The sequence below is a fragment of the uncultured Nostoc sp. genome (genome assembly GCF_964245445.1).
Taxonomy (GTDB): domain Bacteria; phylum Cyanobacteriota; class Cyanobacteriia; order Cyanobacteriales; family Nostocaceae; genus Nostoc.
Genome location: NZ_CAXTNE010000014.1, coordinates 1 through 55,026 on the forward strand (window position 1 = coordinate 1; position 55,026 = coordinate 55,026).

Below are 55,026 nucleotides of genomic sequence, written 5' to 3' on the forward strand. Positions count from 1 at the left end.
GCATTGGGCATTGGTGAATAATCAATAGTTCTTCTTCCCCTACCTCGCCTGCTTCCCACTTCCTCATCCCCCACCTATGCCTACAGATACTTTTGAAAAAACTAGCTGGAGTTGGCAGCTTTCTCAATTTCAACAACAAGCTGGAGAATGGTGGGAATACCAGTTTTACCGCTTTGAACGCGCTTTGCCCGAATTGCCTAATGGATGGTCGATTAGCCCAAGGCTAGGTGAGTTGCTGAAATTTCTGTTTTGGCTCGTACTAGGTTTATTTATAGTTTGGGTGGGTTGGCGATTATGGCAAGAATTCAGTCCTTATGTATATTCTTGGCTGAATAGAAGGGGCAATCTCATTGATTTTCGTGTAAAAACTCCCTCTAGTGAGTCATCCATAGCCCTTTTGTTGGAGCGATCACAACAATTTTACCGTCAAGGTAACTACCGTGAGGCTTGCCGTTGTATTTATTTAGCAATGTTGCAGCAGTTGGATAAAAATGCGATCGCACCCCACAAACTCAGCCGCACAGATGGAGAATATCTGCAATTGCTGCGATCGTCTGTGACTCCCATACAGCCCTATGAAACTTTAATTACCACTCACGAGCAATTATGTTTTGGTAATGCCGAGATTTTGCCAGACAATTATGAGCAGTGTCGGCAAGCTTATCGAGAAATTTCTCAAGAATGAAAAGAACGCAGGGATAGGGATACTAAATACATAGCTAAAAAAATCAATACACCTTTTGCAAAAGTCCCAGTGACATGAGAAAAGTAGGTAAAAGCGTGGTGTTTTATATGACCTACAAACAGGTAAAAGGCTTGAAACAAGAAGACTTCAAACGGCTGTATAGAGTGCCAAAGCGAGACTTTCAACCAGATGCTTGAGGTTGTGCGCTCAGGCGACCGCCACAAACACTTATACTGGGCGACCTGCAAAACTCAACTTGGAAGACCAATTATTAATGACATTCAGTAGACCGAAAAGTTTTCCACCCTGATCCCCTTCTGCTAGATAATGGTGACTGTGTTGGAAAGAAGTAGAGAAGATATCGTTGGCAATAATTTTTACTCTTTTGATGATAAACCTCATTAATTAGTTTTCAGTGAGGGCAGCATCAGGCTTTTTAACTTTTGTAGTTCATTTGCCAACATGAAAAGAGCTGCTTCAACCCTAAAAAAGGAATTGAAGAAATATGACCTTAGTAACTCACCGTTTCATCGAAACCAACGGTATCAAGATGCATATTGCCGAACAGGGACAAGGTCCATTGGTGATCTTGTGTCACGGCTTCCCAGAATGTTGGTACTCCTGGCGGCATCAGTTATCGGCATTAGCGGAAGCTGGGTTCCACGCGGTAGCACCAGACCAGCGCGGCTATGGACAGACCTCAAGACCGGAACCAATCGAGGCATACCATATTTTCCAGTTGGTTGGTGATATTGTTGGTCTGGTTCATGCGCTGGGTGAGGAGCAAACAATCATTGTTGGACACGATTGGGGTGCGCCTGTTGCCTGGTATTGTGCCTTACTCCGTCCAGACATCTTCCACGCTATCTCCCTGCTAAGTGTGCCCTATCAACCCCGCAGTTGGTCAGACATTCGACCGACAGAAGCAATGAAGTTGATGGCAGGCGAGCAGGAGTTCTATCAGCTGTACTTCCAAGAACCAGGTAAAGCTGAGGCGGAACTAGAGTCTGACGTTCGCGCTACTATACGTTCAATTCTCTACTCCGCCTCAGGAGATCCACCACCAGAAAAACGCTGGCGCTTCCTATTTAACAAGTCGGAGAAGCCAATAGACACAAGTTATGTACCGGAGCAACTTCCGGCTTGGTTAACAGACCAGGATATCGACTTTTTCACCTCTGAGTTTGAGCGGACTGGTTTCCGGGGCGGGTTGAACTGGTATCGAAACATAGATAGAATTTGGGAACTAACACCGTTTCTTAGCGGTGCAAAGCTGCGCCAGCCAACATTGTTTGTGGCGGGAGAGGCAGATGCAGTGATCGCAATGGCAATGTACCGTGAAGCATTCGACACCCTAGAGGAAAACGTGCCCAACCTGAGGCAGAAGGTATTGCTACCAAAGGCTGGTCATTGGATTCAGCAAGAACGCCCAGTCGAAGTTAATAGATTGCTCATCGAGTTTCTAACAGACCTCCAAATCGACAAGTCGATTACCTAAAAGTTCAACTAGTCTCAGATATACGTTTAAAATGACTATTCGCTGAACGTTACAAAACAAGTATATTAACTCTTACTTACTTGTCGCACGCATTTAGGACTTTTGCAAGAAGTCTAATAATTTTAGTGACAATAATCTAAAAGTAAGAAAAAGCGAGAGATAAACATAAAGACTTATCCTCGCTTTTTGATTACCTAAGCTGTGAGAGTTGCGATCGCCTTATCCACAGCTTCTAAAGCAGTGTTTACTTCCGCCTCTGTGACAATTAGCGGTGGCACAAATCGGACTACTTTTGGCCCAGCAGGTACCAGTAATACGCCTTCTTTGATGGCAGCATTGACGATATCTGCTGCGGTTAGTTGAATATTGGCTCGCAATTCCAAACCATTGATTAAACCCCAGCCCCGAACTTCGCCAACCTGCTGAGGATATTTTGCTGCGATCGCTCTCAATCCATCTCGCAATTGTTCACCTCTGTCTTGCACATTCTGTAAAATATTTTCCCGTTCCAATGTCTGGCAAACACTGAGTGCTACACCACACACAAAAGGATTTCCGCCAAAGGTGCTAGCGTGTTCCCCTGGTTGAAAAACATCACAGAATTTCTTGCTCATCATTGCGCCGATGGGGATACCACCACCTAAGCCTTTGGCACTGGTGAAAATATCCGGTTCAACGCCAAGATGTTCGTAAGCCCATAATTTCCCACTGCGCCCCATACCAACTTGCACTTCATCGAAAATCAATAAAATGCCAGTTTCGTCACAAATCTGCCGGAGCTTTTTAAAATAGGCAACATCTCCTGGACGCACACCGCCTTCTCCCTGCAATGGCTCAATCAGAATTGCCGCTACCCGATAATCGCCTTCATCCAACTCGCTAATCGCCACTTCCACAGCGTTAATATCGTTGTAATTTACGTAGTGGAAACCAGGAACCAAGGGATCAAAATATTTTTGATACTTCGGTTGTGCTGTAGCGGTAATAGTTGCCAAAGTCCGTCCGTGGAAACTGGCATTGGCGGTTAAAATAATCGGTTTTTCAATGTCTAATACTGTGTGGGCATATTTCCGCGCCAGTTTAATTGCAGCTTCATTAGCTTCAGCTCCAGAGTTGCAGAAAAACACGCGATCGGCACAGGAATGATCAACGAGCCATTTTGCTAATTCACCTTGCTCAGGAATGTAGTACAAATTAGAGACATGGTGCAGCTTCTGGATTTGGCGTGTTACCGCTTCTACCATAACTGGGTGGGCGTGTCCTAAAGTACAAGTGGCAATTCCAGCCACAAAGTCCAGATATTCTCGCCCCTGTGTATCCCAAACCCGGCATCCAGCACCCCGTTCTAGGGCTAAGGGAAACCGACCATAGGTAGACATGACAGCTTCATTAAAGCTATCTGCATCAAAGGGACTGGATGCTACAGACCCTGAATCTGGGGGGATGGTGGCTTGTTCAACGAGAGTTTGTAGGCTCACTATCGCTCCTCCTGAGAGTTTTTCATCATATAGTTATTTACTAGTTTCCTAGAAATCCCTAAAAAATACTTTTTATTTAGCACAACTCGTACTTCTTCTTAGGCTAACGCTTATATAACCTCAAACGCTTGGCTGTGGTAAAAAAAATTTTGTTCTCAATACTTGAGCAAAAGTATGAGCGACAGGCAATTTTTATAAGCGTAGCCCGTCATAGGCATCGCAAATCTTGGGAAGAGTCCAGGGGTTTTCTTAGGGATGTCCATACTTCACTCGTCAACTGCTGTCTAGCCTGGGGTTTTGACGGTGTTAGGGCACATGACGAAATTACCCTTGCTGTGTCTAGGAAAACTGTAGCATCGCTCAACTGAAATCACTTCATCATAGTTAATACCCTCTAGGAAAGCTCCCAAAAGGTATTAGTTTTTAAACTATTTTTTTCAAAACTGCTCACATCTGAAACCCCTCTACATCAACAGGACTTACGCAAAAATTGCCAAAAAGCCTAATTTATCGAACCGCCAAGACGCCAAGAACGCCAAGAATTCGTAGAGTGTGCGTAAGTCCTAATCAAAAAGGGTGATATATACGAATTATGATACCTGAAATCTTTGGTTGAAATTATTTTTCTGTGATTTTCAGTTCATCAATATTCCAAAAAGTTGACCCCAAGGCAGAAAACTTGATGGGATTGACACGTTCACGCACCGCTTGAAACGAGATTGGATTCACAAGGCAGAATATCGGCAACTGTTCAGCAACGATTTGCTGAAATTTGCCATAAATCGCCTTGCGCTTGCTCTGGTCTAGTTCTTTAAATCCTGCGCCAAAAAGACTGTCGATTTCTCTCTCCCAATCAGAAACTACCCATCCTTTGAGCGGGGGTTCTCCTGGTAAAGCACCTTGGTTAAACTGATGAAATGAGCCTTGACTAGTCCAAAATAAAGATAGAAGATTAGGTTCAACATCTGCACCGGGAACACCAAATGCACCGACATAACAATCCCAATCTCGACGAGAGAGTAGCTTTTGTAATACTACGTTAAAACTGACTACCTGCATATCTGCTTTGATACCAATTTGATTTAGGTCTTGTTGGATTTGAACGGCGGCATCAATTCTTGATTGATCTTCCGATTTCACTAAAAGATTGAATTGCACCCTATTTCCATCTTGGTCTAACAGTTCTTTTTGGGAATTGTACTTAAACCCAGCCTCTAACAACATTTGCCTAGCTCTCTGCGGATTATAATTATACACTTTTAACCCTGCTGCTGGGGACAAGTAATAGGGACTTTGAACAGCAATTGGCGAATGTTGGATTTCACCTAAGCCACGATAAATATTAGTTTTAATTCGGTTGCGGTCAATGGCATAGACGACTGCTTGTCTAAAAGCTAAGTTATTAAACCATCGAGATTTTATTGGGTCTATAAAAGGCTTACCTTTGGAATTACTAGCTTGGTTGAGATTGAAACCCACAAAGCTAAAACCCGCAGTAGGTCCACCATTGTAAATAATAAATTTTCCTCGCTTTCCCTCTTTCTTGAGTAACCCAAATACTGCTGGTGTCACATTCAAAGTATCCAGTTCCCCTGAGCGAAATTTGAGTAACTGATTTTCTGTAGAAGCAATAATTTGCCAGACAATACGTTGAATATAAGGCTGAGGATTTCTTTGAGAATCTTTACGCCAGTAATAGGGGTTGCGTCGTAAAATTACCCGTTCACCAGGAGTATAACTTTCTATTTGGTAAGGCCCATTGCAGATGATTTTTTGCGGATCAGTATTGGTTCCCCACATTGAGAGAAACTTAGGATTACCATTGCTATCATTCGATAATATAGAAGAACGCAAGACATGACCTGGCAAAATCGCTAGCCTTTCGGCGTATCTTAAAAAAGGGGCAAAAGGTTCTACAAAAGTAAACTCAACTCGCAAATCATCTAGTTTCTGCACTAACGGGAAGGTTTCTGTGTTGCCAATACGCAAAAAATCTCTATATAAAGTGGGAATTTTTTTATTAAGATAAATGTCTCGATAGGTAAAAACTACATCATCTGCCGTGAGAGGTTTACCATCTGACCATTTCAATCCTGTTTTTAAGGTAAAAATAATCCGCTTTTTATCAGCAGATATTGACCAAGATTCTGCTAGTCCCGGCTCCAACTTACTAGTCATCACATTCTCATCGATCAATCCTTTGTAAATCAAAGAAAAAACACTGTATGGAGAGTCATTAATGGCATAGTTAAAAGTAGTTGGGTCACTTAGTGAAACTAGAACTAATTGAGCTACCTGAGATGCTTTGCTCTTCATTTGTGTTGGGTGACAGCTTGTGAGCAAGAAACAACAAGATAGGAGCAAACCAACTATTAAATTCAGAGGTCGGACAACAGCAGGAATCATCTCTAGTCATCTACCTTACAGCTACTATCTACACAGTACAGTATGGTGATTTACTAGTATTAGGATAATGACACTAGACCGAAATGTTCTGCGTTAGCGTTCGCGTAGCGTCTCGTAGAGAAGCTCACCGTACCCCTACGAGGAAGCAAGCTACGCGTAGCGTTCCGCAGCAAAGGTATCGCTTACGATGGCCGCTTCAAAGTAGTAACCAAAGAGGCAGGGGAGCAGTTCTTGCTGGGAGCAAGGGGGAAAACTCCAAATTCCCCAGCAATCAAGGGATTCAGAGCAAGTAAATTTATTTATGTGTAGGATAAAAACATTTATTTCGAGACGCGCTGTTCGTGTGAAATAATGCGTCCTTAGTTCAGCAGCCCTACATTTATGTATGGGGTTCTCCTTTTAGCCCCCTGCTAAGTGCCCCTTGTCCTCTTCAATGACCTGTCATAGCTGGATAACTTGTAGTTTGAATGTACTAAAAAGCACAAATGCGATAAAGTTAGTACAAAACTAGAAAAAGTAGGCTAAAAGTACTATTTTTACGTCATTCTCAACACTTGAGCAAAAATATCAACGTATCCAAAAGGAGTTAATGGCTGGGGCGATCGCTCTCGGCGGTGTTTTCTTCATTGGCACTTTGTGGTACTGGCTAGTGGAGGGCTGGTCATGGGAAGATGCGGCTTACATGACAGTCATAACTTTAGCGACTGTGGGATATGGAGAGACGCATCCACTGGGTAGCCGAGGACGATTGTTTACAATTACCCTGATTTTGTTAGGTGTAGTCAACATCGGTTACATTGTCAACAGATTTACAGAAGCGATCATTCAAGGCTACTTTCAAGAAGGAATTCGGCTACAGCAGCAGAGGCGGTTAATGGAATCCCTATCAGAACATTACATCATCTGTGGATTTAGCCGCACTGGTCGTCAAATTGCCAAAGAATTTCAGGCAGAAGGCGTACTTTTTGTGGTGATTGATTCGGAGACTGAATCTGTGCAAAGGGCGCAGACAGAAGGTTATACAGCATTCCAAGGTGATGCTACATTAGATGACACGCTTTTGAAAGTTGGCGTTGAACGGGCAACTTGTATCGTTGCAGCCCTTCCTTCAGATGCCGAAAATTTATACATTGTTTTATCAGCTAAAACACTGAATTCGGGAATTCGCGTAATCGCACGGGCAAGTACAGAAGAGGCTTTGCAGAAGTTACGACGCGGTGGTGCAGATGAAGTGATATCCCCCTATATTACTGGTGGTAAGCGCATGGCTGCTGCGGCACTCAGACCCCAAGTATTGGACTTTGTAGACGGAATTCTGACAGGTGCAGACCGTCAGTTGTATATGGAAGAATTTTTACTCGAACCGTCTTTGTGTCCTTTTGTCGGTCAAACTTTGCAAAAAGCGAGATTGCGATCGCAATCTGGGGCATTAGTTCTGGCAATTCGCCGCGTTGATGGCACTTTAATCGGTGGCCCCACTGGCGATACGGTGTTAATGCCAGGCGATCGGCTAATTGGTATGGGTACAGCAGAGCAATTGCGTAGCCTTAACCAAATTCTCGGCCCAATTGGTTCTAAGAAACTGCGGCGACCGAAAAATAGTTGAATAAGAGGCAAGGGAACAGGGAGCTATTAGCTGGGGAGAAGGAACAGAAAGGGGGATTCGACCCCACCCTCACTTGAACCACTTAACAGAAGTGGGGGATTCAAACCCATGTTCCGCTCCGCTACACGGCAGGAGTCAGGGGGCATTTCCCGCCGCCCCCTGCCTCTTCGTTGAGGGCAGATATCAAATAATTTGTGTTGGTTTACTTTACGAGAATGGTTTAATTATTAGATTTTTAACTTTTGCTTTATTTTGTAGTTTACTTACCAGTTAATATCCACTGCACAAATCTGCATATAACTGTCAAACTGTCTGATGGTAATTGTTCTCCCTCAGTAGTTGAAGATAGCCATTTTTGCATACGGCTACACGGTATATAAACTCCACTACTTGAATTTATATAAGTTTTGCTAAACTCTTGATAGCCAGATGCTTCATAAAAAGGTTTGGCAGTGATTGAAGCACAGACAGCTAACGTATTGACATTTTGAGAACACGCTTCCCTTTCTATTGCTTTTAGCAACTCTGTGCCAATTCCTTGTCGCACATATTGAGGATGCACATAAAGTGCATTCACCCAATATCTGGAGTAGGCAGAAAAACCCACAATTTTTTCACCAATTTCAGCTACAAAAACTATATCTTTTCTCTCTTCTGCTTGTGATTTATCTAAGTGTATATCGTTTAATAATGCTTGAATCTGTTCAGGACTATAATCTATGGAACAAAGTGCCTGTATGGCATCTCTTTGGATATTAAAAATCTGATTTCTATCTTGCGGTTGGGCTAGGCGAATTTTGATGTGATTAGGCTGCGTTTTAGTCATTACTAGGTTTTAACACAGCTTTTGATACATGGCGCTTAACTCAGCCACTCTAAAATATTGGCTTTGCTAACCAATGACTAATGACTAATGACTAATAATCAATTTCTTTCCATCCATGCATGGCTGCTATACCTTTTGTAACCCATTCGATCACAATTGGAGGAGCTTCTGATATCAAGATGCTAGGATAAACTGCTGCACCCCATTCGGGATGAATTAACACACGGCATTGATTTTTAATCATTGGATAGTTAAGCAAAGCTTTGACAACTGCTGTGTCATCGTGGGGAATTGCTCCAGGATGAGATAGTAAAGGATAGCCTGTGCGAGGGTCGATCAGGTCTGTTAAATAGCCGCGATCGCGCAGATTAAATGCCAAATCGCAGCCAAATCTCATAAACTTTTCTCGCAAGCGTTCTTTCTCTGTCTCTACTTCTGCTGTCTTTTCGACTAATTCATAACGCGATCGCTGTAAGACAATCACTACTTGTAAAAATGGCTGCTGTTTCCAATCTGGTAATATCCGTTCGCAGTTGGCACAGATATATTGACTGGGAGCATGAATTGAAATTTGAACCGCTTGTCCCGTTTCGCCAACTAAATTAATAGGACAGCTTTGCTCCGAAATGTAAACCTTGGGATAGTTCACTAAATTGATTCAGTTTTGGCAAGTTTTTTAATTTAATCTCCGGTATAGATGATAGCTCTTAAAAGTTCATAAAAATCATTAATTTACTATAATTTGTTACTTTTTTTGGCAGCAGTTGCTAATAATTTGATAATTTTAATCCTAATTTTATCCTTTATTAACCTGTTCTCATGGGATTTGTTGCGATCGCTATCAGCATTGGCATAGGTGCAGCTTGTGGTAGACAAGCGATGCCTACGGCGGGCTACGCCTACGCTCCTGAAATCTGTTCGATCAAAATCCCAAAAAATGACCTCCACCTCAGACGATTTGTAGCTCAAACCAAAATAGTCTAGCTGTCAGCAAACCTGGATTAAACAGCCGTCTGGTGAAGCAAAGCGCGTCGGAGTTTCACCAAAAGCAAGCAGAAAAAACAAAGGTAATCGTGTCTCTTTGGAGATGCTGAAGCTATGAAGCTTACTTTCCATAGCACCCAATTAATTGAGTTTTAAAGAATTCACCGGCACATCATCCCAAGAATCGACTATCCGCAATCGCGCTACCCAACCGGCTGCCTTTTGCGTCTTGGTCAAATTATTCTCAAAAGAATCATGACAATCTTTGGCTTGAGATTCGTTACAAGTGGCAATACAGGCATGAATCATCCCAGACGGATCAATTTGCTCATTTACCCAAATAGTCATGAAATATTTCCTCGAAAACTATAGCGAAAAAAGCTATTTGTCATTTTAGAATACTATTAGAGTCAATCAATTTTGGATTTTAGATTGCCGATTTTGGACTTTGGCATGAGCGCGGCTTGACTGAGCGATCGCCGAATGTCTCAATCGAACTATTTTGGATTTATTTTGAATTTTAAATTCTTATCTCCTCTTTCGTAGCGACGGCGGTAGAGTAATTCTAACTATCCATCATATTCTTGAATCCAGGCAATCTGGCGCTATAGGACTAATATTTGATTTCTGAAAAAGCTCGGTACAGATCGAAAAGCCTAATTCCTTATTCCCTACTCCCTACTCCTTACTCCCTACTCCCCACTCCCCACCCACGTAGATAATTTCAAAAATCAAGTACGATTCCTATAGTAGAGTCCCCGGAAGGTGTTGGGAAATAATAGTGTAAAGATTGCCACTACCAACCCTGATGCTGTGGATACTAAAGCTTCACTAATTCCAGATGTTACACCTGTTGTTTTAGTACCTCCCACATCTCCGATATTTAGAGAGGCAAAGGAGTTAATTAATCCTAAAACAGTGCCGAGAAGTCCCAACAGGGGCGCAAGACCAATAATTGTCTCAAAAATATTTTGGGAGCGCTTGAGTAAGGGGATTTCGGCTTGTGCTTCACTTTCTAATGCCAAACGAAATTCCTCTGGTGTCGGCTCCTCTAATTCTAAAGCTGCTAAAAAAATCCGAGCAATGGGTAAATCAGAATTTTTCTGCAATTTATCTAAAGCACTAACTACATTATCAACACGATAAAGCTGTAGCACCTCTCGCACTACCTTGTTTTGCCGATTACTTATCTTTACCTAAAAGATGATCCGTTCGATAATCAGCGCCACCCCTAACAAAGAGAACCCCAGCAGAGGCCACATGACCACGCCACCTGCTGTAAACAGATTACTAATTTCCATCTACTCTTTTTTCAACTCTTCAACAACGCTAGGTTAACAAATCGTTGTTTGAGTGAAGTTGATATCATTTTCCAAAAGGAATTGCTCTGCAAGTTTTAAAGGGTTAAGCTGCATCTCGAAGGTAATTGGATTGAAATGCCACCGTTACAATCAGAACAAGATTTAGAAAATTATCCTAACTTCATTGAGCGTATTCGCAGCAGTTCTGAGCCACGAGATGGAGCAGTTTAACGCTGTATTGTAGTTACAGCAACTTTTGAGCTATCCTCAGTTTGGCCGATCGCGATCGCGGATTCTTACTAATTTCCTCTTCTTGAGCAATAATTGGTTTTTTTGTCAATACCTTTAATAAAGGTGAATTTCTTAAACCATGTTTCACCGGACGGTCTTCCAGACTGTGAAAACTGATAATTGCAATTCTGCCACCAGGGACAAGGGCATTTGGTGCTTTATCCAAAAAGGTTTCTAGGGATTTTAACTCATCGTTGACGACAATTCGCAGAGCTTGAAAAACACGGGTAGCCGGGTGAATTCTCCCATAACGGTATTTGGGGGGAACTGAAGAAGCGATCGCATCAGCTAATTCTGTAGTCGTGTGCAACGGTCGCCGTTCGACAATACGATGAGCAATCCGCCGCGATAATCTCTCCTCACCGTACTTAAAGAAAATATCTGCTAATTCTGCTTCATCCCAATTATTAATCACATCAGCAGCAGTTAGCGATCGCCCTCGATCCATTCGCATATCCAAACTTGCAGCTTGGCGAAAGCTAAAACCTCGTTCTGCTTGATCTAAATGGTAAGAACTTACCCCCAAATCGGCTAAAATACCATCGAAACTGTTAGGGGGAAACTCGTAGTCAGCAAAATTGCTATAAATAAATTGTATGCGATCGCTATATTCAGTTAAGTTCTTTTTCGCTGCTGCTAAAGCATCCTCATCTTGGTCAATCGCCGTTACCCGCACATCCGCAGCAGCTTCTAAGATTAGGCGACTATGACCACCACCGCCTACCGTCGTATCAAGATAATGACCTCCTGGAGATACCGCTAGACCTGCAATTACTTCCTGCGGTAACACTGGTAGATGAGAAAATATCGGTTCTTCCATAGCTAGCTGACGATTCATGAGACTTAGGGCAAAAAACCACAGGTGAACTTTAATTATGTATTCTTTTGTTTGTGTCTTTGTATGTTTCTAGCTAAAAAATAGTGTTTGAACCGCTAAGACACAAAAGGAAAATATCATAAACTCGACACCCAACGTCAGCTTTGGATCTTGAGCTTTAAGCATTCTGTAGTACTATTTTTTACCTTTTTTCTGGTAAATCATCGAATTTGGTATCCGTTTTAATTTTTTCTCCATATTTAAATTGCTATTTAGAATAAAAATGAACACATTTCCGAGCAATTCATTTTCTTCTAATAAGCTATTTACAAGTTTAGAGCTATCGGCTTCATAAATACGACTATTTTCCCAAAAACTAAATCCACGCTTCACAGCTAGAACATAAAGTGGTTTTTCAGGAAAATATTGCAGATTTTTTTGAACTAAATAAGCAGTTATTATCTGGGGGTAATGAGATAACTGCTGACGAAGCTTATCTACCTCTATATCTGAGATATTATGAGGATCAAATTTATCATCTCTTTTCAAATTAGAGCGCTCTTGCTGCGCTTTTAAAATTAATTTACTATGATTGTCTGCACGTTCTTGATAAGACTTTGCTTCATTGTTTTTTCCTTGGTTTTTAAGAAAATAGCAAATCATCTGACAACCTCCTATGACTATATTTGAGTCTTGCTCTATTGCCCTCTCAATGTATTTTATTCCAGTTGCATCTTGTTTTTTTAATAAGATTTTACCTAATAAATAATTAGCTGATGCAAGGTAAGCGTCACGATGAATAATTTCTTTTAATAGAGGTATAACAGAGTCTTCACCCTCAAATTCTAACGTCAAAAGTGCTTGTTTAATAGCTTCTTCTTGGGTTAACTGTTGTTTTTGCGATTTGTGATTTAAATCTTTTAATTTAGCTATGCATTTTTGAAATTCAGCATATTCTTGTCTCCAAAATGTTGCTATTTTTTCTCGCCAATCTTGACTAAAATACTCAATGAGCTTTTCTAATTTATCTCCTAACAACTCTTGGGCTGCACTGATTTCAATTCTTGAAAATATAGCGGCTTCTTGCTGAACATCGGGGATATATCCCAAGGCTTTTAATCTATCTGTCAAGCAAGGGTGAGTATCAGTATTATTGGTTTTTTCTGTTAATGCTTCAATTAAATAAGCATTTGTAATTTCCTGATTAAGTCTCTGGCTTAAAGCCTGTCTCATATCCATATAAGTCATTTTTGGTGGTTCAATTTCTGTCTCTACCTGTTTATAGATACTAGACCAAAAATATCTTTCTAAAAATCTAGCTTTCACCTTTGTATTTATCAAAGCTTTAGCAGTATTTTGTTCTCCCGTTAAATCAACAGCACATCTATCTGCTTCATATTCATTCATGCGTGCTAACACAAAAGAATAGGCATTAAAAAATGGAATGTACCATATCAAAAACAGTTGAAAAACTAACGATAATATTTCATGTCCACTTTGTCGGAGTCCTGTAACAATGCGATACCAAGTTTCGCGTTGGCGATAAATCCAACCACTAAAACGGCTGTGATTTCCTGATAAATGTCCCAGTTCATGAGCTAACACGGCACGAAAATGTTCGGGTGGCAGTGCTAGCATGAGCGGTAGACCCACAATTAAGTAATTTTGCTGCCATCCCAGCAAACCTAAGCGCGGTCTTTGAACAACTGCTGCATTAAAATCGTTGGTCAGCAGGATGTGGTGAAACCGTGGAGCTTGCAGTTTCGATGAGATTTCGTTAGTTAAAGAATAGAGATTGGGTACATCCTTGGGTTGTAGTGGTAAACCTGTAGGTGGGGGAAAAGAAACCCAAAGCGATCGCACTAATACGAATGCTAACGTCAGGAAAAACAGAAGACCTGTCAAAGATAAGTTAGAAATTGACTGAGCATTAAGTATCCCAAAGATAATACCTACCAGTAGAGCCAATGTTACAGCTAGAACGAAAAATATATATGCGTAGCCCAAAGTAGCCAAAAAAGCAACATGCAATTTATAAAGATGCGGTTGTTTATTAGCAAAAGCTTCTAACTTCTGAATTAGCTTATCAAAACGCTCTTGATTGAAAGTCATAGATATGTATTAGGGTCAGAAAACTGTAATATAACTGACACAATATCTCTATGGCTTACGTAAAAACTCAGAAGTCAATAGTCATCATTGAGAAAACCATTTTCTTTCACCCCGTCCCTTTATCCCAGCATCATGAGATAAAAAAATTCGATGCCTTAATTAAGTGCATATCGAGCTTCCATATAATAGTTGAAGAAGTGCAACAAAATGAAACATCAAATCAAATCCCTCCTCTGTCACTTTTTCTCCAACCTACCCACCGCGTCTCCCCGTCAATCCACAACCCTTACTTTGGCTTGACAAACAAGATAAATTGGGTCTAGTTGGCATCTAAGCGGTTCAATTCAAAATTTGCCTTCAGCACGCTACGCGAACACAACGGGAGAACACGAAATCTATGACCAGACTAGAAACCCGCACTGAACCAATGGTGCTAAACATGGGGCCACACCACCCCTCAATGCACGGGGTTCTGCGGCTAATCATGACTCTGGATGGCGAAGATGTTGTTGACTGTGAACCAGTTATCGGCTATTTGCACCGGGGAATGGAAAAAATCGCTGAGAACCGTACTAATGTAATGTACGTTCCTTACGTCAGTCGCTGGGACTACGCGGCGGGAATGTTCAACGAAGCCGTCACTGTCAACGCCCCAGAAAAGCTTGCAGGTGTTGCTGTCCCCAAACGTGCTAGCTACATCCGCGTCATCATGCTGGAGTTGAACCGCATCGCTAACCACTTGCTGTGGTTTGGCCCCTTCCTCGCTGACGTAGGCGCACAAACTCCCTTCTTCTACCAGTTCCGCGAACGGGAGATGATTTATGATTTGTGGGAAGCCGCCACAGGTTATCGGATGGTGAATAACAACTACTTCCGTGTTGGTGGGGTAGCAGCCGATTTACCTTATGGTTGGGTAGATAAGTGTCTGGAATTTTGTGACTACTTGTTACCCAAAATTGATGAGTACGAACGCTTAGTAACCGATAACCCCATCTTCCGGCGACGTGTTGAGGGACTTGGTACTATCACCCGTGAAGAAGCAATTAACTGGGGACTTTCTGGCCCAATGTTACGCGCATCTGGCGTGCAATGGGATTTGCGGAAAGTTGACCATTACGAATGCTACGACGATTTCGACTGGGATGTGCAGTGGGAAACCGCCGGTGATTGCTTTGCTCGTTACGTGGTGCGGATGCGGGAAATGCGCGAATCTGTAAAGATTATTCGCCAAGCAATTAAAGGACTTCCTGGCGGCCCTTACGAAAATCTGGAAGCCAAGCGTTTAGCCGCAGGTAAAAAATCCGAGTGGGACGCATTTGATTACCAATTCATCGGTAAAAAAGTTTCCCCCACTTTCAAGATTCCCAAGGGTGAAATCTACGCCCGTGTAGAAAGTGGCAAAGGTGAATTAGGAATTTATTTGGTTGGCGATGATAATGTCTTCCCTGCACGTTGGAAGATTCGCGCAGCAGATTTCAACAATCTCCAGATTGTCCCACATTTACTGCGGGGCATGAAGGTTGCAGATATTGTGGTGATTCTCGGCAGTGTTGACATAATTATGGGGTCTGTAGATAGGTAGAAAATATCTATTTAAGTAGTTTTTAGAGCAGTTGTATTTCAGTGCAACTGCTCTTTTTTTTATGAACCGCAGAGGTGTAGAGGACACGGAGAGAAAAAAATGCTGGATTATATTTAAGCCTAATACGTGGCGCGAGTAAAAAAGGGTGCTGAACTGATTGCTGAAGAAAAGAAAAATGCAGGTGGTCAATTAGGGCGACCATCAGGTGCAAGATTTCGCAGTTATGAAAGATTGAAAAGTTATGTTCAAGAAATGAATGGAATACTATTTGTTAGTGAAGAACTTTTAAAAAGCAATTGATGAGATTTAGCGTTATCCTTTGTGACGGTCAGCCATTGATAGTCTCAACCGCCACATAATTAATACACCACAATATATAACAGGTGGTGCGTAACGTTATGCGGTAACACACCCTACAAAGCTTTAAAGATATAATTGAATTATTTTAGGAGTAATTTTATGGTTATATTATCATCTAATATTTCTTTAACAGAGTTTCTGCAATTACCAGAAACTAAACCAGCTAGTGAATATATTGATGCAAAAATCTACCAAAAAGCAATGCCGCAGGGAAAACATAGCAGAATCCAAACTCGTTTATCAACCGAGATTAATCAGGTAAGCGAACCTGAGCAAAAAGCTTTAGCATTAACTGAATTACGCTGTACCTTTGGAGGACGTTCTTTAGTTCCAGATGTTTCTATATTTGAATGGTCACGGCTTGTTGTTGATGAATCTGGGGAAATTGCCAATAAGTTTGAAATTTATCCAGATTGGATAATTGAAATTTTATCACCTGACCAATTTCCTAACCGTGTGATTGATAAAATTATTTTTTGCATTAATCATGGTACAAAACTAGGTTGGTTTATTGACTCTAATGATAAATCGGTGATGGTATTTCAACCTAATAAATTACCACAAGTAAAATATAATAATGATAAATTGACTGTTATTAAGGTATTAACAGATTGGCAAATTACGCCAGCAGATATATTTAGTTGGTTAAAAGTGAAATAGTTAAAAGGACGGTTATAGGGTTTTTGGCGTTGCATAATAGGGGGATGAATTGAGGTCATCTACTGTGCAATGTCCATACTGTAAGTCTACGGAGATTCGGAAAAATGGTAAGCGAAGAGGTAAACAAAATCACATTTGTATCAAATGCGCTCGCCAATTCATCGACGTGTACGATCCTCCAAAAGGATATTCAGAGGAGCTTAAACAAGAATGCTTAAAAATGTACCTGAACGGTATGGGTTTTCGTGGGATTGAAAGGGTTAAAAGTGTGCATCACACTACTATTATTTATTGGGTCAAACAACTAGGAGAAAAACTTCCAGATGTACCAAAAGAAGATGTTATTCCAGAAGTTGCAGAACTGGATGAGTTAGAGACATTTATAGGTTTAAAAAAAACAAAATTTGGTTGTGGACAGCAGTAAATCACTTTAAGAAGAGGTAAGGAAGAGAAATTTAAAAACTGATTTACTCCGCAAAATTAATGGGACAGAGCACTAGAAATAATAACAGTATAGGACTAATATTTGATTTCTGAAAAAGCTCGGTACAGAGCGAAAAGCCTAATTCCTTATTCCCTACTCCCCACTCACGTAGATAATTTCAAAAATCAAATACGATTCCTATATGACAAATATCTATAACTATAAATACAAACTGACTTATTACATTGCAGTTTAAAGTATATTTATCGCTTCAAACTATAAAAAACTGAGCATATTATTTGTAAATTACTAAAATTCTTAACTTTAAATTTATAATTGAATTTTTTTTGCTGCAAATTAAAAATTATAATTTCTTAAGATTTATTTAAAATTACCCGTAGAGGTTGAAGAGTATTATGTTTCGTTAAAATTGAATTGCTGCTATAAATACAATAATGTATTTAAATAAAGTCTAATAAATTACTATATAAATCCAGCAGCATTTACTTAGTCGTAATTTTAGAACCGTGCAAATTCATCCTCACTCCGAATTTCATCATAGCCGCGATCGCCCTGAACAGGGTTTGCAAAATTTGCTCGATCGCCTTGTTAAAACAATGCAGCGTGATGAGTTAGTTCGGCAAACAACCAATCAACTTAGAGAATCGCTTCAGGTTGATCGGGTGGTGTTGTATTATTTTTACAGTCAGTGGCAAGGACAGGTGACTTTTGAATCTTTGAGTTCTAAAGAATTCTCAATACTTGGTTCCACTGGCCCAGATGATTGTTTTAACAACGAGTATGCTGCTTTATACTTAGCAGGACGCGTAAGAGCGATCGCTGATATTGAATTAGAGCCAATCCAGCCTTGTCACCGAGATTTTCTGTACAATTTGCAGGTTCGCGCCAACTTGGTTGTACCAATTGTCATACCTAGAGGATTATGGGGATTGCTAGTAGCACATTACTGTCAAGGGCCTCATTATTGGTCGCCATCAGATATAGAAATGATGAAAACAGGGGCACAAATAGCAACAGATCATAATATTCTGGAGAGTTAAGTCACTGTGTATTCAAATGGCATACTGTTAAGTAGCAGAAATCCTCGCCAGCACTGATTTTTCTAGATAAGGAGAAAAAACTGTGAAATTTGGTTACACGGTCATTTGGGTAGACGATGTAGTTAAAACCGTTGAGTTTTACGAAAAAGCTTTTGGTCTAGTTCGTCGTACCCTCGTGGATAAGGGGCAATCTATCTGGGCCGAAATCGAAACCGGAAACACCACACTAGCTTTCTCCTCTAGTAGCGAAGCACAGAAGTTATTTCCTGGTGGCTGTCATCCCAACCACGCTACACAACCACCAGCATTAATCCAGATATCATTTATTACTCCTGATGTTGGCAGCGCTTACATGAGAGCGATCGGGGCAGGCGCAAAAACACTAGATGCTCCTAAAACTCAGCCTGGGGGACAAACTATTGCTCGTGTCCGCGATCCCAATGGCGTGCTGGTGTCGTTGGTGAGTGGCTAATAGCGATCGCTACCTTGAAATTGGTAATTCCCATACCGCAAGTTTTTCATTGATTAGGGCATCAAACAAGCAAAGGTATAATTACAGCAGGCTAACACGACAATAAAAAATCAACGCCTAATTTTCTTACTTTGGCTAGTTGGATAGTTAAACGGGGAATTTTGTAAGTACACTAAGGGATGTCAAAGATTTTTGAGTTAACAGGACAGCAAAAGGCTCTGATTGCTGACTATCGAATGAAGTGGTATTCAGTGGCAATCTCAACTCAGACAGTTGATAAAGTAAGAGCTTTTTCCGCAATCGAGGCCGTTTACAAGAAAATATCAAATGCAGAAATACCTGACATATACTATTTTGAAAGTCCCCTTAGTGTCGCTAACCTCAGCTTTATAAGCCATATTCATCCGGCTGCAAACTTATCCAATCAACGTAAGCTGAACAACATCATTAGAAAAGTTAAAAATCAATTACTCAAAGGATTACTTTGTAATTCTTTTTACCGACATATTGTTTTTCCTCTTATTGAAATTGTTGGACAGCAGTTTGACATTGAGCTATGGAATATTTTGCATAAGCAATTAACGTTCTGGTCACCGCTCAATAATCTGATACCTGGAAGCCTACGCGATAGTGAAAAATTATCTTTAATCTGGAAATTTGGTAAACCCAATCAGCAAAGGAATATAGAGCAATTTTGGTTATATTTGGCATTAGGTTTAATCTCACCAGATACGGTGTGTAGTATTTGTGGATTGTTGGACTTATGCACCTCTGAGCTAGGATGCTTCATAGAGGAAGACTTATGGAACACACTAAGAACATACATTTCTGAGTGTGGTTGGACATTCTTTTTTCAAGATTTCTGTTTCACCTGTCAACGTCCACATAAATTGCTGCTTGATGAGCAAAATCGACCTCATGCAGAGAATGAAGCAGCCATAGAATTTTTAGATGGTTTTAGCGTATTTGCCAAGAATGGTACGCTGGCTTTCGATTGCGAGTAGTCTAACAATCTGCTTGTACCTGATACAAGGTGATTTGTCAGTTAAAGTGAATGGAGTTTGTAGACTATTAGGGAAATTATGAATTATCAATTTTGTTTTGGATTATTCATAATTCATTTATTGTTTTTAGTTCCCAATCTCAAACCTCAAATTTTATGGATTCAAATCCAGCATTGTGTGCAGCGATCGCAAATCACATTACCACCAATCCTCAACAACAAATTACTTTTGCCCAATTCATGGACATGGCATTATACCACCCTGAATACGGCTACTATTCCAGCGATGCAGTCAAAATAGGTTTTAAAGATAGTGATTTTTTTACCTCTCCCAACCTCTGTTCTGACTTTGGCGAGTTACTAGCAGAACAATTTTTACAAATGTGGGAGATTTTAGGAAAACCTATACCCTTTTCTTTGGTAGAAATGGGAGCAGGTCTAGGATTGCTAGCTTTGCATATCCTTAAATATCATCAACTGCACTACCCAGATTTTTTTGCAGCACTGGAGTACATCATTGTTGAAAAGTCCCCAACTTTAAGACAAGAACAGCAGCAACGCTTGCAAGATTTCCCGGTGCGTTGGTGCAATTTAGAGGAAATACCACCAAATGCGATCGCAGGCTGCTTTTTTTCTAATGAATTAGTTGATGCTTTCCCCGTCCATCAATTCATCCTAGAAACGGGCGAACTCCGAGAAATTTATGTGACAACCTCAAACCTAACCTTCCAACCCCCTTCAAGTGAGTCTCTCTCCCCTCCCCTCATAGCACAGGGGTTGGGGGAGAGGTCAAATTTTGCATTTGTAGAAGTCACAGGAGAACCTTCAACGCCCCAACTGGCTGAATATTTAAACTTAGTGGAAATGGACTTGACCCAAAGTGCATATCCAGATGGCTACCGTAGTGAAATTAATTTAGCTGCTCTAGACTGGTTAAGTATAGTAGCAGACCGCTTGCAGCGCGGTTATGTGTTAACAATTGATTATGGCTACCCCGCCAGTCGTTACTATAATCCCAGGCGATCGCAAGGAACGCTACAGTGTTATTACCATCATCGTTTCCATGACAACCCTTATATTAATATTGGGCGACAAGATATCACAGCCCATGTTGACTTTACGGCTTTGGAACGCTGGGGCCAGAAGTACAATTTAAAGAATATTGGTTTTATCCAGCAGGGATTATTTTTGATGGCGCTGGGGTTAGGCGATCGTATTGCTGGCCTTTTTGATCAACAGCAACCCCTCTCACAGTTACTACAGCGCCGGGACTCACTACACCAGCTTATAGATCCCACAGGACTCGGCGGCTTTGGAGTCTTAATTCAGAGCAAAGGTCTGGACAATACAGAAATTTCTCAACCACTAAAAGGATTGACCCTGCCAGAGTAAAAGTGAATTTGAAAAGTTAAAACTCTATTTAAGAATGCAGTATCAGTCTTATTTAGACTAGCATAACAGTGATTACTGTAAAGTTAAACACAATACCAAAGTAATAATTATGTCCACTCATGACCTGTTAATGCTAGTAACCTTACTGACTCCAGGGATTTTACTTTCAGTGATAATTATGGCGACTTTTGCTGCTGGTGGCTAATCTCCAGAAACGTTAGGGACTTCCAAATAAAAATATCCCAAAACGGACACAAAACCCTCTCTATTTCTCCTCTCTTTATGTTCTCTGCGTCTGGAGTGGTAGCCTGCGGCAAGCCGCTTTGCCTCTACGTTTATTTCTTGGAAATCCCTTAGTTACTAGTCAGTGAACAGTTATCAGTATTTAGAGATAACTGTTCACTGATAACTGATATTCAAATAAAACGATAGAAACGCGATGTCTACAACAGACTGTGACGCTCTCTACGAGACCCTGCGCGTAGCTTGCCCCCGTAGGGGTACGAATCTCGCTAACGCTTCTCTACAAGACGCTACGCGAACGCTATCAGTGACGCTGTACCAAAGGAACGTGAAAAATGAAGGTGGCATTTCTGGGAACTGGACTGATGGGACTACCAATGGCTCAAAGGTTATTAGCCGCAGATATACAGCTAATTGCCTACAATCGCACCCCAGAAAAATTAGCACCACTACAAGCAGCTGGGGCTGAAATTGTTACACATCCCCGCCACGCCATTCGTGCTGCTGAGTGCGTAATCCTCATGCTGACTAATGCCCCGGCCATTTATAATGTGTTGCTTTCAGACACTGCTTGGCAAACTCTGGAAGGGCGCACAATCATCCAAATGGGAACAATTACTCCTACAGAAAGCCAGGAAATTAGGGATGCAGTAGTTGGTGGTGGTGGTGAGTATTTAGAAGCACCTGTATTAGGGAGTATCCCGGAAGCAAAAGCTGGCGAGTTAAGTGTTATGGTAGGGGCCGAGCCAGAACAATATCAACGCCACTTAAAGTTACTCCAAAATTTTGGGACAGAACCTTTACTTATCGGGCCAGTGGGATCTGCGGCGGCGCTCAAATTAGCACTAAATCAACTAATAGCTTCCCTGACAACTAGCTTTGCTTTGAGTCTGGCTTTTCTCCAGCGTCAGGGTGTTGATGTGGATGTGTTTATGCAAATATTGCGCGACAGTCCACTCTACGCATCTACCTTTGACAAAAAGCTACAACGAATGTTGGATGGCAATTATGCTGATCCGAATTTCCCCACAAAACACTTGCTCAAAGATACAGAATTATTTATCTCAGAAGCGAAATCTCGAAGTTTGGATCTCAGCAGTATTAAAGGTGTTCGGCAAATCTTGCAAACAGCCGTGAAAATGTCATTTGCTGATGATGATTACTCATCACTATTTTCTGTAATAAAAGAATGGGGAGAGTGATCGAGGAATAAATTTTTGTAGGGTAGCACAGCTAGCTGTGCTACCCTACTTAAAAAGTTTCTTTTTACACCCTAGCATCCCTGATATGGCTTTTGAAAATGCTCAATTAAAAGATTTTAATCTTTAAATAACGATATTACTGCCCATTAGTAGTTGATTGAGGAAATGGTAGAGATTCAGGCTGAGGCTGAGGCTGAGGTTCTGGTTGAGGATTGAGAAATTCCTGCCAAGCCTTAATTTGCTCTTGCGCCGCACTGTAAGCAGCACTACCGCGTGGAATCGATTTGGCAATGTCAATCCCTCTGCCAATATCAGACTGACCTTGAGAGCGTGCTATTTCTAACAATTGCTGACTCCACTGGTCAATAGCCTGATTCGCATCCATACGTAAGATGCTATTATTTGAAACCCGATCTGCCAGCCGAATTGCCTCAACCAATGCTTCTGGCGTGCCAGCTGCGCCCACTTCCTGCGCTTTTTTCCAGTTTTCTCTGGTGCGGATTTCCCCTTCCCAGCCATTTATAGCAGTTTGTGCTTCTTGTGAAAGCGCCCTTCCCGACGAGGCAATTTGTTGAGCTACGCTAATGGCGGCGGTGAGATCTCCACTTTGAGCCAGTTCTTGTGCCTGATCTAAGTAGGGTTGGTCTTGAATTCGCTGAATCTTTCCTACCCAAGTGCGAATTTTTTTCCGTGCTTCTGGATATAATGCACGACCTCTACGAATTTCGCTAGCCTGGGCGATCGCAGCTTGCAAGGAGTTGATATCATCGAATATTGCTATCTGTTCGGCGCGTTCTAAGTAAGGTTGGTCTTCAATTGTCTCCACTTGGGCACGCCAGCGACCCATTTCTTGCCTAGCTTCTGTAGCGCGGGGATTACTCGCAGGAATCAGCTGCACTTGAGCGATCGCTGCTGTTAAATTAGGCACTGTTCCCTGGCTAGCCAATATTCTCGCTTTTTCTAGATTTGCAACATCTTCAATTTCCAATTGCCAACGAGCAATCAGCTGCTGTGCTTCGTTATACACTGGTCTAGAAGGATCAATTTGTTGTGCTTGAGCGATCGCAGCCTCTAAACCAGAAACATTACCTATCCAAGCACTCCTTTTCGCGTCAGCTATGGCGATAAAGTCATCTGTTTCGCCCTGTAGTTTCGCAATCTCTGGAATTTGTCTAGCAATATTCAGTGCTTCATCCGCATCCTGCTTATCTAGTTTTGCCTGTGCCAATTCCAGCATTTTGCGTCCAAATGCCGGAATCGCTTCCTGAGCTTTTTGGTAAATGTAACTTTCTTGCCCAATGGACTCGGCTAATTTGATAGCTTCTAATAAATTATCAACAACTTTGCTGTTTGCTAAATTTTCGGCTTTTCCTAACTTATCGCCATCTTCCCGCGCTGTGGCAATTAGACGATTCAATTGGTCGTATTTAGTACCCGCCCAGTATTGATTATCTACGCGCAGCATTTTGGCAGATAACATAAATGCCGATTGCCAGTTCCGTTCCTTGACTTGGGCGATCGCACTGTTGTATGTGGCTTCTGCCTTTGACCAAATTAACTGCCACTTGTCAATTTGCTCATCGACTAATTTATAAGCTGCCACATCTGAGGGTATCTTACGAGCAGTAGCGATCGCTTCATCTAAATTCCCAGTTTGGAAACTTTCATCGGCTAGCTTCAAAATATCCCGTGACCATTCTTCGATGAAACGATCAATTTCTTCATGTAACGGGTGATTTTGTGGTAGTTGCTTCACCAGAGCGATCGCTTGCAATAGGTCGTTCACTGTCTGTTTAGAAGCCGCCAACTGAGCGCAGTGTAGCCGCACTGAAGCACTAGCTAGCGGCCAGAAAATCGAAGGGCAATTAGGGGCAGAGGGCAACTTTAGCAGCATTGCCATTGCCAAGAATCCTACACTGCCGGGAATCAACATTAGTAGTACCAGCCATAATGTCCAGCTTTTCATCCAGCGTGGCCATTTCCCAGTACTACTGAGTTGTGCAGTTTCTTCTGAATTACTATTTATAGGTAATCCTTTCCTATGGTTTTTTTTTCGCCGCTTCACTGACTTGGAGTTAGAACCAGTAGCTGGGGAATCAAATGGCTGAGTTTCACCGAATTGTTCTGTTCGGGATAATCTTTTGTTTTGATCTGGCTCTCTTCCACTGGCTGAAGACCAACTGTCTGGAATATCCCGCTCTGTCATCTCTCACACCAAAATAATTGAATAGCGCTCTGTTTTAGGTTGATAATTCCATTGTTGACATAGTAACTTTCTCATCATTAAAAAGCTACTTTTTTGAATATCTCTCTCCAGAGAATATCATTATCAATCTAAAAAATCAGTGCTATTTTATACGTTATCCTAAAACAGTAGATTCAGCTTGCAAATCGGCAATTAGTTGAGCTAACTGATCGCTACTTGCCTGATAAACATTGCCGCAAAATTCGCAAGTTGCTTCAGCACCATCATCTTTAACAATCATATCTTGCAGTTCAGCTTCTCCTAAAATCTTCAGTGCCCCCAAAACGCGATCAAAAGAACAACCACAGTGGAAGCGCAGCATTTGCCGTTCGGGAAAGATTGCCAGCCCCATGTCTCCCAACAGGTCGTTAAAGATTTCAAGTAGCGTCTTCCCAGCTTGCAACAATGGCGTAAATCCTGCTAGCCCAGCAACCCGTGATTCCAACGTTTCTACTAAAGCTTCGTCTCTAGCAGCTTTGGGCAATACTTGTATCAGTAATCCTCCAGCCGCAGTTACTCCACCTGCTCCCACAAACACACCTAAAACTAAAGCTGAAGGTGTTTGTTCAGAATTCACCAGATAATGAGCCACATCATCGCCAATTTCCCCAGAAACTAGTTCAACAGTACTAGAGTAGGGGTAACCGTAACCAATATCCCGGACAACGTAGAGGTAGCCGTCACCCACTGCACCGCCAACATCTAGCTTACCTTTGGCATTGGGAGGCAATTCCACCGATGGATTCCCGACATACCCGCGTACCGTACCATCTAAGCCTGCATCTACCAATATGCCGCCCAAAGGTCCATCGCCCTTCACCCGAACGTTAACCCTTGACCCAGTTCGCTTCATACTAGAAGCCATTAACAAGCCCGCCGCCATAGTCCGACCTAGTGCTGCCGTTGCCACATAGGAAAGCTTGTGACGCCCCCGTGCTTCTTCTGTTAAACGTGTGGTGATCACACCTACGGCACGAATTCCACCTTCGGCTGCTGTTGCACGAATTAACTGATCCGCCATGAATAACCTTACATTTCTTAACAAGTTCACTTTTTCTATTCTAAGTTCTCTGCTGCAAGAAAAGTAACGTAATGGGGTGTTACGTAAATAAACGCCTGTCATTGGTCATTAGTCATTAGTTATTTGCAAAGGACAAAGGACTAATGACTAATGACAAAAACTATTTGCAATATTAGAAATAGCGATCGCTCACCTTTAGGTAATCCTATAAAAATGCTGGGTAATTTTCAACAAAGCCAACTGCGGATCGAAATCGAAGCATCAACAGATGCAATTCGTGACAGTCTGCTGCATCCGGTACAACTAGAAAAATGGCTCTTAGGGCAACGCTTTGCGCCAGGAATGCCAGAAGAACTGCTTCCAGGATTCCAGTTTACAACCTGGACTGGGCCAGTTCCGATTCATCATCAAGTAGATGTTGTCAAATCCAACTGTCTCCGCTTGGTACTTAGCGGAGGCATTGACGGGTTCCACGAATGGTACTGGGGAGAAGGTTGGGTACAGTCCCGCTTGGAAGGAATTTCACTTTTGCCCTTAAATTTGGGTCAAACTTTGAGTTTGTTGAGCTTGCGTCAGTTTTTGGCAACTCAAGGACGTTGATTTGATTGACGTAAATTGGGGATTGGGCATTGGTTATTCTTTGCGTCCCCAGTCCCCAGTTTATGAACCAGAAATAATACCTACAATAATTTTTATCAGCACAGATAAATCTTCTGGAACTTGATAGCGTTTTTGGTCTTGAGTCACCTGACGATTCGCACGATGGTAAACTCCAAAACGCCAGTCTTCACCAGTCGTAACTGCACCATATAGAAGTTCAGATGTGGATGTAGTCCATTGATCAAGTGCTACTAATTCAATAGCGAGTTGAGTAAATCCTCTAACTAAATCTGATTGTTTGGCTTTGGTCAACTCACGTCTTGCACCAGAGTACCTAACGACTGGAAGTCGCGGCTAAACAAACGATCGCCACATTAGCATCACTGCGATTCAGTCCCGCTTTAGCCCCTTCTAGTCTAGCAACAGCAGCTTTGAAAGCTTGTCCTGTTTCCTGAATTTACAGAATAGCTAGCGATCGCCCCCGTATTTCCCATCTGCTGATATTGGTTCATAGATGCGATCGCCTTTTGGATTGCATTGGACTCAATAGCCATTTGAATTTTTAGCGCTTGAAGTCGTGCAGCAATTTGCGATCGCTCTAACTGATTTTGCCGGATATTGCCGTCTTTTCTTTAAATGAGCTTTTTTGCAAAACTCCCATAAATTGGCGTTTTCACTCTGGAGGATGAGGATGAAAGCGATCGCTTTTGCTTTTATTACAGTTAAGTGCCTTAACTGTATATATTAAGTATGCAAATATCAAGCTTATATATGGCTGTTAATATAGTAATTAGCGCATTTTAGTACGAACATCAAATCTTTATAATTTTATCTAAAATTTTATCTTTTCTTTATTGACTTTCAATAAGTTATACTTTTATAAAAAAGCTTTTTTTAAACTAATTAAGAATTAAGCAAATTTAGCAGTTTTTCTATCAAAATAATTTATATATCTTAGAATTGCTGCTGTATAAAATAACTTTAAAAATCCTCATTTATAAATAAAAATACTTATTAAGAAATCAGAATCGCAGTTTGAAGTTTTATAAATTTATTTAAGCACAACTCGTATAAAAAAGTTCTTTGGTTTGCTTAACTATATCTTAATCTTGGGTCTTTTCGTTAATTCGTCAGTATTAATACTTAATCAGCTTAATTTATCCATTTTTCGGCAAAATTAAGCTTTTAGAGCGCCATACTTATATCAATACATATTAACGCCTACGATTCTTTGATAAATTCAAACTTATTTCTAAATAAATTTGTATAAATCCTCACTATATAATGTCTTTATTAAAGGTGTGTAATACACATTTCTTTAACAATTAGTTGCTTGACCTATTTAGCAATAGGAGTAAGATACTTCTATGGACACGAAAAAGTTACCAGATATACAGTTTACGCTTATATCTATGACTTTGGACTGACCTGAATTTAATCCCAACAATCAAGTGAGAACTAAGATTATGGAAAGCACATTGTTCACTGCATTAAACACCAACGAAGAAGCCAACCTCTCTGGTGGTAAGTTTGACCCAAAAAAAATTAATCTTATTTTCGTTGGTCAGCAAGGCGTCGGCGGCGGTGCTGCAGGCGGCGGTTCCATTAATAATGGATCTGGTGGAGTTGCTGGATCTGTTGTTCTTGGCGGCCCTGGCATCATTAACGCTTAATCTTGATCCTAAGTAATAAACGTAAAGACGCGATTAATCACGTCTTTACAGCGATTAAGTGGCACTTCTAAAAGTATTTAACCTGTTCATTATGTAGGTTAAGTAACTTTTGAGCGAGTCTTAAACAGCTAATTGACATGGTTCTACGCTAGTCATTTAGCTGGATATTAGATTCGCCTAGAATAACATACCTTTATTGTCGCCCAGGCACTTTGTTCAACAAACTTAACAAAGTGCCTGGGCGAGATAATTTTTTTTCAATTAATAAATATTTCAGCGAGTTAAACGTTTTTATATTAAAAAAAGAAGTTATATCTATTCAAACTTGGGTTTTATACAATAACTACAAAAAACCCGTTTTTACATAAAAATATTTATTCAAAAATGCAGAATTCCAGTTATGAGTTTTAGAAATTCATTTAAGTATAACTTGTATAAAAATGTTACTTGCTTTGCTTGACTATATCTTTAATACTGAGACTTTTCATTAATTTACCAGTATTAATATATCTTGAGCTTAATTTATACATGTTTTGACAAAATTAAACTACTTGCTTGCAAACTGCTGTATATTTTTCTTTTTCAATAAAATAATTGCTTGACCTATTTAACAACAGCCGTATAATACTTCTGGCAGTACAAAGCTGCTATCTTCAGAAATCGACCATACTCATCACCATCTAAAGCTTAATGAACCACAACAAAACGCTTTTTAAAGAACTAACTCCAAACGAAGAAGCAAATATGTTTGGAGGTAAAAAACTTGGCAAGAATCAAAAGCCTAATAAGCAGCCGACAAATATAACCATAAACTTTATCTATTTTTATGGAGATGTTAATGGCGCCGGTGGTGGTGCTGCTTCCGGTGGTTCCATTGGTGGCAACTCTGGATCTCCCACTGGCGGCTCTGGTGTAGTTATAGCCCCTTCATAATTAAAGTTTCCAAATCCTGCCTGATCTGAATTAGCAACGTTTCTTGTTTCATCAGAGTTTCCAAACTGAACAAATTCCGATTGACTGTTTTTTCATAGCTACAGTCAATAGTTTTTGTAGCGCTTTTTCCGGAAAATACTGCTCATTTTTGAGTAGTCGATTAAGAAATAAGCGCTACTGTATGCAGGGATAAAGCCCTGCTATTTTTTTGATTTTTCTCACAATCTTATTGCATATTGGGGTGTGAAATGAAATACCAAGTTGTTACACAACATAGCAAAGAAGATTGTGGAGCAAATTATTTTTAATTGTCAGCCGTCAACACTTGCTCTACTGTTAATTCTAACTCTGGAAAAGTTTGAGATTGAATGCATTGAGTACCAACAAACTCCACTGGTTCGTATAATTCTTCAATCAATGTGAAAACAGTCACTTTGTTCGTTAATGGATCGACAATCCAATACTCTGGAATATTTAAAACGTTATACTCAACTCGCTTGGCTCGATAATCTATAATCTTTGTTGACTCACTGACGACTTCCACCACCAACAAGGGGGGTGGTTCGTTGAGTTCAATAACTGCCTCTCGGTTTCTCAACTCTCGCCATTGAGGCAATGGAATCAGAACTACATCTGGAATCCTCGATGTATCCCATCTGCCAGCACGGGGAGAACGAACACCGATAACCATTTGTTTAGAAGTCCAATCCAACTTTAGCCGGAGAATTTCTGCTCGGAAAGAAACATTGAGAAATTCTGTTACCGCCCCATGTTGTCCACTTCCTAGACTCATGGGAATTAATTCTCCATTGACCAATTCGTAGCGGGTATCAGTGCCATTATTATAAGCTAGATACTCTTCAAAGGTTAGTTTTGGGGTGGTTATAGTCATTGCTTCCCCTGACAAATTTTTACCTTGGTTTGACAACTAACACCGAACAATTAGCCTCTTCCACAACTTGACTGCTAACAGAACCCTGGACAATTCGCTTCATCCCCATCAATCCCCGGCTGCCAATTATAATCAAGTCAGTTTTGTAAATATTGGCAAGGCGAATAATCTCTTCGGCAGGATCACCAGTTACCAGTTCTAACTCACTGCTGACTGATAACTTTTCCTGATATAATTGCAGCTGTTTTTCAATCTGAAAATAAGAAAACGTTGGGGACTCTAGCTGAGGGCGATCGGCGGGTAGTTCCATTTCTGACTCTGGCGTAAGGAATACATGACAGAGAATAACTTTGGCATCTTTTGACAACGCCAAATTATCTAAAGTCTCAATTACTCGTTCTGAAATTTCCGAACCGTCCAGAGCTACCAAAACACTATTTAGCACCGCTCTCGTCTCCTAAAGAGTAGACACCTTACATAAGTATCTAGCAAAATTCCTCGGCAACGACACTAAACCAATTTTTTATTTGCCAATTAGTTTATATATTTGAGGTTGTGCTATATGTCAGTTTCATGGTGGTGCATTGTAGCAACTGGTTTGGAGAAGCTTTTCACGAGTTTCCGGGACAGGAAAACCCTCTCGCAAAAACTACAGTCGGCAATGCCCGACTTGTGGATGTTTAAAGGTGAGCTGAAGATCAGGCTAGGAAATGGCATCGTGCGTTAGCGTAGCTTACCATAGGTATCGCTATCCAAACTTTTAGTTAGGGACTTCCAAAAAATAAGTTATCCCAAATTATTTTTACCTTTGTAGAGGCGCACAGCTGTACGCCCCTACGATGGGATATTTTTTTAACTGGAAGTCCCTTATAAGAAAAAATTAAGCATTCCAAATCACTCTTCTTGCTGAATTCGGCGTCGGACTGAATCAGCATGAGAAGGTAAGCCCTCTGCTGTTGCTAGCACATCAATAGCACTAGCAACATTTTGCAGCGCAGTTTGTGAGTATTGAATAATACTAGAGTGTTTGAGAAAAGTTTCCACCCCTAATGCCGAAGCATAGCGGGCAGCGCCAGAAGTTGGCAGGGTATGGTTAGGGCCTGCCAAATAGTCTCCTACAGCTTCTGGTGTAGAGTAACCTAAAAAAATTGCCCCAGCGTGGCGAATCTGTGGTAGGAGTGCCCAAGGGTCTTTGATTTCTAATTCCAGGTGTTCGGGGGCAAATTCATTTGAGAGTTCTGCTGCTGCTTCGAGCGATTCCACAAGGACAATCAAGCCGTAGTGAGCGATCGCTTTTTCTGTGTCTATTCGCCGTGGGTGATCCACTAGCTGTCTTTCCAAGGCTAATTGCACGTTTTTCGCCAAAGCCGCATCTGTCGTCAGCAAAATCGCTGCCGCCATTGGATCGTGTTCGGCTTGGGCTAGCAAGTCAGCAGCTACATGCACCGGATTTGCGTTTTCATCGGCAATCACCAGCACTTCGCTGGGGCCTGCTAAAGAATCAATGCCAACGGTGCCATAGACAAGTTTTTTCGCTAGGGTGACATAAATGTTACCAGGGCCAGTAATCACATCTACTTTCGGAATCGTTTCTGTGCCATAAGCTAAAGCGGCGATCGCTTGTGCGCCCCCAATGCGATAAATTTCTTGCACTCCTGCTTCTTGGGCAGCTACCAAGACTGCTGGGTTAATTGCACCCCCTGGCCCTGGTGGTGTCACCATCACCACATGAGGTACAGCAGCAACATGAGCCGGAATTGCATTCATCAGCACTGTACTGGGATAGGCGGCACGGCCACCAGGCACATACAACCCCGCTCGATCTACGGGAGTGTAGCGTTTGCCCAGCACTACTTCATCGTCGCCAAAGTGTACCCAGCTTTTTGGGACTCGCTGACGATGAAACGCTTCAATTTGGCGGCAAGCTAGCCGAACTGCGCCCAACAACTCTTTTGACACCTGCTGATAGGCTGCATCTAGTTCCGAGCCTGTAACTCGAAGTTCTTCTGCTTTCAGGGTTTGTTTGTCAAATTCGGCTGTGTAATGCAATACAGCTTTGTCGCCTTGGCGCTTCACTGCTTGCAAAACTTCCCGCACCGTTGCTTCTTTGTGAAGCACCTGTTCGTCATGGGTGCGATCGCAGATCCGTTGTAGTTCTGCTCTAACGTCTGCCTGCTGAGTAATGATTCGCAGCATGGAGTAAGGACAATGCCAAAATTATAATATTCACACCTGAGATTTAGTATTGCTCTTGACCCACTGGGGTGTGCAAGCTGACTCTAATTCTCTTCTCTAGCTTAACCTGGATTTTTTTGATACTCTCAAGTCTGCCAGCATCTAGTTTGCTTGAGAAGGCCACTTAATTGCTCAGTCCAACCAGCCAAGGCTTGCCTAGCGGCAGGAAGCAGGCGTGCCATTTCCCGCTACTCTTACGCCCTTATCCTCACTCCTTGCGGGGTGCAGGTGGTGTATTTACACATCCAATCCCCCAGATTTACAGGGGGTAGGGTCTGAGTATAATTTTTCTTTTCCTAACTTTTAGTAGTTAACATTTGTACAGAGACGATAATATAGTATCGATTCTATACTTTGAAACCCCTGAAATTTAGCTATTTACAGTTCCTTGCCTTTGACAATACACCTGTTTTCGGGACAGATTGATTATATTGGCAATCACATTGCTTAACCAGGTGATTAGTTAGGGTGACCATTTTACATGTACTTTATTTTAACGCATTTCCTTAATTGACGACACCCCAAATTAAGGACTAAGAATTCGGGAGCGGAGACTAAACACTATTTTCCCCAATCTCCAGTACCAAATTTTCAATTATAGATTTTTTTTTAGGAAATTATAACATTGGCAATTTGGATGCTATATTAGTAAGTCTAGTAGTGTGTGTACATATTAATAGTATTTTTGGAATTGACTGTGGCGAATACAAAGTCTGCTCTCAAGCGTGCCGAAATCGCAGAACGTAACCGACTGCGTAACAAAGCTTACAAATCAGCAGTCAAGACGCTGATGAAGAAATACATTAATGCTGTAGCTGTCTATACAGCTAATCCTACCCCAGAATTAAAACAAGAAGCACAGGCTCGCTTATCCGAGGCTTACGCCAAAATAGATAAAGCGACTAAGCGGGGTGTCCTTCACCCAAACAATGGGGCAAGGAAAAAGTCAAGATTGGCTAATAAACTAAAACCCCTAACTCAAGCAGTTGCTCAATAATCATTGGTGAGTCAGTGCCCTCTTGTGACTGAGGGAGACACTATGTTACAAAGCTTACTAAAGTTTTTGTAAGTGGTGTGAAACGCCAAGGGTAATGGCAAGCCAGTGTAGTATTGAAGGTTTCCACACCACTTACTCTATGTCTCTCAACCCGTCCAACGCAGGGCTGTCCCATGAGGGAATTAAAATGAGTAGCGGGCGTGTCCCTCTTGAAGAGTTTAGCGATCGCAGGAGTAAAGATTCACCCGGAGGGTTATTTGTCTTTAGTCGTGATCAGGGCTAATAATTTATGACCAAGGGCAAAGGGCAAAGAATGCAACTAATAGACACGCACGTTCATCTCAACTTTGATAGTTTCCAGCCGGATTTGGCAACAGTAAGATCGCGGTGGCAAGAAGCAGGAGTAGTACGTTTAGTACATTCCTGTGTTCACCCAGAGGAGTTTTCCAGCATTCAATCCATAGCGCACGAGTTTCCCGAAATCAGCTTTGCCGTAGGATTACATCCTTTAGATGCTGAGAAATGGAATCACGAGACAGGCGAGAAAATCAAAACTTTAGCGAGTTCTGACTCTCATGTGGTAGCAATTGGAGAAATGGGGCTGGATTTTTACAAAGCTGATAACTATGAGCATCAGCTGATGGTGTTTGAGTCGCAGTTAGCGATCGCATCTGAACTTAACTTACCGGTAATTATCCACTGCCGCGATGCTGCTGTGGCAACCAAAGAAGTGTTGCAAAAATGGCGGGAACTCAAAGGAGAAAGAGTGCGGGGAGTCATGCATTGCTGGGGAGGAACGCCAGAAGAAACTCAATGGTTTCTGGATTTAGGCTTTTACATCAGCTTTAGCGGGACGGTAACGTTCAAAAACGCCAAAGCGATCCAATCCTCGGCGGCGATGGTAAGTAGCGATCGCCTACTAATTGAAACAGACTGCCCATTTCTCGCCCCAGTTCCGAAACGAGGCGAGAGGCGCAACGAGCCTGCCTACGTGCAATATGTAGCAAAGGAAGTAGCTAAACTGCGTCAGGAAACGGTAGAGGCGATCGCCCATCAAACCACCCAGAATGCTTGTGAATTATTTGGTCTGTCAATATAAAGTGTGCAATAATTCTCTTTTATTCCGTTGTGCTAAAAAAATAAAACTCTAGAGAGGGAAAATATGGTAATATTATTCCCTCAAAAACATTTTGCTTGCGCCATAATGATAAAGGAAGGAACCTAAAATTTCTGAGCCTAATTTTCCATACTGTTATCGGCTTGGCCATCCTCCAAATCTCTACAAGCGGATGCTCTCCACACATGACTAACTGTGCCAACCCAAGTTGAGCAAGATTGCACAATATCGGCTTGGTGTGTATCGATCCTATTCAAAATCGTTAAACGAAATTGCCTTGTGAGTACAATCCAGCAAAATGAAGTGATTCTGATTCAAAGCCGACAAGGTGCGGATCATTCCCTCAGTCTTAGGATATCTAGGATATCACTGAGAGTATAAATAGCCGGGTGGATTTAAGACACACCGTCTAGAGCTGCGTCAGCAAATTAACGCGCTTTTTGGAGGGGAAATGAAGAAAGTAAGTAAAACTCAGGAATATCTCAACTGTATATTCTTCTTAAATCAAGACTATAGTGGGTTTTTGGCGTCTGAGTCCCCGATTTTGGGCGATTACCCCTTTGTCCAAATTGCTCATTCCAGCTTTAATGGCTGCGTTTGCCCACACCTGTAAATAGCAAGTGTGTAAGAAGGAGTTCCCAAACAGCTAAGGACACTAGCTAGCAGTGGGAAGCGTAAAACAGCAGTGTCCAAGGGAAAATTTTACCAGGTTGACAAAGGAAGAGGCATGACTAAAGAAACATACATGGAACCCGCCTTTTTGTTGCCCGACTTGATTGAAATCCAGCGTTCGAGCTTTCGCTGGTTTTTGGAAGAAGGGCTGATAGAAGAACTTAACTCCTTTAGTCCTATTACAGATTATACGGGCAAATTAGAACTGCACTTTTTGGGTCATAACTACAAACTCAAGGAGCCAAAGTACAGCGTTGAAGAAGCAAAACGGCGGGATAGTACTTATGCCGTCCAAATGTATGTTCCCACAAGGTTGATTAATAAGGAAACCGGGGAAATCAAAGAGCAAGAGGTATTCATTGGGGATTTGCCTTTGATGACCGATCGCGGCACGTTTATTATTAACGGAGCCGAGCGGGTAATTGTCAATCAAATCGTGCGATCGCCTGGCGTTTATTACAAATCAGAAATCGACAAAAACGGGCGACGTACTTATTCAGCTAGCTTAATTCCTAACCGGGGAGCATGGCTGAAATTTGAAACAGACCGTAACGATTTGGTCTGGGTACGCATCGACAAAACCCGCAAACTGTCAGCACAGGTACTTTTAAAAGCTTTAGGGTTATCAGACAACGAAATCTTTGACGCCTTACGTCACCCAGAGTATTTCCAAAAAACCATTGAAAAAGAAGGGCAATTCTCTGAAGAAGAAGCCTTGATGGAGTTATATCGGAAACTGCGTCCTGGTGAACCACCCACAGTCTTAGGTGGACAACAACTTCTGGATTCTCGTTTCTTTGACCCGAAACGCTATGACCTTGGTCGCGTTGGACGGTACAAACTCAACAAGAAATTGCGTCTTTCTGTTCCAGACACAATGCGCGTGCTGACTGCTGGCGATATCTTGGCAGCCGTAGATTACCTGATCAACTTAGAATATGACATCGGTAATATCGATGACATTGACCACTTAGGCAACCGTCGGGTGAGAAGCGTTGGGGAATTGCTGCAAAACCAAGTGCGGGTGGGCTTAAACCGCTTAGAGAGAATCATTAGGGAACGGATGACCGTATCTGATGCTGAAGTGCTAACTCCCGCTTCCTTGGTTAACCCCAAACCATTGGTAGCAGCAATTAAAGAATTCTTTGGTTCCAGCCAATTAAGTCAGTTCATGGATCAAACAAATCCCTTAGCAGAACTGACCCACAAACGCCGTCTAAGTGCCCTTGGCCCAGGTGGTTTAACCCGCGAACGCGCTGGTTTTGCCGTGCGGGATATTCACCCTAGCCACTATGGACGTATTTGCCCCATTGAGACACCAGAAGGGCCCAACGCCGGATTGATTGGCTCCTTAGCAACCCATGCGCGGGTTAACCTGTACGGCTTCCTCGAAACACCATTTAGACCTGTAGAAAATGGGCGAGTCAGATTTGATCTGCCTCCAGCCTACATGACAGCCGATGAAGAAGACGATCTACGGGTTGCTCCGGGAGATATTCCTGTAGATGAAACCGGGCACATTATTGGGCCACTAGTGCCAGTCCGGTATCGCCAAGAATTTTCCACCACAACACCAGAACAGGTGGACTACGTAGCAGTATCTCCCGTACAGATTGTGTCGGTAGCAACCAGCATGATTCCCTTCTTGGAGCATGATGATGCTAACCGAGCGCTGATGGGATCGAACATGCAACGGCAAGCAGTACCCTTACTGAAGCCAGAACGCCCTCTGGTGGGTACTGGTTTGGAAGCCCAAGGAGCAAGAGACTCCGGGATGGTGGTTGTATCGCGTACCGATGGCGATGTTACTTATGTGGATGCTACAGAAATTCGCGTCCGTCCTAAACCTAATACCCAAGAAATTAAGTACACCCTTTCCAAATACCAGCGTTCCAACCAAGACACCTGTTTAAATCAGAAACCTCTCGTCCGCATTGGTGAACGGGTTGTTGCTGGTCAGGTATTGGCTGATGGCTCTTCCACCGAAGGCGGTGAATTGGCACTAGGACAAAATATCGTCGTTGCCTATATGCCTTGGGAAGGCTACAACTACGAAGACGCAATTTTAATCTCTGAAAGACTGGTGCAGGATGATGTCTACACCTCAATTCACATTGAAAAATATGAAATTGAAGCTAGACAAACCAAACTGGGGCCAGAAGAAATTACCAGAGAAATTCCCAACGTCGGGGAAGACGCCCTGCGTCAGTTGGATGAACAAGGAATCATTCGCATTGGAGCATGGGTAGAAGCTGGTGATATCTTGGTAGGAAAAGTCACACCAAAAGGTGAATCTGACCAACCGCCAGAAGAAAAACTCTTACGTGCCATCTTTGGTGAGAAAGCACGGGATGTGCGAGACAATTCCCTGCGAGTCCCAAATGGTGAAAAAGGTCGTGTAGTTGATGTGCGCTTGTTTACTCGTGAACAAGGCGATGAACTGCCACCAGGAGCGAATATGGTAGTGCGGGTATATGTTGCCCAAAAACGGAAAATCCAAGTTGGCGACAAAATGGCGGGACGCCACGGTAATAAAGGGATTATTTCTCGGATATTACCGGCGGAAGATATGCCTTATTTGCCCGATGGTTCACCAGTGGACATTGTACTCAACCCCTTGGGCGTACCCAGTCGGATGAACGTCGGACAAGTATTTGAGTGCCTTTTAGGTTGGGCTGGTCAAACCTTGGGAGTGCGATTTAAGATTACTCCCTTTGACGAAATGTACGGTGAAGAGTCATCTCGCCGAATCGTGCATGGCAAATTGCAAGAAGCACGGGATGAAACAGGGAAAGACTGGGTATATAACCCAGATAACCCAGGCAAAATCATGGTGTATGACGGTCGTACAGGCGAACCCTTTGACCGAGCAATTACCATCGGTGTGGCTTACATGCTAAAACTGGTGCATTTAGTGGATGATAAGATTCACGCCCGTTCTACAGGCCCATACTCACTGGTGACTCAGCAACCCTTGGGTGGTAAAGCACAACAAGGTGGTCAACGGTTTGGGGAAATGGAAGTGTGGGCATTGGAAGCCTTTGGTGCAGCTTACACCTTACAGGAATTGCTCACAGTTAAATCTGACGATATGCAAGGACGGAATGAAGCGTTAAATGCGATCGTTAAAGGTAAGGCAATTCCTCGACCTGGAACCCCAGAATCCTTTAAGGTGCTAATGCGCGAGTTGCAATCATTAGGGTTAGACATTGCCGTACACAAGGTAGAAACCCAAATAGACGGCAGTTCCCTAGATGTAGAAGTCGATTTGATGGCAGACCAATCAGCCCGTCGCACACCTCCTCGACCCACTTATGAATCTCTTTCCCGTGAATCGCTGGAAGAAGACGAATAGTCCTTAGTCCTTTGTCCTTAGTCCTTTGTTATTCCCCAACGGCTAATGACAAATGTACAGACGCGATTAATCGCGTCTGTACTGACCAATGACAAATGACCAATGACAAATGACAAATGACCAATGACAAATGACTAATTATGAGACCTGCCCAAACTAATCAGTTTGACTACGTAAAAATCGGCTTGGCTTCCCCTGAACGCATTCGCCAGTGGGGCGAGAGAACATTACCCAATGGTCAAGTAGTCGGTGAAGTTACCAAGCCAGAAACGATTAATTACCGAACTCTCAAGCCAGAAATGGATGGCTTATTTTGTGAGCGCATCTTTGGTCCGGCGAAAGATTGGGAATGCCATTGTGGTAAGTATAAAAGAGTTCGTCACAGAGGGATTGTCTGTGAGCGCTGTGGGGTAGAAGTCACTGAGTCACGGGTGCGTCGTCACCGCATGGGCTATATTAAACTCGCCGCACCAGTAGCTCACGTTTGGTATCTCAAGGGTATTCCTAGCTATATTTCCATCCTGTTGGATATGCCCTTGCGGGATGTCGAGCAGATTGTCTATTTCAACTCTTATGTTGTCCTGAGTCCAGGTAATGCCGAAACTTTAAGTTACAAACAGCTACTGAGTGAAGACCAGTGGTTGGAAATAGAAGACCAAATTTATAGCGAAGATTCTGTGCTGCAAGGCGTAGAGGTAGGTATTGGTGCTGAAGCGCTGTTGCGTTTGCTTGCCGATATCAATTTGGAACAAGAAGCCGAAAGCCTACGCGAAGAAATTGGCAATGCTAAGGGACAAAAGAGAGCCAAGCTAATTAAGCGACTGCGGGTGATTGACAACTTCATCGCTACTGGTTCAAAACCAGAGTGGATGGTAATGGCAGTTATTCCCGTGATTCCCCCCGACTTGCGCCCAATGGTGCAACTAGATGGCGGACGGTTTGCCACGAGCGATTTAAATGATTTGTATCGGCGGGTAATTAACCGCAACAATCGTTTGGCACGCTTGCAAGAAATTTTGGCACCAGAGATTATTGTGCGGAACGAAAAGCGGATGCTGCAAGAAGCAGTGGATGCTTTGATTGACAATGGTCGTCGGGGACGCACTGTGGTAGGGGCAAATAACCGACCCCTAAAATCTTTGTCCGACATTATTGAGGGTAAACAAGGACGTTTCCGACAAAACTTGTTAGGTAAACGAGTTGACTACTCTGGACGTTCTGTAATTGTGGTCGGGCCAAAGCTGAAAATTCACCAGTGCGGTTTGCCTAGAGAAATGGCAATTGAGCTATTTCAACCATTTGTGATTAACCGCCTGATTCGTAGCGGCATGGTAAATAACATCAAAGCTGCGAAAAAGCTGATATCCCGCAACGATCCCAGTGTTTGGGATGTGTTGGAAGAGGTGATTGAAGGACACCCTGTAATGCTAAACCGGGCACCAACATTGCACCGCTTGGGTATTCAGTCTTTTGAACCGATTTTAGTAGAAGGTAGAGCGATTCAACTGCATCCTCTGGTGTGTCCAGCGTTTAACGCCGACTTTGACGGCGACCAAATGGCGGTACATGTGCCTCTATCGTTAGAAAGTCAGGCTGAAGCGCGGTTGTTGATGTTAGCTTCTAACAATATTTTGTCACCAGCCACGGGTAAACCTATCATCACGCCCAGTCAAGATATGGTATTGGGAGCCTATTACTTAACAGCAGAAAATCCCGGTGCGACAAAAGGCGCAGGAAACTACTTTTCTTCGTTAGAGGATGTAATTATGGCTTTCCAGCAAGATCAAATTGACTTGCACGCCTATATCTATGTGCGGTTTGACGGTGAAATAGAATCAGACCAACAGGATACAGAACCCCTGAAAGTGACAGAAAACGAGGATGGTACCCGCACATTATTCTATAAGTTCCGTCGAGTCAGACAAGACGCTAAAGGCAATGTAATTTCACAGTATATATATACAACTCCTGGTCGCGTTATTTACAATAATGCCATTCAGGAAGCACTTGCAAGCTAGTCATTTGTCATTAGCAAAGGACAAATGACTGACGACTAATGACTAATGACTAATGACCAAGGACTAATGACTAATGACTGAAAAAATGATTTTTCGCAATCGCGTAGTTAACAAAAGTCAACTGCAAAAATTAATTTCTTGGGCCTTTACGCATTATGGTACAGCGCGAACCGCAGTGATGGCGGACAAATTGAAAGATTTGGGATTTCGCTACGCTACCAAAGCAGGGGTTTCCATCAGTGTAGATGACTTGATGATACCACCAACTAAGCGATTGCTCTTAGAAGCAGCTGAGGAAGAAATTCGCGCTACTGAAACCCGTTATCAACGGGGAGAAATCACTGAAGTAGAACGCTTCCAAAAGGTAATCGATACTTGGAATGGTACTAGTGAAGCATTGAAAGATGAAGTAGTCGTCCACTTCAAGAAGACTAATCCTCTCAACTCCGTATACATGATGGCATTCTCCGGGGCACGGGGTAACATCTCTCAAGTCCGGCAGTTGGTGGGGATGCGGGGACTGATGGCAGATCCTCAAGGGGAAATTATCGATTTGCCCATCAAAACCAACTTCCGTGAAGGACTTACTGTAACGGAATACATTATTTCGTCTTACGGTGCCAGAAAAGGATTGGTGGATACTGCCTTGCGGACGGCTGACTCTGGTTATCTCACCCGTCGTTTGGTGGACGTATCCCAGGATGTGATTATTCGGGAGTTTGACTGCGGTACCACCAGAGGAATTCCCATTCGACCAATGACAGAAGGTGCCAAAACCTTGATCCCTCTAGGAACCCGCTTGATGGGACGGGTAATTGGCGAAGATGTGCTGCATCCAGTCACAAAAGAAGTAATTGCACCACGCAACACCCCAGTTTCTGAAGACTTGGCGAAGAAAATCGAAAAATCTGGGGTGGCAGAAGTTGTGCTGCGATCGCCCCTAACTTGTGAAGCCGCACGTTCTGTCTGTCAACACTGCTACGGCTGGAGTTTAGCCCACGCCAAGATGGTGGACTTGGGCGAAGCTGTGGGGATTATTGCTGCTCAAAGTATCGGCGAACCTGGTACTCAGCTTACCATGCGGACATTCCACACAGGTGGGGTGTTTACCGGAGAAGTGGCGCAACAAGTTCGTTCTAAAATCGATGGAACTGTCAAACTTCCCCGCAAACTGAAGACCAGAACATATCGTACCCGCCACGGGGAAGATGCCCTCTATGTTGAAGCTAATGGCGTCATGCTTTTAGAACCAAAAAAAGTAGGTGATGTCACCCCAGAGAACCAGGAAGTTCATCTGACTCAAGGTTCAACACTATATGTATTTGATGGAAATCAGGTAAAACAAGGTCAGTTGTTGGCAGAAGTTGCCCTCGGTGGACGCACAACTCGGACTAATACAGAAAAAGCAGTTAAAGATGTTGCCTCTGACTTGGCAGGAGAAGTGCAATTTGCCGAAGTAGTTCCAGAACAAAAAACTGACCGTCAAGGCAATACCACAATCACAGCCGCACGCGGTGGTTTGATTTGGATTTTGTCTGGCGAAGTTTATAACTTGCCGCCTGGTGCAGAATTGGTGGTGAAAAATGGTGATGCGATCGCCTCTAATGGAGTTTTAGCAGAAACCAAGTTAACCAGTTTGCACGGCGGTGTGGTGCGCTTGCCGGAAGCTACCCCAGGTAAGAGTACCAGGGAAATTGAAATTATCACTGCTTCTGTGGTACTAGACCAAGCAACGGTGACAGTTCAAAGTTCCCAAGGGCGTAATAATTACTTAGTCTCTACTGGCAACAACCAAGTATTTAACCTCCGGGCTACACCAAGCACAAAAGTGCAAAATGGTCAAGTGGTAGCTGAGTTAATTGATGACCGCTATCGGACAAACACTGGTGGTTTCCTGAAATTCGCGGGCGTAGAAGTCCAGAAAAAAGGCAAAGCCAAGCTGGGTTATGAAGTCGTGCAGGGCGGTACCCTTTTGTGGATTCCCGAAGAAAGCCACGAAGTTAATAAAGATATCTCCTTGCTGTTGGTAGAAGATGGTCAGTTTGTGGAAGCTGGCACCGAGGTAGTAAAAGATATCTTCTGCCAAAACAGTGGCGTGATAGAAGTTACCCAGAAAAACGACATCCTGCGGGAAGTTGTGGTTAAGCCAGGGGAACTGCTGATGGTGGACGATCCAGAATCAGTCATGGGGCGAGATAACACCTTCATCCAACCAGGTGAGGAATTCCAAGGCAATGTCGCCACGGAATTGCGTTATATCCAGTATGTAGAGACACCAGAAGGGCCTGCCCTGTTGAGTCGTCCAGTAGTTGAGTTTGCCGTACCCGATAATCCAGATGTGCCATCAACTACATCGGTGAGTCAACAAACCGGGCGATCGATCCAGTTACGGGCTGTGCAGCGACTACCCTACAAAGATTCCGAACGCGTCAAATCTGTTGAAGGCGTGGAACTTCTGCGAACCCAGCTAGTGCTGGAAATTGACCAAGAAGGGGAACAAGACCATAATGCTTCACCCCTTGCAGCAGATATTGAATTAGTAGAGGATACTGAAGACCCAGAAGTTCAACGTTTACAACTGGTAATTTTGGAATCCTTGGTAATTCGTCGAGATATTACCGCCGATGCCACCCAAGGAAGTACCCAAACCACACTTGAGGTACATGATGGGCTTACCATCGCCCCTGGATCTGTCGTCGCACGTACCCAAATCTTGTGTAAAGAAGGCGGGGAAGTGCGGGGTGTTCGCAAAGGAACTGAAAACGTGCGTCGCTGCTTAGTGTTGCGTGACGCTGACAGGCTTACCATTAATACTAGTACTCAGCCAAAGGTAAAAGTGGGTGACTTGCTAGTAGAAGGTACAGAAGTTGCTCCTGGAGTTTTTGCTCCAGAATCAGGACAAGTAGTGGATATCAAAAGTGCCGCTGCTGCATCTGATGGGGAATCAGCCCTAAGTACTAAAAACTACGTTGTTACTACTCGTATCGGTCGCCCTTATCGAGTCAGCCCTGGTGCTGTGTTGCAGATAGAAGACGGCGATTTGGTACAACGGGGTGATAATTTGGTGTTGCTGGTGTTTGAACGCGCCAAAACCGGAGATATTATTCAAGGTTTGCCCCGGATTGAGGAACTACTTGAAGCTCGTAAACCCAAAGAAGCGTGCATTTTATGTCGGCGGGGAGGTGAAGTTAAGGTTGTTTACGCTGAAAGTGGTGATGAAGCGATCGCTATCAAGGTCGTAGAATCAAATGGCGTGGTAACAGATTATCCTCTAGGCCCAGGACAAAATTTGATTGTGCCAGATGGATCGACTGTGTTAGCAGGACAACCATTGAGTGATGGGCCATCCAATCCCCACGAAATTTTGGAAATCTTCTTTAGCCTGGGTTCCGAAGATGGAATCTATGCTTGTGCTAGCCATGCTTTGCAGAAGGTACAGTCATTCTTGGTGAATGAAGTGCAAATGGTGTATCAATCTCAAGGGATTGATATTTCCGATAAGCACATTGAAGTCATTGTTCGCCAGATGACCAACAAAGTCAGGATTGATGATGGTGGTGACACCACAATGCTTCCTGGTGAATTGGTAGAATTGCGCCAAGTTGAGCAGGTGAACGAAGCTATGGCAATTACAGGCGGTGCTAGGGCACAGTATACCCCAGTATTGTTGGGTATCACCAAAGCATCGTTGAATACCGACAGCTTTATTTCCGCCGCATCCTTCCAAGAGACAACACGGGTACTTACCGAAGCAGCTATTGAAGGCAAATCCGACTGGCTACGCGGCTTAAAGGAAAACGTGATTATCGGGCGATTGATTCCGGCTGGTACTGGTTACAATACCTATGAAGAACCCGGTGCGATCGATGATTATGCTGCTGAAATTACCAGTAGTGTCTTGGATGAAGTTGATGATCCCCTGGATATGGTCTTAGATGACCGCACAGCTCGCACCTATAATTTAGATTCTCCTACTCTTGGGGAATCTGGTTTTGGTAGCAGACGTGCAGAAAGGTCAGTTCTAGATGACGAAGATGAATTAATCGCCGATGAAGTCGCAGACGACGACGATTACGAGGAAGAAGACGAAGACGACGATGATTTCGACGATGAATAGACACTTGAAATTTCCTGTCTTTATTAAAAGGTAAAAACTAAAAAGGCAAAAGAAAATCTTCTTTTGCCTTTTTCTTTTACTTTCTAAAAATACATTTTTAAATCCTCAATATTCTGATTTCTACCTTTCAATCTAGTAGTCAATATATAGCGCTTCTGGGTCTGCAATACAGACCTAACCCCCAACCCCTTCCCTACTAGCGTTGGGGAGTAATATTCAAAGCCTCTCTCCTTTTAGGAGAAAGGTCAAAGTGTATTGCTTCCATTCGAGAACCGCTATAATTAATAATTATTAATTATTAATTTAAATCATTATGATCTGCTGAACTCTCTACACTCTTTAAGACCACGCTCATTAAAAATGACCGTGGAGGCTTGTACCCATTCTTTAATCATGAATTCTGAATTAATAATTATTTGCTCAGTCAATTATGGGGATTCAAAAGTAACATCCTCATAGAAATCTGCAACAGCACACTGAAAATCTATACTTGCCAGATGAATGATATCTTGTTGTCCATAGGGATAAAGTACCCACTGTCTCTCTGAGTTGCGGCGAAAACACTCAACATTTAACCGAGTTTGACTTACAAGTACATATTCCTGAAGTGACTCCATCTGCCGGTAGTCAGCAAATTTCTCACCTCGGTCAAAGGCTTCTGTTGTCGGAGATAGCACTTCTAGAATTAACGAAGGGTAACGCAGAAAGTTATCAAAAGCTCTATCTCGTTGGTCACAACTTACTATAATATCGGGGTAGTAATAGATATTAATTGACTCAGTATGTGCTTTGGTGTCTGAGATATAAGTCTGACATCCACTCCCACGCAAATGATTTCTCAGCATTGAAGCAATATTAAGAGAAATAATTACATGGGCGTTACTTGCCCCTACCATTACATAAATCTGTCCCTGTCTATATTCATGCTTAATATGACTGGTTTCTTCTCTTTTAAGATAGTCTTCTGGAGAAATATAGCTAGAATTTGGAGTTGCAACCATCTGTAATGACCTTGTGTGATGCCTTGTATCTAGTTTAAAAGAAGCTTAACGGCGTAAATCCGCTAAATGCAGGTCACCATAAATCTAGCAATAGCTAGATGCTGTAATTCTCTTAAGAGCTATAATCTACATCTGTTGCACCGAGAGATTAACTTGTGGATGTCATATTAGAACGATCGCACCAATTAAAACAAGCCTTAGTTGATTTTGTCCTTGATGCTGAAGGCGAACTGGCACAAGCACTGGAAACTTATGCAGCAGAACAGTTGCGCCGTGGAAGTGGGGATAGTACACAGCAGGACTTAATTATCGATAGCTTTCTGACAGCCGGGAAAGTCGGTGATAAATCTCCCTTAGAGTTATTTATCGAAAGCCATCCAGATTTAGAACAGAGCGATCACAACCTGATCAACAGCTGGCATCATAGTTTTATTGGCTTATTTGCCATAACGAATATTCTACCTGATGGCTTTGAATTAACGAACTGGTTGACCGATAAACACTACATCGTCAAGCCAAACAATACTCAAACATTACAGGCAATATCTCGGTTGAAAGTAGGAGAAATTTTACTAACTCGCATTTCTCCTGTTACCGATAGCTACTGGATGTTTTCTGGCCCCTACACAATAATGGGTAAATTAGGTAAACCAAAACTTGCTGTAGCAATTGGTAATTTCAAAGAAAACTATAAAAGTAATCTTTACAGCGATGCTCCAGACTTGCTAGAAGAAGCTTGGCAGTCAGTAGGACAATATCATCAGCAGTTTGTGGACTTTTTTGGCACTGATGAAATCACACTACCTGGATACCAGCTTAATAAAAAAATAGCTGAATTCCAAGAATTAATCACTGAAAAACGCTTTGCAGAAGCAGGAATTGATACTTCTAAATCCTTGGCTGAAGTAGCAGAAGCAGCTGGCATTGGAGACGATGAAATAAAAGCAGCAGCAGAAGAATTTGGTGCTGATTCCAACGTAGTCTCTCAGATGTTTAACAGCAAAAGCGGTAACAGCAAAATGGTTATGCCAAAGGTTGATTTGCCTCCTGAACTCAAGAAAGCAGAACAGGTAACAGCTCTTTCTCATCCCCATTGGGGACAAATGTTTTTACCAACATATAGTAAGGTACAAGCAATTTTATCGGCAGAGGACTGGCAAAGTGTTCAAGGGGCTGAAAAACTAGTTCGCTATTACCTTGAAGATAAAAGTATTAATGCTTTTATTTGGCATCGATTAGCGCAACAGTATCCAAGTAAATTAGAAAATGTGCTGCAAACAGTTCTGCAACGTCCAGAGTTTCGTCTTGAAAGCGACTTGGATGCACTTTTGCAGGAATTCAATAAACCTATTGAGCCAGAGTTACCAGAAATTGCTAGCGTCCCTATACATCTACACAATTTATTTCAAGAAGCTTTAGGAGAAGTTAACAAATCCAAGCCCAAAAGTAAAGGGCAAAAAAAGCCAGCAAAGGGTTTTCAATAAAGTTAACAAATATATTCAACATCTCACCCTACCCGCTTAGGGTTTGGTTTCTAAGGTAAAGTCATTTGTAGGAGCGTACAGCTAGCTGTACCTCCCAGCGCCTATTGGATAAAATTGTGTCAAAAACGAGATAAAGACCGAGTATTTATATTTAAAGATCGGTAGATAGCAGGTGAACAATCTCATCTACGATTTCCTCTGGACTCTCAAGCTTGACTAGAAATCGATTAAAACCAGCATTCAAAGCCTTATGACTTGAGATTTCCCGTGTATAAGAAGTGATAGCGATCGCGGGTAACTCTCTTAAGGATGAGCAAGAATGCACTCGAATTTGCTCAATTAACCAATTTCCATCATGAGCGGGTAATTTCACATTGCACAGCAGAATATCGGGATGAAGCGATTCTACCAAGGCAAGGGCTGCTTCTGCATCGGTTAAAGCCATCACCTCTGCACCCGCTGCTTCCAAAATGAAGATAAGCAAATCTGCAATATCTGGCTCATCCTCTACCAGTAAAATCAAAATTCCAACAAGGGGCTGGAGCGAATCTAACTCAGTTTCTTGGTTGATTTTTTGATCGGTTGTCATACCGTCCTTTTATTGCTTGCTATAGTCTGCTATTTCTATTGCAACGCATAAAGTAAAATAAGTATTCACCCTAAATAGACAAACTTGGGGTGAAAAGCCTTATCAATATGAAGAAGTTAATTCACCGATCAACATTGACCGCCCTGTTAGGTGAGCGATCGCCCCAACTAACTCATCTAGATCCACAGGCTTTAATAACCATTGGTCAAACCTTGCTTCCGACTCTGGAAATCGAGCTTCTAACTCTTGGAGTGCCGTGACTGCGATAACGGGAGTGGATTTGTCGAGCCTATCTTCGATTTGCCGGATCTGACGTAGCAGCGAATAACCATCTTCACCGGGCATGGCAATGTCACTAAGTACTAAATCTGGGCAAAATTCCACAAACGCTGCTAAAGCTTGATTTACCGTGAAACTTGAATGAACTTCGATCCTATACAACTCAAGCAAACAAGTCATCCAGGCACAAGAATCGAGGTCATCATCGACCACTAGTACTCGCAATCCATCCAGTGTAGAAGTGTTGGGAATGGGCATACCAGGAGCCTCACTCTAAGTGAATATCACAGTATCTAACGAGAATTTAATAATTAATGCATTTTTCATAGAAAAATAAGATTTCCATAATGTTACTTAACATTATGCAACGCAATTCTCATAATTTAGCTGCTCGAACAGACGGCGTAGGAATCTAGAGGAATATACGATATGGTTTCCATAAGCAAAGTCCTGTTTTCAGTAATAGTCGAAGTTTAAGGCTTTGCAATCGTAATTATAAGTATTTAGCTAACCCTGATTTATCATTATATCGAATGAAAAAAAACTTAAAATAACTTTGATATATTTAAATTTCTTAATATTTAACTAATGTTTTTAGGTTTTGGCGATGTCTACGACGGTCACTTAGCTTCTTGTACTGACTTGTGCGGAGCAAAGCCGAGGTAGCGCAGTCAAAGTATATCGTTCGCGCAGCGTCTCGTAGAGAAGTGCGGGCTAGGGCTACGCGTTTTTGTACTATTGACATTGACTAATATTTTTTGGTAATAGGTAATTGGAGAAAAGCTATTACCCATTACCCATGACTCATTACCGAGGTTCAGCTTGAGTTGAAACTGTTAATACTTGCGGAGGTGTAGCATCTGGCGGATAGAGAAAGTCTACTTCTACTAAGGAGCGATCGCCTGCTTTCGTATTTAATAAAACTAAGGGTTCTCCTGGTTGACCTCTCTTTTGCACCAAATGCACAAACTGAGTTTGTGGCTGATTTTGCTCATCTATATAACGTACCCGCACTGTCCCTCGAAAGAATACTTGAGGGGCCGGTGTACTAAAAAAGCGTAACCCCGGTTTTTCCAATTGCTCCTCCTTGAGTGGTGTTTGTATCGAGACACTAACAGTTTGAGGACTTTGAGTATTGTTGTATAGCGGCAACTTCAGATTATATTGAATCCCATAGTTCCCATGAGCGCGATATGCAGTGTCAGGATAGCGCACCAGCATATTAGCACTTTGAATTTGACCAGTTCCTAATGTACCGCCATGCAGGCTACTCAAAGCGTAGGAAAACATTTGACCAGGCTGGGGAATAGTCAGATACCTGGATTTAGGATTATCTACTAATAAGGCTCTCCATCGTGAACCACCAGCCACTCCAGCTACACGTCCATAAATTCTTGGTTTGCCAGTTTCCTCTAAAGGAGTGGGCGCTTTATCTCGTGGCCCAGCCAAATCACCATTATCGAGTAAATTTTGCCACTCTTCTAAAGTAGGCGATCGCTCACTGCCATCGGGATTCACCCGTGCAAACATGGCTAGGCTAGCTGCATAGACAGTGCCATTACTTTGCAGTCGGATCAATGTAGACCGACCATTGAGGGGTGGTGTCAATCCCTGCACAGGAATTGGTAAATTTAGTAACATCCGACTTTGCCCTGGTGGAATCTCAATTTGGGCAGGAAAAATTTCTTGTCGCCGTCCCCTTAGTACATCAGACATGACGCGATCGCCTGGGCCAGCAAAAATTGTACCCAAAAGATTTTGCCTAAAAGATGGTAGCTCAATAAATGGTGCATCCGGTTGGCTCAAATAACTCGCCGCCTGCCAAATATTCACCTTCACTGCTTCCGAACTAGGATTGTGCAAAATTATCCCTAAATACAGCGATGTCTCCGACGGGCTACGCCTACGCAAATTCTCTGGTGGTTCAGCCCTAGTAATGTGATGAGCAAAAATATCAAATCGTCCTCGAAAAGGAAAATTCAGATGCGCCGTTGGCACTTTTTTGCCATCTGGTGGAAAGGTAGAAAGTAAAATTCCTTCTTTCAAAACCAATTCTGGACTATTGCTATTAAACGTTGGCACTGTATCCAATTGGCCTGGTAAAGGACGTACTTCTTGTGGTTGTACGACTTCTTCAGGTGGTGGCGTGGCAGGAGTTAATTGAGCAATTGGGAAAATTAGTAACAATGGCAACATACACTTAGATATTTCTTTCACCATACAGACATTAACAACTTGATGAAAGTGCTAGTTTGTTAATAATTAATACGGAATCTGCAAAAATCCCCATCAAATTTTCTTGATTGAGAACCAGAACGTGGGCAAAGATACAACGTACCGTGAGTTGCTTTTAGCTTAAGTACTCTCTGCGAGACACTACGCTAACACAAACAAATTTACCGCAGTCGTAGCTAATCTCAATTGCTGCTGCTCCCGCCAATAATTTTTCTAAATCAACTGCTGTCTACAAAACAATTTCTCCACAGCTAAGTAGAGCGGCTTAAATAATTAAAGGTTTTTGGTCAAGACTAAATTCCTCAAATGAGGGCTGAAGCTCTGACTACAAAATAATCTCAAGAGTTTTTACATTACTTAATCTAATTTGATTTCTTCTCCCCTACTTACTTAGCAACTGCTTCCATACTTAATTATGTAAGGCTTGCAGCCATGCCACAACAGATGATGTAATCAGGTTGAATTGCATTGATTTTTTCCATTACCTGAGTACTGGCAAGTTGCACATCTACGGGTAACTAGGGTAAAAAACTTAAATCATCTGGTATCAGATCAAGTTTGGTAACTTCAAGTAATAAATCATCAGAAGAATTCGACTGTTGATCTTTTAGGCAAATGTCAAAAGAAGTTAATAGAATTCTTCTCTTCATAACAAATATTATTTAGAATAGAAAAACCCTCCATAATAAAAAATTTACAAGGAGCAGGTGAATGCCAGTAATTGCGGTCGTAGACTACGAGATGGGAAATTTGCACTCAGTCTGTAAAGGCTTGGAAAAAGCTGGAGCAACTCCTAATGTTACTTATTCTCCAAAGGAATTAGAACAGGCAGATGCAATAGTTCTGCCGGGAGTGGGAGCATTTGATCCAGCAGTTCAACACCTGCGAACGCGTGGTTTAGAACAACCTATTAAAGAAGCGATCGCATCTGGTAAACCTTTCTTAGGAATTTGTTTAGGATTGCAAATTCTTTTTGAATCAAGTGCAGAAGGTACCCAACCAGGACTAGGAATTATCAAAGGAAAAGTGCGGCGGTTTCGCCCAGAACCTGACATCACTATTCCTCACATGGGTTGGAATCAACTGGAAATGACTCAACCAAAAAGTATTTTGTGGGAGCATTTACCGTCCGATCCTTGGGTGTATTTTGTCCATTCCTACTATGTTGACCCAATAGACCCGCTAATCCGTGCAGCAACCGTCACTCACGGTACTCAAACCGTCACAGCTGCGATCGCCCGCGAAAACCTGATGGCAGTCCAATTTCACCCCGAAAAATCCTCTAATATCGGATTGCAAATCTTATCTAATTTTGTTGCTCAAGTCCGCGAAAAAATTCCTGCCTAATACTATTTTTGTTATTTGTTGTTTGTCCTTTGTCTAAAACTAATGACTAATGACCAATGACTAATGACTAATGATCAATGACTAATAACCAATGAGCCTGAGAATTTACGGGAATCGCCAGCTAAAAACTTTACCAGGAAAAGAAACTAGACCCACCAGTGCGCGAGTAAGGGAGGCAGTGTTTAATATTTGGCAGGGAGAAATTGCAGGTTGTCGCTGGCTAGATTTGTGCGCGGGTACTGGTTCAATGGGCGCAGAGGCTTTGTGTAGAGGAGCCAGCCTTGTAGTGGGAATTGAACAATCGAGCCGAGCCTGTGCCACCATCCAACAAAATTGGCAGCAAGTAGCTAATGCCGAGCAAGAACTTCGGGTATTGCGGGGAGATATTTTCCAACAGTTAAAGATTTTATCAGGCAAGCAATTCGATAGAATTTACTTTGATCCACCTTATGCCAGTGGATTGTACCAGCCAGTTTTAGAAGCGATCGCTCACTATCAACTTTTAGATCCTAGCGGTGAAATTGCAGTTGAACACGCCTCACAAGGTTGGACACCGCCAGAGATTCCCGCTTGGGAAATTTGCCGTGAGAAAGTTTATGGCAACACATCACTTACTTTCTATAGAATTGTCCAATGAGAAAAGAGGGGGCAGACAAAGGAGCAGGAGGAGAAAATTTTACTTTGTCCCCCTCATTCCCCTCATTTTCCCACTCAAAACTTAGCACAGGCTAAACCATAGCTCATCCGCTAACAAAACTCAGCACTGCTTACCCCCCCAACTGATTGGGGCGCTTATATTGCTTATAGGCAGCGTAAAACAGTCCGGCGAGGGTGACGAAAACTAGACCAAGGACAATACCTGATAGTAGGGGTTCAACCACTGTAAATCTCCTCTTTGAAATTATTAAATATTCGTTGCCTGTTTTTGATTTTACCAAATTTAGTATAAATCCTGCGCCCTACAGGCTTTTTGGAAGGCGAGTGCCCACAAGAAAATAGTCTTCTGTGCTTGCAGACACGATCAAGAACTTTTAAGCTATGTGTAGGAAATGAAAACTTTTTAGCACACCTAGACTTCACAGCAAACCTTTTGGATAACCAGATTACCAAACCTGAAATTTTGATTCAGCGGATCGTTTTATTGACGCTGGCTATACTGCTAGCAGTCCCTTTGGGCTTTTTTGGTGTTCAGTTGGTTCAAGCCTCCGATCCATACGTCAAGAGCGTTCTATCCTTAACAGGAAACCCAGTTCAAGGACACGCAATCTTTCAAATTAACTGTGCTGGTTGTCATGGCTTGGAAGCAGACGGACGAGTAGGGCCGAGTTTGCAAGCTGTCTCAAAGCACAAGTCTCGATATGGACTGATTCGCCAGGTGATCAGTGGCGAAACCCCGCCAATGCCAAAATTCCAACCTAGTGCCCAAGAAATGGCGGATCTTTTAAATTACTTAGAGTCGTTGTAAACGTTAGAATTTTTGGTTGCAGGATACATAGTAGGACTTTGGGATAGAGGTATAGTGAGCGTAGGCGCAGCCCTTCGTAGACATCGCTCTACCAAAAATATAATGGGAAAAGTCAGATTAAAATGAGACTTGCTATAGAGTGAGTATTTCTGGTTAACTAAAACACCTTTGTATCGCAATTAACTGCTAACTATTTTGGTAAAATTGCAAAATTGGGATGCTCCCATTTGACCTTTGTCCTTTTTTTCACATCTGGTCGTATTTACGTAGAATCTTTGATAAAAACTCATATAAACTGTATATTTTAAAGTATGTTAAAGCCACTATTTAATTATTACGAAAGTGAAGTTAGCGTACCTAACTTGGTAGATTAAGACAAAGGCTCCCAGAGAGTGGACTACGGTTTAGCTTCTTTGACAGACCAGATATTTTTAAGATGCCCGAAAGCTAATGACTGAAGCGATCCAAATCGGTAATCGTACAATCACAGCTAGTGAACTGATTTCCTTACTGGCAAGTTACCAAATGCTGCCACATTTGCAGCGCGAATTGATTATTGATGAGGCAATAGAGCAAAATTCACGCTCCGCCAAGGTAGCAATATGTACACCTGAGGAAGTAGCCCAAGCTAAACAGCAGTTTTACACTGAAAAACAGTTCAAAAATGAAGAAGACATCCAGGCTTGGATGGCACATCAAGGGCTGACTCCCGAACAACTAGAAGTTATTATCACTCGTAAGCTTAAAATTGAAAAATTCAAGCAAGCTACTTGGGGTAATAAACTGGAATCCTACTTTTTTCAGTCCAAGACAAAACTAGACAAAGTAATTTATTCTCTACTGCGAACCCAGGATGTGGGAATAGCCCAAGAACTTTACTTCCGGATTCAGGCAAAAGAAAACTCTTTTGCCGACTTGGCACGTGAATATTCACTGGGACCAGAAGCCCAAACTGGAGGCTTAGTAGGCCCGATTGAACTGAATGCACTACATCCGGTAATGGTGCAAATGCTATCTAGCAGTCAACCAGGTCAGATATTGCCCCCTACCCGCATTGCCGACTGGTTCGTGATTTTGCGGCTGGAAAAATTTATCCCCGCGCAACTGGATGAATTTATGAAAGTGCGACTGCTGAATGAACTCTTTGAAACCTGGCTACAAGAACAGCAAAAGCAAATCATGTCTGCACCACGATCAGAGGCGGGGACGCTACCACAGGGAGATGGCGATCAGCCTTTAACCTAAGTATGGGAGGTAACTGCCATACTTGGCTTCAAAACTGAAGATAGCGATCGCTCTTTTAGTTTTCCAGGCTGGACGAGCGATCGCTTTTGATGTTTGGTAAAATGTTTGGAGACCGAGGATATATAGTGGTTCTCAATTGCATGAAATACAGACCTAACCCCCAGCCCTTTAAGAGCTAGCGTTGGAGAGTAAGACTCAAAGCTTCTTTCCTTTTAAGAGCTAGCATTGCAAAGAGGTCAAAGTGTATTGCATCCAAACGAGAAGCGCTATATTTCGCTGCACTCCAACCTTGGTGATGTAACTCCCAAACTTGCTGATGGATAGCAACTCGCCTAGCACGGCGTTGTTCTGCTAATTGTAATGCCTGTTGTTCATGGCTGGGTCGTGGTACTCGCACAACTAGAGTATCATCAGTTTGAGTTACTGATGAAAGACTGTACGCTTCATCGACTGCTTTGAGAGCTTGATGATGTGTATTAAGCTAATCAGCATTTACAGCAATTTTCAGGTAAATAGACCACAGTGATTGAACCAACCGAAGGCATCATCTTCGGTAATATAATTGACAGCAAGAGCAATTGCTTGGTTAAGTGATTCCAGAGTGCGTGCTTCACAGGAACGGAGAAATTGCTTTAGTTTTGACCAACACAGTTCTATGGGAAATAAATCTGGAAAGTAGGGGGGCAAAAACTTGACTTTTGCACTAACAGACTCAATTTCAACTCTTACACGTTCGGCATGATGAACCCGGAGATTATCCATGACTACGATCGCTCCTTTCCATAACTGAGGTACTAAGACCTCAGTTACATAAGTGAGGAAGACAACAGTATTTGTACTACCTGGCACAGTCATTGCTGCAACCAGCCCATCAAGGTCTAAAGCTCCAATCAAAGAAACGTTCTTACCTTTACTTCCAGGTATACTACCAACTGCTCTTTCGCCATTGACTGCTCTGGCAAACAAGCCGCGCAGCAATTGATAAATATTTATCCAATACTAAATTCATGATAAACAAAACCCCCAAGCTCTGATATGAGCTTGGGGGTTTTGTTAGTATAAAGAATCCTGGCATCGAGCTATTTTTGCGTAGGGCTACCCCT

Annotated in this window: 46 protein-coding genes and 3 pseudogenes; 26 read left to right on the forward strand and 23 right to left on the reverse strand. The window is 42.4% G+C overall.

The window, feature by feature from the left end:
• Positions 1-76: 76 nt before the first annotated feature.
• Complete coding sequence (locus ACFE90_RS04100) at positions 77-685, forward strand: DUF4129 domain-containing protein (protein WP_375497980.1); 609 nt, start codon at positions 77-79, stop codon at positions 683-685.
• Positions 686-1,190: 505 nt separating this feature from the next.
• Positions 1,191-2,183 carry an alpha/beta fold hydrolase gene (locus tag ACFE90_RS04105; protein ID WP_375497982.1) on the forward strand — a complete coding sequence of 331 codons (993 nt, stop codon included), beginning with the start codon at positions 1,191-1,193 and terminating at the stop codon, positions 2,181-2,183.
• A 194-nt stretch (positions 2,184-2,377) separates the two neighbouring features.
• On the opposite strand, the gene ACFE90_RS04110 is transcribed toward ACFE90_RS04105, so the two are convergent.
• Entirely contained in the window at positions 2,378-3,661 is a 1,284-nt protein-coding gene (locus ACFE90_RS04110) for an aspartate aminotransferase family protein (protein ID WP_375497984.1), read from the reverse strand.
• Between the two features lie 618 nt (positions 3,662-4,279).
• Positions 4,280-6,067 (reverse strand): ABC transporter substrate-binding protein, encoded by a 1,788-nt coding sequence (locus ACFE90_RS04115; RefSeq protein ID WP_375497986.1) that lies wholly within the window; start codon positions 6,065-6,067, stop codon positions 4,280-4,282.
• 589 nt (positions 6,068-6,656) lie between these two features.
• On the opposite strand from ACFE90_RS04115, the gene ACFE90_RS04120 reads away from it, so the two are divergent.
• A complete protein-coding gene (locus tag ACFE90_RS04120; protein WP_375497988.1) occupies positions 6,657-7,673 on the forward strand; it encodes a potassium channel family protein in 1,017 nt (338 codons plus the stop codon).
• 259 nt (positions 7,674-7,932) lie between these two features.
• Here the strand turns inward: ACFE90_RS04120 and ACFE90_RS04125 are convergent, their stop codons facing one another.
• Together ACFE90_RS04125 and ACFE90_RS04130 are read right to left on the reverse strand one after the other, a co-directional pair.
• Positions 7,933-8,499 carry a GNAT family N-acetyltransferase gene (locus ACFE90_RS04125; protein ID WP_375497990.1) on the reverse strand — a complete coding sequence of 189 codons (567 nt, stop codon included), beginning with the start codon at positions 8,497-8,499 and terminating at the stop codon, positions 7,933-7,935.
• A 91-nt stretch (positions 8,500-8,590) separates the two neighbouring features.
• Complete coding sequence (locus tag ACFE90_RS04130) at positions 8,591-9,148, reverse strand: methylmalonic aciduria and homocystinuria type D protein (protein ID WP_375497992.1); 558 nt, start codon at positions 9,146-9,148, stop codon at positions 8,591-8,593.
• Between the two features lie 170 nt (positions 9,149-9,318).
• Between ACFE90_RS04130 and ACFE90_RS04135 the strand changes: the two genes are divergently transcribed.
• Complete coding sequence (locus ACFE90_RS04135) at positions 9,319-9,483, forward strand: hypothetical protein (RefSeq protein WP_375497994.1); 165 nt, start codon at positions 9,319-9,321, stop codon at positions 9,481-9,483.
• Between the two features lie 141 nt (positions 9,484-9,624).
• Here ACFE90_RS04135 and ACFE90_RS04140 read toward each other — a convergent pair whose 3' ends face one another.
• From ACFE90_RS04140 to ACFE90_RS04155, 4 genes and pseudogenes are all read right to left on the reverse strand, one after another.
• Positions 9,625-9,831, reverse strand: coding sequence for a glycogen debranching protein (locus tag ACFE90_RS04140; protein ID WP_375497996.1), 207 nt, complete (start codon positions 9,829-9,831; stop codon positions 9,625-9,627).
• A gap of 395 nt (positions 9,832-10,226) precedes the next feature.
• A pseudogene (locus ACFE90_RS04145) lies at positions 10,227-10,784 on the reverse strand (MotA/TolQ/ExbB proton channel family protein); the annotation flags it as partial.
• Positions 10,785-11,028: 244 nt separating this feature from the next.
• Positions 11,029-11,913: a 16S rRNA (cytosine(1402)-N(4))-methyltransferase RsmH gene (gene rsmH / locus ACFE90_RS04150; RefSeq protein WP_375497998.1), complete on the reverse strand. Its 885-nt coding sequence runs from the start codon at positions 11,911-11,913 to the stop codon at positions 11,029-11,031.
• A 174-nt stretch (positions 11,914-12,087) separates the two neighbouring features.
• Entirely contained in the window at positions 12,088-14,004 is a 1,917-nt protein-coding gene (locus ACFE90_RS04155; RefSeq protein ID WP_375498000.1) for a M48 family metallopeptidase, read from the reverse strand.
• A 397-nt stretch (positions 14,005-14,401) separates the two neighbouring features.
• Between ACFE90_RS04155 and ACFE90_RS04160 the strand changes: the two genes are divergently transcribed.
• The 9 genes and pseudogenes from ACFE90_RS04160 to ACFE90_RS04200 all read left to right on the forward strand — a co-directional run bounded on the left by ACFE90_RS04160 (position 14,402) and on the right by ACFE90_RS04200 (position 22,403).
• Positions 14,402-15,586, forward strand: a complete 1,185-nt coding sequence (locus ACFE90_RS04160) for an NAD(P)H-quinone oxidoreductase subunit H (protein WP_375498002.1) — start codon at positions 14,402-14,404, stop codon at positions 15,584-15,586.
• Between the two features lie 126 nt (positions 15,587-15,712).
• Positions 15,713-15,886, forward strand: coding sequence for a hypothetical protein (locus ACFE90_RS04165; protein WP_375498004.1), 174 nt, complete (start codon positions 15,713-15,715; stop codon positions 15,884-15,886).
• A gap of 159 nt (positions 15,887-16,045) precedes the next feature.
• The gene (locus ACFE90_RS04170; RefSeq protein ID WP_375498006.1) at positions 16,046-16,606 is read left to right on the forward strand and encodes a Uma2 family endonuclease; all 561 of its coding nucleotides are present in this window, start codon (positions 16,046-16,048) and stop codon (positions 16,604-16,606) included.
• 64 nt (positions 16,607-16,670) lie between these two features.
• Positions 16,671-17,038: pseudogene (locus tag ACFE90_RS04175) on the forward strand (IS1 family transposase); the annotation flags it as partial.
• 519 nt (positions 17,039-17,557) lie between these two features.
• A complete protein-coding gene (locus ACFE90_RS04180; protein ID WP_375498008.1) occupies positions 17,558-18,091 on the forward strand; it encodes a GAF domain-containing protein in 534 nt (177 codons plus the stop codon).
• A gap of 82 nt (positions 18,092-18,173) precedes the next feature.
• A complete protein-coding gene (locus tag ACFE90_RS04185) occupies positions 18,174-18,563 on the forward strand; it encodes a VOC family protein (RefSeq protein ID WP_375498010.1) in 390 nt (129 codons plus the stop codon).
• 179 nt (positions 18,564-18,742) lie between these two features.
• Entirely contained in the window at positions 18,743-19,567 is an 825-nt protein-coding gene (locus ACFE90_RS04190; protein WP_375498012.1) for a hypothetical protein, read from the forward strand.
• A 155-nt stretch (positions 19,568-19,722) separates the two neighbouring features.
• Positions 19,723-20,958, forward strand: coding sequence for a class I SAM-dependent methyltransferase (locus ACFE90_RS04195; RefSeq protein ID WP_375498014.1), 1,236 nt, complete (start codon positions 19,723-19,725; stop codon positions 20,956-20,958).
• A 578-nt stretch (positions 20,959-21,536) separates the two neighbouring features.
• Positions 21,537-22,403, forward strand: a complete 867-nt coding sequence (locus tag ACFE90_RS04200) for an NAD(P)-dependent oxidoreductase (RefSeq protein ID WP_375498016.1) — start codon at positions 21,537-21,539, stop codon at positions 22,401-22,403.
• Between the two features lie 136 nt (positions 22,404-22,539).
• On the opposite strand, the gene ACFE90_RS04205 is transcribed toward ACFE90_RS04200, so the two are convergent.
• Together ACFE90_RS04205 and hslO are read right to left on the reverse strand one after the other, a co-directional pair.
• Positions 22,540-24,609 carry a chromosome segregation ATPase gene (locus ACFE90_RS04205; protein WP_375498018.1) on the reverse strand — a complete coding sequence of 690 codons (2,070 nt, stop codon included), beginning with the start codon at positions 24,607-24,609 and terminating at the stop codon, positions 22,540-22,542.
• A gap of 154 nt (positions 24,610-24,763) precedes the next feature.
• Entirely contained in the window at positions 24,764-25,669 is a 906-nt protein-coding gene (hslO, locus tag ACFE90_RS04210; RefSeq protein WP_375498020.1) for an Hsp33 family molecular chaperone HslO, read from the reverse strand.
• Between the two features lie 213 nt (positions 25,670-25,882).
• Here hslO and ACFE90_RS04215 point away from each other — a divergent pair, with 213 nt between their 5' ends.
• Complete coding sequence (locus ACFE90_RS04215; RefSeq protein ID WP_375498066.1) at positions 25,883-26,269, forward strand: hypothetical protein; 387 nt, start codon at positions 25,883-25,885, stop codon at positions 26,267-26,269.
• A gap of 60 nt (positions 26,270-26,329) precedes the next feature.
• Here ACFE90_RS04215 and ACFE90_RS04220 read toward each other — a convergent pair whose 3' ends face one another.
• Positions 26,330-26,581: a hypothetical protein gene (locus ACFE90_RS04220; RefSeq protein ID WP_375498022.1), complete on the reverse strand. Its 252-nt coding sequence runs from the start codon at positions 26,579-26,581 to the stop codon at positions 26,330-26,332.
• A 104-nt stretch (positions 26,582-26,685) separates the two neighbouring features.
• Positions 26,686-26,823 (reverse strand): hypothetical protein, encoded by a 138-nt coding sequence (locus tag ACFE90_RS04225; RefSeq protein WP_375498024.1) that lies wholly within the window; start codon positions 26,821-26,823, stop codon positions 26,686-26,688.
• Positions 26,824-27,735: 912 nt separating this feature from the next.
• Between ACFE90_RS04225 and ACFE90_RS04230 the strand changes: the two genes are divergently transcribed.
• Together ACFE90_RS04230 and ACFE90_RS04235 are read left to right on the forward strand one after the other, a co-directional pair.
• The gene (locus ACFE90_RS04230; protein WP_375498026.1) at positions 27,736-27,942 is read left to right on the forward strand and encodes a hypothetical protein; all 207 of its coding nucleotides are present in this window, start codon (positions 27,736-27,738) and stop codon (positions 27,940-27,942) included.
• A 690-nt stretch (positions 27,943-28,632) separates the two neighbouring features.
• Positions 28,633-28,875 (forward strand): hypothetical protein, encoded by a 243-nt coding sequence (locus ACFE90_RS04235; RefSeq protein ID WP_375498028.1) that lies wholly within the window; start codon positions 28,633-28,635, stop codon positions 28,873-28,875.
• Positions 28,876-29,179: 304 nt separating this feature from the next.
• Here ACFE90_RS04235 and ACFE90_RS04240 read toward each other — a convergent pair whose 3' ends face one another.
• The 3 genes from ACFE90_RS04240 to hisD all read right to left on the reverse strand — a co-directional run bounded on the left by ACFE90_RS04240 (position 29,180) and on the right by hisD (position 31,963).
• Positions 29,180-29,767 (reverse strand): Uma2 family endonuclease, encoded by a 588-nt coding sequence (locus tag ACFE90_RS04240; RefSeq protein WP_375498030.1) that lies wholly within the window; start codon positions 29,765-29,767, stop codon positions 29,180-29,182.
• A 19-nt stretch (positions 29,768-29,786) separates the two neighbouring features.
• Positions 29,787-30,212, reverse strand: coding sequence for a universal stress protein (locus ACFE90_RS04245; protein ID WP_375498032.1), 426 nt, complete (start codon positions 30,210-30,212; stop codon positions 29,787-29,789).
• 449 nt (positions 30,213-30,661) lie between these two features.
• A complete protein-coding gene (gene hisD, locus ACFE90_RS04250) occupies positions 30,662-31,963 on the reverse strand; it encodes a histidinol dehydrogenase (RefSeq protein ID WP_375498034.1) in 1,302 nt (433 codons plus the stop codon).
• 736 nt (positions 31,964-32,699) lie between these two features.
• On the opposite strand from hisD, the gene rpsT reads away from it, so the two are divergent.
• The 5 genes from rpsT (at position 32,700) to ACFE90_RS04275 (ending at position 44,278) form a co-directional block, all read left to right on the forward strand.
• Positions 32,700-32,999, forward strand: a complete 300-nt coding sequence (gene rpsT / locus ACFE90_RS04255) for a 30S ribosomal protein S20 (RefSeq protein WP_375498036.1) — start codon at positions 32,700-32,702, stop codon at positions 32,997-32,999.
• Between the two features lie 313 nt (positions 33,000-33,312).
• Entirely contained in the window at positions 33,313-34,098 is a 786-nt protein-coding gene (locus ACFE90_RS04260) for a TatD family hydrolase (protein ID WP_375498038.1), read from the forward strand.
• Between the two features lie 745 nt (positions 34,099-34,843).
• Positions 34,844-38,143, forward strand: coding sequence for a DNA-directed RNA polymerase subunit beta (gene rpoB, locus ACFE90_RS04265; protein ID WP_375498040.1), 3,300 nt, complete (start codon positions 34,844-34,846; stop codon positions 38,141-38,143).
• A gap of 140 nt (positions 38,144-38,283) precedes the next feature.
• Positions 38,284-40,161 carry a DNA-directed RNA polymerase subunit gamma gene (locus ACFE90_RS04270; RefSeq protein ID WP_375498042.1) on the forward strand — a complete coding sequence of 626 codons (1,878 nt, stop codon included), beginning with the start codon at positions 38,284-38,286 and terminating at the stop codon, positions 40,159-40,161.
• A 73-nt stretch (positions 40,162-40,234) separates the two neighbouring features.
• Complete coding sequence (locus ACFE90_RS04275) at positions 40,235-44,278, forward strand: DNA-directed RNA polymerase subunit beta'' (protein ID WP_375498044.1); 4,044 nt, start codon at positions 40,235-40,237, stop codon at positions 44,276-44,278.
• Positions 44,279-44,706: 428 nt separating this feature from the next.
• On the opposite strand, the gene ACFE90_RS04280 is transcribed toward ACFE90_RS04275, so the two are convergent.
• Complete coding sequence (locus ACFE90_RS04280) at positions 44,707-45,279, reverse strand: Uma2 family endonuclease (RefSeq protein WP_375498046.1); 573 nt, start codon at positions 45,277-45,279, stop codon at positions 44,707-44,709.
• A 155-nt stretch (positions 45,280-45,434) separates the two neighbouring features.
• On the opposite strand from ACFE90_RS04280, the gene ACFE90_RS04285 reads away from it, so the two are divergent.
• Complete coding sequence (locus tag ACFE90_RS04285; RefSeq protein WP_375498048.1) at positions 45,435-46,763, forward strand: hypothetical protein; 1,329 nt, start codon at positions 45,435-45,437, stop codon at positions 46,761-46,763.
• A gap of 151 nt (positions 46,764-46,914) precedes the next feature.
• On the opposite strand, the gene ACFE90_RS04290 is transcribed toward ACFE90_RS04285, so the two are convergent.
• The 4 genes and pseudogenes from ACFE90_RS04290 to ACFE90_RS04305 form a co-directional block, all read right to left on the reverse strand.
• Entirely contained in the window at positions 46,915-47,352 is a 438-nt protein-coding gene (locus ACFE90_RS04290) for a response regulator (RefSeq protein ID WP_375498050.1), read from the reverse strand.
• Between the two features lie 102 nt (positions 47,353-47,454).
• Entirely contained in the window at positions 47,455-47,889 is a 435-nt protein-coding gene (locus ACFE90_RS04295; protein ID WP_375498052.1) for a response regulator, read from the reverse strand.
• 549 nt (positions 47,890-48,438) lie between these two features.
• Positions 48,439-49,827, reverse strand: coding sequence for a DUF3370 domain-containing protein (locus tag ACFE90_RS04300; protein WP_375498054.1), 1,389 nt, complete (start codon positions 49,825-49,827; stop codon positions 48,439-48,441).
• Between the two features lie 461 nt (positions 49,828-50,288).
• Positions 50,289-50,516, reverse strand: a pseudogene (locus ACFE90_RS04305) (peptidase C15); the annotation flags it as partial.
• Between the two features lie 61 nt (positions 50,517-50,577).
• Here ACFE90_RS04305 and hisH point away from each other — a divergent pair.
• The gene (hisH, locus tag ACFE90_RS04310; protein WP_375498056.1) at positions 50,578-51,213 is read left to right on the forward strand and encodes an imidazole glycerol phosphate synthase subunit HisH; all 636 of its coding nucleotides are present in this window, start codon (positions 50,578-50,580) and stop codon (positions 51,211-51,213) included.
• A gap of 91 nt (positions 51,214-51,304) precedes the next feature.
• The gene (gene rsmD / locus ACFE90_RS04315) at positions 51,305-51,850 is read left to right on the forward strand and encodes a 16S rRNA (guanine(966)-N(2))-methyltransferase RsmD (protein WP_375498058.1); all 546 of its coding nucleotides are present in this window, start codon (positions 51,305-51,307) and stop codon (positions 51,848-51,850) included.
• A gap of 130 nt (positions 51,851-51,980) precedes the next feature.
• Here rsmD and petG read toward each other — a convergent pair whose 3' ends face one another.
• Positions 51,981-52,094 carry a cytochrome b6-f complex subunit V gene (gene petG, locus ACFE90_RS04320; protein WP_063721252.1) on the reverse strand — a complete coding sequence of 38 codons (114 nt, stop codon included), beginning with the start codon at positions 52,092-52,094 and terminating at the stop codon, positions 51,981-51,983.
• A gap of 209 nt (positions 52,095-52,303) precedes the next feature.
• Here petG and ACFE90_RS04325 point away from each other — a divergent pair, with 209 nt between their 5' ends.
• Positions 52,304-52,678, forward strand: coding sequence for a cytochrome c (locus ACFE90_RS04325; protein WP_104908556.1), 375 nt, complete (start codon positions 52,304-52,306; stop codon positions 52,676-52,678).
• A gap of 450 nt (positions 52,679-53,128) precedes the next feature.
• Positions 53,129-53,923 (forward strand): peptidylprolyl isomerase, encoded by a 795-nt coding sequence (locus ACFE90_RS04330; RefSeq protein ID WP_375498060.1) that lies wholly within the window; start codon positions 53,129-53,131, stop codon positions 53,921-53,923.
• Positions 53,924-54,098: 175 nt separating this feature from the next.
• Here ACFE90_RS04330 and ACFE90_RS04335 read toward each other — a convergent pair whose 3' ends face one another.
• Both ACFE90_RS04335 and ACFE90_RS04340 read right to left on the reverse strand, forming a co-directional pair.
• A complete protein-coding gene (locus ACFE90_RS04335) occupies positions 54,099-54,320 on the reverse strand; it encodes a hypothetical protein (RefSeq protein ID WP_375498062.1) in 222 nt (73 codons plus the stop codon).
• Between the two features lie 107 nt (positions 54,321-54,427).
• Entirely contained in the window at positions 54,428-54,889 is a 462-nt protein-coding gene (locus tag ACFE90_RS04340) for a transposase (protein ID WP_375498064.1), read from the reverse strand.
• Between the last annotated feature and the right edge of the window lie 137 nt (positions 54,890-55,026).

Coding starts and splice junctions, on each gene's coding strand:
- ACFE90_RS04100 (WP_375497980.1), top strand. CDS start 77: ATGCCTACAGATACTTTTGAAAAAACTAGCTGGAGTTGGCAGCTTTCT.
- ACFE90_RS04105 (WP_375497982.1), top strand. CDS start 1,191: ATGACCTTAGTAACTCACCGTTTCATCGAAACCAACGGTATCAAGATG.
- ACFE90_RS04115 (WP_375497986.1), bottom strand. CDS start 6,067: ATGATTCCTGCTGTTGTCCGACCTCTGAATTTAATAGTTGGTTTGCTC.
- ACFE90_RS04120 (WP_375497988.1), top strand. CDS start 6,657: ATGGCTGGGGCGATCGCTCTCGGCGGTGTTTTCTTCATTGGCACTTTG.
- ACFE90_RS04125 (WP_375497990.1), bottom strand. CDS start 8,499: ATGACTAAAACGCAGCCTAATCACATCAAAATTCGCCTAGCCCAACCG.
- ACFE90_RS04135 (WP_375497994.1), top strand. CDS start 9,319: ATGGGATTTGTTGCGATCGCTATCAGCATTGGCATAGGTGCAGCTTGT.
- ACFE90_RS04140 (WP_375497996.1), bottom strand. CDS start 9,831: ATGACTATTTGGGTAAATGAGCAAATTGATCCGTCTGGGATGATTCAT.
- rsmH (WP_375497998.1), bottom strand. CDS start 11,913: ATGAATCGTCAGCTAGCTATGGAAGAACCGATATTTTCTCATCTACCA.
- ACFE90_RS04155 (WP_375498000.1), bottom strand. CDS start 14,004: ATGACTTTCAATCAAGAGCGTTTTGATAAGCTAATTCAGAAGTTAGAA.
- ACFE90_RS04160 (WP_375498002.1), top strand. CDS start 14,402: ATGACCAGACTAGAAACCCGCACTGAACCAATGGTGCTAAACATGGGG.
- ACFE90_RS04170 (WP_375498006.1), top strand. CDS start 16,046: ATGGTTATATTATCATCTAATATTTCTTTAACAGAGTTTCTGCAATTA.
- ACFE90_RS04190 (WP_375498012.1), top strand. CDS start 18,743: ATGTCAAAGATTTTTGAGTTAACAGGACAGCAAAAGGCTCTGATTGCT.
- ACFE90_RS04195 (WP_375498014.1), top strand. CDS start 19,723: ATGGATTCAAATCCAGCATTGTGTGCAGCGATCGCAAATCACATTACC.
- ACFE90_RS04200 (WP_375498016.1), top strand. CDS start 21,537: ATGAAGGTGGCATTTCTGGGAACTGGACTGATGGGACTACCAATGGCT.
- ACFE90_RS04205 (WP_375498018.1), bottom strand. CDS start 24,609: ATGACAGAGCGGGATATTCCAGACAGTTGGTCTTCAGCCAGTGGAAGA.
- hslO (WP_375498020.1), bottom strand. CDS start 25,669: ATGGCGGATCAGTTAATTCGTGCAACAGCAGCCGAAGGTGGAATTCGT.
- ACFE90_RS04215 (WP_375498066.1), top strand. CDS start 25,883: ATGCTGGGTAATTTTCAACAAAGCCAACTGCGGATCGAAATCGAAGCA.
- ACFE90_RS04225 (WP_375498024.1), bottom strand. CDS start 26,823: ATGGCTATTGAGTCCAATGCAATCCAAAAGGCGATCGCATCTATGAAC.
- ACFE90_RS04230 (WP_375498026.1), top strand. CDS start 27,736: ATGGAAAGCACATTGTTCACTGCATTAAACACCAACGAAGAAGCCAAC.
- ACFE90_RS04235 (WP_375498028.1), top strand. CDS start 28,633: ATGAACCACAACAAAACGCTTTTTAAAGAACTAACTCCAAACGAAGAA.
- ACFE90_RS04240 (WP_375498030.1), bottom strand. CDS start 29,767: ATGACTATAACCACCCCAAAACTAACCTTTGAAGAGTATCTAGCTTAT.
- hisD (WP_375498034.1), bottom strand. CDS start 31,963: ATGCTGCGAATCATTACTCAGCAGGCAGACGTTAGAGCAGAACTACAA.
- ACFE90_RS04260 (WP_375498038.1), top strand. CDS start 33,313: ATGCAACTAATAGACACGCACGTTCATCTCAACTTTGATAGTTTCCAG.
- rpoB (WP_375498040.1), top strand. CDS start 34,844: ATGACTAAAGAAACATACATGGAACCCGCCTTTTTGTTGCCCGACTTG.
- ACFE90_RS04270 (WP_375498042.1), top strand. CDS start 38,284: ATGAGACCTGCCCAAACTAATCAGTTTGACTACGTAAAAATCGGCTTG.
- ACFE90_RS04275 (WP_375498044.1), top strand. CDS start 40,235: ATGACTGAAAAAATGATTTTTCGCAATCGCGTAGTTAACAAAAGTCAA.
- ACFE90_RS04280 (WP_375498046.1), bottom strand. CDS start 45,279: ATGGTTGCAACTCCAAATTCTAGCTATATTTCTCCAGAAGACTATCTT.
- ACFE90_RS04290 (WP_375498050.1), bottom strand. CDS start 47,352: ATGACAACCGATCAAAAAATCAACCAAGAAACTGAGTTAGATTCGCTC.
- ACFE90_RS04295 (WP_375498052.1), bottom strand. CDS start 47,889: ATGCCCATTCCCAACACTTCTACACTGGATGGATTGCGAGTACTAGTG.
- ACFE90_RS04300 (WP_375498054.1), bottom strand. CDS start 49,827: ATGTTGCCATTGTTACTAATTTTCCCAATTGCTCAATTAACTCCTGCC.
- hisH (WP_375498056.1), top strand. CDS start 50,578: ATGCCAGTAATTGCGGTCGTAGACTACGAGATGGGAAATTTGCACTCA.
- rsmD (WP_375498058.1), top strand. CDS start 51,305: ATGAGCCTGAGAATTTACGGGAATCGCCAGCTAAAAACTTTACCAGGA.
- ACFE90_RS04330 (WP_375498060.1), top strand. CDS start 53,129: ATGACTGAAGCGATCCAAATCGGTAATCGTACAATCACAGCTAGTGAA.